Annotated in this window: 48 protein-coding genes (1 of these 48 running past the window's edge); 22 read left to right on the top strand and 26 right to left on the bottom strand. The window is 66.1% G+C overall.

Annotated features, from left to right (window positions below):
- The 4 genes from pnuC to GJV37_RS26205 all read left to right on the top strand — a co-directional run.
- Nucleotides 1-135, top strand: the 3' end of a protein-coding gene (pnuC, locus tag GJV37_RS26220) for a nicotinamide riboside transporter PnuC (RefSeq protein WP_024763741.1). 459 nt of this gene lie to the left of the window's left edge; only the last 135 of its 594 coding nucleotides appear in the window; its start codon lies beyond the left edge, outside the window; it ends in the stop codon at nt 133-135.
- A gap of 8 nt (nt 136-143) precedes the next feature.
- Nucleotides 144-890, top strand: a complete 747-nt coding sequence (locus GJV37_RS26215; RefSeq protein ID WP_065085623.1) for a UTRA domain-containing protein — start codon at nt 144-146, stop codon at nt 888-890.
- A 105-nt stretch (nt 891-995) separates the two neighbouring features.
- Entirely contained in the window at nt 996-1,157 is a 162-nt protein-coding gene (locus GJV37_RS26210; RefSeq protein WP_089285704.1) for a hypothetical protein, read from the top strand.
- Nucleotides 1,158-1,192: 35 nt separating this feature from the next.
- Nucleotides 1,193-1,789: a helix-turn-helix domain-containing protein gene (locus tag GJV37_RS26205; RefSeq protein ID WP_089285735.1), complete on the top strand. Its 597-nt coding sequence runs from the start codon at nt 1,193-1,195 to the stop codon at nt 1,787-1,789.
- A 67-nt stretch (nt 1,790-1,856) separates the two neighbouring features.
- Here GJV37_RS26205 and GJV37_RS26200 read toward each other — a convergent pair whose 3' ends face one another.
- Nucleotides 1,857-2,372 carry a hypothetical protein gene (locus GJV37_RS26200; RefSeq protein WP_193453115.1) on the bottom strand — a complete coding sequence of 172 codons (516 nt, stop codon included), beginning with the start codon at nt 2,370-2,372 and terminating at the stop codon, nt 1,857-1,859.
- Nucleotides 2,373-2,810: 438 nt separating this feature from the next.
- Here GJV37_RS26200 and GJV37_RS26195 point away from each other — a divergent pair, with 438 nt between their 5' ends.
- Together GJV37_RS26195 and speE are read left to right on the top strand one after the other, a co-directional pair.
- Nucleotides 2,811-3,269 (top strand): DUF3574 domain-containing protein, encoded by a 459-nt coding sequence (locus GJV37_RS26195; RefSeq protein ID WP_065327438.1) that lies wholly within the window; start codon nt 2,811-2,813, stop codon nt 3,267-3,269.
- Complete coding sequence (gene speE, locus GJV37_RS26190) at nt 3,269-4,135, top strand: polyamine aminopropyltransferase (protein ID WP_193453114.1); 867 nt, start codon at nt 3,269-3,271, stop codon at nt 4,133-4,135. Before GJV37_RS26195 ends, speE begins: the two co-directional genes overlap by 1 nt.
- On the opposite strand, the gene GJV37_RS26185 is transcribed toward speE, so the two are convergent.
- The 7 genes from GJV37_RS26185 to GJV37_RS26155 form a co-directional block, all read right to left on the bottom strand.
- On the bottom strand, nt 4,120-4,578 hold the full coding sequence (locus GJV37_RS26185; RefSeq protein ID WP_193453113.1) for a DUF3574 domain-containing protein: 459 nt from the start codon (nt 4,576-4,578) through the stop codon (nt 4,120-4,122). The two genes, speE and GJV37_RS26185, sit on opposite strands and share 16 nt — an antisense overlap.
- Complete coding sequence (locus GJV37_RS26180) at nt 4,578-5,954, bottom strand: APC family permease (protein WP_170859405.1); 1,377 nt, start codon at nt 5,952-5,954, stop codon at nt 4,578-4,580. The genes GJV37_RS26185 and GJV37_RS26180 overlap by 1 nt, the downstream gene beginning before the upstream one ends.
- Nucleotides 5,955-6,014: 60 nt before the next feature.
- Nucleotides 6,015-8,396, bottom strand: a complete 2,382-nt coding sequence (locus GJV37_RS26175; protein ID WP_193453112.1) for a TonB-dependent receptor plug domain-containing protein — start codon at nt 8,394-8,396, stop codon at nt 6,015-6,017.
- Between the two features lie 370 nt (nt 8,397-8,766).
- The gene (locus GJV37_RS26170; protein ID WP_193453111.1) at nt 8,767-9,450 is read right to left on the bottom strand and encodes a molybdopterin-dependent oxidoreductase; all 684 of its coding nucleotides are present in this window, start codon (nt 9,448-9,450) and stop codon (nt 8,767-8,769) included.
- An 11-nt stretch (nt 9,451-9,461) separates the two neighbouring features.
- On the bottom strand, nt 9,462-10,517 hold the full coding sequence (locus tag GJV37_RS26165; protein ID WP_065327432.1) for a substrate-binding domain-containing protein: 1,056 nt from the start codon (nt 10,515-10,517) through the stop codon (nt 9,462-9,464).
- Between the two features lie 28 nt (nt 10,518-10,545).
- Nucleotides 10,546-11,568 (bottom strand): ABC transporter permease, encoded by a 1,023-nt coding sequence (locus GJV37_RS26160; RefSeq protein ID WP_024765862.1) that lies wholly within the window; start codon nt 11,566-11,568, stop codon nt 10,546-10,548.
- On the bottom strand, nt 11,561-13,099 hold the full coding sequence (locus tag GJV37_RS26155; RefSeq protein ID WP_193453110.1) for a sugar ABC transporter ATP-binding protein: 1,539 nt from the start codon (nt 13,097-13,099) through the stop codon (nt 11,561-11,563). The genes GJV37_RS26160 and GJV37_RS26155 overlap by 8 nt, the downstream gene beginning before the upstream one ends.
- Before the next feature lie 254 nt (nt 13,100-13,353).
- Here GJV37_RS26155 and yghU point away from each other — a divergent pair, with 254 nt between their 5' ends.
- Complete coding sequence (gene yghU / locus GJV37_RS26150; RefSeq protein WP_024765863.1) at nt 13,354-14,190, top strand: glutathione-dependent disulfide-bond oxidoreductase; 837 nt, start codon at nt 13,354-13,356, stop codon at nt 14,188-14,190.
- A 236-nt stretch (nt 14,191-14,426) separates the two neighbouring features.
- Here yghU and ycaC read toward each other — a convergent pair whose 3' ends face one another.
- Nucleotides 14,427-15,056: an isochorismate family cysteine hydrolase YcaC gene (ycaC, locus tag GJV37_RS26145; protein ID WP_024765864.1), complete on the bottom strand. Its 630-nt coding sequence runs from the start codon at nt 15,054-15,056 to the stop codon at nt 14,427-14,429.
- A 188-nt stretch (nt 15,057-15,244) separates the two neighbouring features.
- Nucleotides 15,245-15,655, bottom strand: a complete 411-nt coding sequence (locus tag GJV37_RS26140) for a helix-turn-helix domain-containing protein (RefSeq protein ID WP_084357199.1) — start codon at nt 15,653-15,655, stop codon at nt 15,245-15,247.
- Nucleotides 15,656-16,120: 465 nt separating this feature from the next.
- Between GJV37_RS26140 and GJV37_RS26135 the strand changes: the two genes are divergently transcribed.
- The 5 genes from GJV37_RS26135 (at nt 16,121) to GJV37_RS26115 (ending at nt 25,974) form a co-directional block, all read left to right on the top strand.
- A complete protein-coding gene (locus tag GJV37_RS26135; protein WP_193453109.1) occupies nt 16,121-18,907 on the top strand; it encodes an ATP-binding protein in 2,787 nt (928 codons plus the stop codon).
- 285 nt (nt 18,908-19,192) lie between these two features.
- Nucleotides 19,193-20,866, top strand: coding sequence for an arylsulfatase (locus tag GJV37_RS26130; RefSeq protein ID WP_193453108.1), 1,674 nt, complete (start codon nt 19,193-19,195; stop codon nt 20,864-20,866).
- Nucleotides 20,867-21,119: 253 nt separating this feature from the next.
- The gene (locus GJV37_RS26125) at nt 21,120-22,172 is read left to right on the top strand and encodes an AraC family transcriptional regulator (RefSeq protein WP_037014229.1); all 1,053 of its coding nucleotides are present in this window, start codon (nt 21,120-21,122) and stop codon (nt 22,170-22,172) included.
- A gap of 153 nt (nt 22,173-22,325) precedes the next feature.
- The gene (locus GJV37_RS26120) at nt 22,326-24,653 is read left to right on the top strand and encodes a TonB-dependent receptor domain-containing protein (RefSeq protein WP_193453107.1); all 2,328 of its coding nucleotides are present in this window, start codon (nt 22,326-22,328) and stop codon (nt 24,651-24,653) included.
- 7 nt (nt 24,654-24,660) lie between these two features.
- On the top strand, nt 24,661-25,974 hold the full coding sequence (locus tag GJV37_RS26115) for an LLM class flavin-dependent oxidoreductase (RefSeq protein WP_037007423.1): 1,314 nt from the start codon (nt 24,661-24,663) through the stop codon (nt 25,972-25,974).
- A 24-nt stretch (nt 25,975-25,998) separates the two neighbouring features.
- Here GJV37_RS26115 and GJV37_RS26110 read toward each other — a convergent pair whose 3' ends face one another.
- From GJV37_RS26110 to GJV37_RS26090, 5 genes are all read right to left on the bottom strand, one after another.
- Nucleotides 25,999-26,451: a universal stress protein gene (locus tag GJV37_RS26110; RefSeq protein ID WP_065327891.1), complete on the bottom strand. Its 453-nt coding sequence runs from the start codon at nt 26,449-26,451 to the stop codon at nt 25,999-26,001.
- A 91-nt stretch (nt 26,452-26,542) separates the two neighbouring features.
- Nucleotides 26,543-27,583, bottom strand: a complete 1,041-nt coding sequence (locus GJV37_RS26105) for an AraC family transcriptional regulator (RefSeq protein ID WP_024765869.1) — start codon at nt 27,581-27,583, stop codon at nt 26,543-26,545.
- A gap of 189 nt (nt 27,584-27,772) precedes the next feature.
- Complete coding sequence (locus GJV37_RS26100; RefSeq protein WP_193453182.1) at nt 27,773-28,981, bottom strand: DSD1 family PLP-dependent enzyme; 1,209 nt, start codon at nt 28,979-28,981, stop codon at nt 27,773-27,775.
- 85 nt (nt 28,982-29,066) lie between these two features.
- Nucleotides 29,067-30,461: a D-arabinono-1,4-lactone oxidase gene (locus tag GJV37_RS26095; protein ID WP_425326847.1), complete on the bottom strand. Its 1,395-nt coding sequence runs from the start codon at nt 30,459-30,461 to the stop codon at nt 29,067-29,069.
- A gap of 16 nt (nt 30,462-30,477) precedes the next feature.
- Entirely contained in the window at nt 30,478-30,843 is a 366-nt protein-coding gene (locus tag GJV37_RS26090) for a c-type cytochrome (protein ID WP_024765872.1), read from the bottom strand.
- A 216-nt stretch (nt 30,844-31,059) separates the two neighbouring features.
- On the opposite strand from GJV37_RS26090, the gene GJV37_RS26085 reads away from it, so the two are divergent.
- The 5 genes from GJV37_RS26085 to GJV37_RS26065 are packed head-to-tail and all read left to right on the top strand — an operon-like array spanning nt 31,060 to nt 36,360.
- Complete coding sequence (locus tag GJV37_RS26085; RefSeq protein WP_193453106.1) at nt 31,060-31,227, top strand: hypothetical protein; 168 nt, start codon at nt 31,060-31,062, stop codon at nt 31,225-31,227.
- Nucleotides 31,228-31,710 (top strand): formate dehydrogenase subunit gamma, encoded by a 483-nt coding sequence (locus GJV37_RS26080; protein ID WP_065327895.1) that lies wholly within the window; start codon nt 31,228-31,230, stop codon nt 31,708-31,710.
- Entirely contained in the window at nt 31,704-33,263 is a 1,560-nt protein-coding gene (locus tag GJV37_RS26075) for a formate dehydrogenase beta subunit (RefSeq protein ID WP_193453105.1), read from the top strand. Before GJV37_RS26080 ends, GJV37_RS26075 begins: the two co-directional genes overlap by 7 nt.
- Nucleotides 33,260-36,148: a formate dehydrogenase subunit alpha gene (gene fdhF, locus GJV37_RS26070; protein WP_084357207.1), complete on the top strand. Its 2,889-nt coding sequence runs from the start codon at nt 33,260-33,262 to the stop codon at nt 36,146-36,148. The genes GJV37_RS26075 and fdhF overlap by 4 nt, the downstream gene beginning before the upstream one ends.
- Nucleotides 36,145-36,360, top strand: a complete 216-nt coding sequence (locus GJV37_RS26065; RefSeq protein ID WP_084357208.1) for a formate dehydrogenase subunit delta — start codon at nt 36,145-36,147, stop codon at nt 36,358-36,360. Before fdhF ends, GJV37_RS26065 begins: the two co-directional genes overlap by 4 nt.
- Before the next feature lie 45 nt (nt 36,361-36,405).
- Here the strand turns inward: GJV37_RS26065 and mrdA are convergent, their stop codons facing one another.
- The 5 genes from mrdA to GJV37_RS26040 form a co-directional block, all read right to left on the bottom strand.
- Nucleotides 36,406-38,298: a penicillin-binding protein 2 gene (gene mrdA / locus GJV37_RS26060; protein ID WP_193453104.1), complete on the bottom strand. Its 1,893-nt coding sequence runs from the start codon at nt 38,296-38,298 to the stop codon at nt 36,406-36,408.
- Between the two features lie 410 nt (nt 38,299-38,708).
- Complete coding sequence (locus GJV37_RS26055) at nt 38,709-39,608, bottom strand: DMT family transporter (protein ID WP_193453103.1); 900 nt, start codon at nt 39,606-39,608, stop codon at nt 38,709-38,711.
- 52 nt (nt 39,609-39,660) lie between these two features.
- A complete protein-coding gene (locus GJV37_RS26050) occupies nt 39,661-40,929 on the bottom strand; it encodes an NAD(P)/FAD-dependent oxidoreductase (protein WP_193453102.1) in 1,269 nt (422 codons plus the stop codon).
- Nucleotides 40,926-42,017 carry a polyamine ABC transporter substrate-binding protein gene (locus GJV37_RS26045; protein ID WP_024765879.1) on the bottom strand — a complete coding sequence of 364 codons (1,092 nt, stop codon included), beginning with the start codon at nt 42,015-42,017 and terminating at the stop codon, nt 40,926-40,928. The genes GJV37_RS26050 and GJV37_RS26045 overlap by 4 nt, the downstream gene beginning before the upstream one ends.
- A 66-nt stretch (nt 42,018-42,083) precedes the next feature.
- On the bottom strand, nt 42,084-43,382 hold the full coding sequence (locus GJV37_RS26040; RefSeq protein ID WP_193453101.1) for an NAD(P)/FAD-dependent oxidoreductase: 1,299 nt from the start codon (nt 43,380-43,382) through the stop codon (nt 42,084-42,086).
- 158 nt (nt 43,383-43,540) lie between these two features.
- Here GJV37_RS26040 and GJV37_RS26035 point away from each other — a divergent pair, with 158 nt between their 5' ends.
- On the top strand, nt 43,541-44,449 hold the full coding sequence (locus GJV37_RS26035) for a LysR substrate-binding domain-containing protein (RefSeq protein WP_170859389.1): 909 nt from the start codon (nt 43,541-43,543) through the stop codon (nt 44,447-44,449).
- 7 nt (nt 44,450-44,456) lie between these two features.
- Here GJV37_RS26035 and GJV37_RS26030 read toward each other — a convergent pair whose 3' ends face one another.
- The 3 genes from GJV37_RS26030 to GJV37_RS26020 form a co-directional block, all read right to left on the bottom strand.
- Entirely contained in the window at nt 44,457-45,557 is a 1,101-nt protein-coding gene (locus tag GJV37_RS26030) for a M14 family metallopeptidase (protein WP_024765882.1), read from the bottom strand.
- Nucleotides 45,558-45,664: 107 nt separating this feature from the next.
- The gene (locus tag GJV37_RS26025) at nt 45,665-46,558 is read right to left on the bottom strand and encodes a LysR family transcriptional regulator (protein ID WP_024765883.1); all 894 of its coding nucleotides are present in this window, start codon (nt 46,556-46,558) and stop codon (nt 45,665-45,667) included.
- A gap of 100 nt (nt 46,559-46,658) precedes the next feature.
- A complete protein-coding gene (locus GJV37_RS26020; protein ID WP_024765884.1) occupies nt 46,659-48,044 on the bottom strand; it encodes an APC family permease in 1,386 nt (461 codons plus the stop codon).
- A 629-nt stretch (nt 48,045-48,673) separates the two neighbouring features.
- On the opposite strand from GJV37_RS26020, the gene GJV37_RS26015 reads away from it, so the two are divergent.
- Nucleotides 48,674-49,417 carry a class I SAM-dependent DNA methyltransferase gene (locus GJV37_RS26015; protein WP_193453100.1) on the top strand — a complete coding sequence of 248 codons (744 nt, stop codon included), beginning with the start codon at nt 48,674-48,676 and terminating at the stop codon, nt 49,415-49,417.
- A 92-nt stretch (nt 49,418-49,509) separates the two neighbouring features.
- Here the strand turns inward: GJV37_RS26015 and GJV37_RS26010 are convergent, their stop codons facing one another.
- The 3 genes from GJV37_RS26010 to GJV37_RS26000 form a co-directional block, all read right to left on the bottom strand.
- On the bottom strand, nt 49,510-50,562 hold the full coding sequence (locus tag GJV37_RS26010) for a DUF2235 domain-containing protein (protein ID WP_024765886.1): 1,053 nt from the start codon (nt 50,560-50,562) through the stop codon (nt 49,510-49,512).
- Between the two features lie 541 nt (nt 50,563-51,103).
- Entirely contained in the window at nt 51,104-51,964 is an 861-nt protein-coding gene (locus GJV37_RS26005; RefSeq protein ID WP_193453099.1) for an SDR family NAD(P)-dependent oxidoreductase, read from the bottom strand.
- A gap of 294 nt (nt 51,965-52,258) precedes the next feature.
- The gene (locus tag GJV37_RS26000; protein WP_024765889.1) at nt 52,259-53,122 is read right to left on the bottom strand and encodes an AraC family transcriptional regulator; all 864 of its coding nucleotides are present in this window, start codon (nt 53,120-53,122) and stop codon (nt 52,259-52,261) included.
- Nucleotides 53,123-53,404: 282 nt separating this feature from the next.
- Between GJV37_RS26000 and GJV37_RS25995 the strand changes: the two genes are divergently transcribed.
- From GJV37_RS25995 to GJV37_RS25985, 3 genes are all read left to right on the top strand, one after another.
- Nucleotides 53,405-53,914, top strand: coding sequence for a sigma-70 family RNA polymerase sigma factor (locus tag GJV37_RS25995; protein WP_024765890.1), 510 nt, complete (start codon nt 53,405-53,407; stop codon nt 53,912-53,914).
- Nucleotides 53,911-54,867 (top strand): FecR domain-containing protein, encoded by a 957-nt coding sequence (locus tag GJV37_RS25990; RefSeq protein ID WP_193453098.1) that lies wholly within the window; start codon nt 53,911-53,913, stop codon nt 54,865-54,867. Before GJV37_RS25995 ends, GJV37_RS25990 begins: the two co-directional genes overlap by 4 nt.
- A 113-nt stretch (nt 54,868-54,980) precedes the next feature.
- Nucleotides 54,981-57,452, top strand: a complete 2,472-nt coding sequence (locus GJV37_RS25985) for a TonB-dependent siderophore receptor (protein ID WP_193453097.1) — start codon at nt 54,981-54,983, stop codon at nt 57,450-57,452.
- Nucleotides 57,453-57,671: the final 219 nt, after the last annotated feature.

The raw sequence follows: 57,671 nt of genomic DNA, 5'->3' as shown, positions 1-57,671 counted from the left end.
CTGTACAAGGCGCTGTACCTCACCGCCGGGCTCTACGCCGGCTTCGTGGTGCTGGCGATCTACGGCCTGCTGGCCTGGCAACGCGAGCTGCATGACGAACCGCCCAGCGCTCCGGCACTGGCCGGCAACTCCTGAGGACCGCCATGCTCTACCAGGCCATCCCGCCGCACTACGCGCGTATCCGCGACCAGTTGGCCGCGGACATCGCCCAGGGGCGCTTCCTCGCCGGGCAGAAGCTGCCGCCCGAGCGCGACCTCGCCGAGCGCTTCGAATGCACCCGCGTGACCCTGCGCCAGGCCCTGCAACAGCTGGAAACCGAGGGTCTGATCTACCGCGAGAACCGCCGTGGCTGGTACCTCAGCCCGCCACGCATCGACTACGACCCGACGCGGCTGGTCAGCTTCATGGACTACGTGCGCCTGCAAGGCCGTGAGCCGATGACCGAATGCCTGAGCGCCGAACGCCGCCGCGCCGGCGCCTGGCTGGCCGCGCGGATGAACCTCCCCTCGCCGGACGAGCCCGTCTTCCGCCTGCACCGCCGCCGGCTGATCGACGGCCGCCCGGTGCTGGTGGAGATCAACACCCTGCTCGCCAGCTGGTGTCCCGACCTGCTCGACACGCGCCTGGACCGCTCGCTGACCACCTTGCTGCGCGAGCGCTTCGGCAAGGTGCAGACGCGCTGCACGCTGAACCTGCGCCTGGGCACGGTCAACGACGACCACGCCGAACTGCTGCAACTGGCCTCCGGCGCCAGCAACCTGGTGCTGGAACGCCTGAACTACGCCGAGGACGGCCTGCTGGTGGAATTCGACCAGGAATTCTGGCGGCCGGATGCGGTGTCCGTGGCGGTCCAGGCGGATTTTCCGTCACGACCGCTTATAGCCGAATAAGTAATTAACAAATGCTAATTCAGTATTTCTGGTTCTAACAGGATCAACGCTAGGCTAGCTCCAACTCACCACTAACGGCTTGTCCCAAAGCCTTCTGGAGCCGCCATGGACCGCACCGACAACATCATCGACCTCGCCCGCCACCGCACGCGCCGTCAGGCACGCCGCCAGGCCGAGCTGATGTGGATGCTGTATGCCCAACGGGCCGGCTACGACGCCTTGCAGATCGTCCAGCAGAGCCGCGACAGCGGCCGCCGCGAGGCCTGATCGTGGGCCTGTCGCTTTCCACGGAGCTGCCGGCCGTGGAGTTCGACGCCACGCCCGGCACCACCGAAGACCCCATCGGCGAGCGGGTCGCCAGCAACCTGCTGCGCCTGCGCGCCAAGCGCAACCTCTCCCTCGATGGTCTGGCCCGCCTTTGCGGCGTGAGCCGCACCATGCTCGCGCAGATCGAGTCCGGCCGCAGCGTCCCGTCGATCAAGGTACTGTGCAAGATCGCCCAGGGCCTGAAAGTCTCGGTTGCCGCCTTCCTCGACGACCGCGCCTTCGACGGCGTGGCCGTGCTGCCCGCGCGCGACAGCAAACGCCTGGTCAGCGGCGACGGCGCCTTCGTCAGCCGCGCACTGTTCCCCTTCGACGTCTCGCGCCAGGTGGAATTCTACGAACTGCGCCTCAAGGGCCTGGCCATCGAACACTCCACCGGCCATGCGCCGGGCACCCAGGAAAACCTGGTAGTCGCCCAGGGCGTGCTGGAAATCAGCGTCAACGAAGAACGCTTCCTCCTCGGTACCGGCGACTCCATCCTGTTCTACGCCGACCAGCCGCACAGCTACCGGAATCCGGCGGATAGCGAGGCCGTCGCCTACCTCGTCACCACCTACGCCGAACGGCTGGACTGATTCGCCAGGCAAAAGCAAAAGGCCCGGCGGACAACCCGCCGGGCCTTTCTCATTCAGCTCTCCGCAATCAGCAGGTGCAGCACATCATCGGCATGCCGTTGCAGCTCATCATCATCGGCATGCCGCACTCCATCATCTTGTTCATCAGCATGCAGCAGTTCTTCAGCATGTCCATGCTCATGCCCTGCATCGGCATCATCTTGCACATCATCATGTCGCCCTGCATGGAGCACTCCATCATGCACTTCATGGTCGGCATGCCCACGTTCATGCCCATCATCGGCATGGACATCATCGGGTTCATCATGCCCATCATCGGCATCATGGCCATGGTGGGCTGGGACATGCCCATCATCATCAGGTTGCCGCAGTGCATCATCATCGGCATGCCGCAGTTCATCATCATCGCCATCATCTCGGCGCTGTTGCGGAACATGGCCATTTCCATGCCCATGGCCGGCTTCATCTTGCACATCATGCCGTCATCGAGCATCTCGCACTCCATGGTCGCCATCATCATCGGCATGCCCATCATCGGCATCATGGCGTTGGTGTTCATCGGCATCTGCATGGCGTTCATCATGGTGGAGCTCCCTGAATCGATTGGAATGAAGTGCTGCGAATGGGGCCGATTCTAGAAAGGCGCGGCGACGGGACAAGATGGCGGGGAAACGGAGGTTTCTGGCGTGCTTTCTCGCGGTTCTGGTTCGATAATGGCGGCGCTGTTCGTCATGGCTTCAATTTCGACGTTTTAACGACTTTAAAAGAATCCTCGACGTGCATTTCAGCAACATGGATATCCCCTCCAGTGCTTAGCAAAGAACCGTAGTGAATATTGAATCTAACCCGCTCGCAAAAACTTCGCCTCGGGCGGCCATCCGCGTCCTAGAGCGCTTCCATGGCAATTCATAAGTCTCAAATTCCGGCATATGAGAATGCGTTTTTAATATTTAAGGAAATAACAGACGAGCTTCTATAGTGGCGGTTTGATCCAACTGTCATCCCATCGCAAGGAAGTCCCATGCTCCGCCACCTGCTCGCCGCCAGCCTGGCCCTGGCGCTGTTCGGCTGCGCCACCGCGCCCGCTCCTTCCGTCCATACCACCAACCCTTCCACCTCCACACTGCAGGGCGACCCCACGCGGCCGGCGCAGGCGCAGTGGCTGCGCACCGAGTTGTATTTCGCGCTGGGCCAGGAGGACGGCAAGGAGAAGATCAGCGAGCAGCGCTGGCGGCAGTTCCTCGACCAGGAGGTGACGCCGCGCTTCCCGGACGGCTTCACCGCCTACGATGCCTATGGCCAGTGGCGTGACCATGGCGCGCCGGCGCCGGAGCGCTTGAGCACCAAGGTGATCGTGATCCTGCATGAAGACAGCGCGGCGCGCGGCCAGGACATCGAGGCGATCCGCCTGGCGTGGAAGCGCATCACCGGCGACCTTTCCGTGCTGCGACTGTCGCAACCGGCTCAGGTGTCCTTCTGATGAGCGAATTCCGCGAAACGCTGTACGAGGGTTACGCGCAGGCGCTGAGCGTCGATGAGCCGATCTACCAGGGCAACACTGGCCAACAGGCCGTGCAGGTATTCCGCAATCGACTCTTCGGCCGCGTGCTGACGCTGGATGGCGTGGTGCAGACCACAGAGGCCGACGAGTTCGTCTACCACGAGATGCTCGCCCATGTGCCGATCCTCGCCCATGGCGCAGTGCGCCGCGTGCTGGTGATCGGCGTGGGCGATGGCGGCATCCTGCGGGAGATCGTGCGGCATGCCGGCATCGAGGAAATCGTCGCGGTGGAGATCGACCCGCAGGTGGTCGAACTGTGCCGCGAGCTGCTGCCGAATCATTCGGCCGGTGCGCTGGACGACCCGCGCCTGCGATTGATCTACGCCGACGGCCTGGAATACCTCGCGCAGAGCCGGGAGAGTTTCGACCTGATCCTCTGCGATTCGACTGATCCGGGCGGCCCCGCGGCGAGCCTGTTCACCTCGGCGTTCTACCGCAACTGCCAGCAACGCCTCGGCGCCAGCGGCATCCTTGCCACGCAGAATGGCGTGCCCTTCCTCCAGCCCGAAGAGCTGGGCGGCACGGCGCGGCGGCTGGCGGACAACTTCGCCGACTGGGGTTTCTTCCATGCCGCGGTGCCGACCTACATCGGCGGCAGCATGGCCTTCGGCTGGGCGTCGAACAGCGAGAAGGTCCGCCGCACCGACCTGGAAACCCTGCGCCAGCGCTTTGCGAAAAGCGGCCTGGTGACCCGCTACTACACCCCCGAGGTACACCAGGCGGCATTCGCCCTGCCGCGCTACATGCTCGACCTGATCGAGGCCGGGCTTCAGCGCGACAGCTGAGGGTTGTCCAGGCGCTGCGGCGTCCAGTCCGGGTCGCGGGCGCGCACCGGGCTGCTGACCTGCAGCACCGCGGTGCCGAAGCGCTGCTTGAAGTCGGCGCCGATCTGCGCCAGGGCCTGGCGGGTGTAGGGGTTGTCGGCGTGGATGAGGATCAGCATCCGCGACGGCAGCTTCTCCGGCCCGCCGCTGGGGCCGCGCCACTGGCCGTGCAGGTCGAGCCAGCTGAGGCCATCGGGGAAACGCGGCGTCACCTCGCGGGCGAGGAAATCCTCCCACTGCGACAGTTCCACCGCCTCCACGTACAGCTCGGTGCGCAGCATGCGCCGGCCGCTGGCTTCGCCACCGCTGGCGCTATTGGCTGCCGGCTCGTTCAGCCACAGACCGATCAACGCCGCCAGCAGCACGACGATGGCGCCATTGCGCCACAAACGTTTCCTGCGCATCAGGCGCCCTCCTCCTGCCAGTTGGCAGACGACGCCGTGCGCGAACGCAGCAGCAGTTGCAGCACCGCGCCCAGCGCCAGTACACCCACGCCGAGCAGCGCGCCCCAGCCGACAAAGGCGACGCTGGAATACAGCATGTACAGGCACACCGCGAGGAAGCCCAGCGGCAGCCATGGGTAGAGCGGCACCCGGATCGGCCGGGGCACTTCCGGGTGACGGCGGCGCAGGACGATCAGCGCCACGCTGCTCAGACTGAGGAACAGCCAGTACACCGGTGTCATGTACTCCACCATGGTGTTGAAGCCGTGGCCGCTCCAGCCGCCGACCGCGATCAGCAGCAGCGCCACCAGCCCCTCTGCCAGCAGCGCGGCGCGCGGTACGCCGTGGCGCACGTCCCAGCGGCCGAGCACGCGCAGCGCCGGCACATCGCTGGCGGCGGCGTAGGTGGTGCGGCTGCCGACGATCAGCGTGGAGTTGATGCTGGCGACGGCGGACACCACCACCACTGCCATGATCAGGCCGATACCCGGCGCGCCGAAGGCCAGCCCGAGCAGCTCCAGCGCCGGCGCACCGCTGGCGGCGAGGCCATCGAAACCCAGGCCGCGAATGAACGCCCAGTTCAGCGCCAGATAGATCAGCAGCAGGGCCGCCAGCGCGCCGAGCATGGCAGTGAAGATGCCGCGGCGGTTGTCGCGCAGTTCTGCCGACAGCGTGGCCGCATCGCTCCAGCCACCGAAGGCGAGGAAGACGTAGATCAGCGCGGCGGAGAACCCGGCGACACCGACCTGCTCCGGCTCCACTGGCGCCACGGGTGATGGAACGAAGCCGCGCCACTCCAGCCACAGGCCGGCGCCGACGATCCCCAGGAAGCCGGCAGCGACCAGCACCACCAGGCCGGCCTGGGTGCCGAAGCTCACCCGCCAGCCGATGAGGTTCAACGCCACCAGCGCGGCAACCAATCCACCGGCCAACAGCACGTTGCCCAGTTGCCCGAGGCCGAGCAAGGCGCTGAAGTGATCGGCGAAGAGGAACGCCATCAGCGCGATCCAGCCGGTATGCAGGATGGCGAAGCGCGACCAGGCGAACAGGAAGCCCACCCGCTGGCCGTAGGCGCGTTCAAGGAAGTGGTAGTCGCCACCGGGATGGGCGAAGGCCGAGGCCATCTCCACGTAGCACAGGGCGCCGACCATCGACAGCAGGCCGCCGAGAATCCACACCAGGTAGAAGTGCTCCTGGCCGACGTTGAGCGCCACGGTGGGCGCGGTCTTGAGGATGTCGCTGGTGATCACCATGCCCAGCGTCAGCAGCAGCGCGTGGGCGGCGCCCAGGTGCCGGCGCGGGCCGGCTGGCTTGTCAGCGGCGAAGTTGTCAGCCATGAATCGGCTCCGGAAGTAGTAAGGGCCGCGTTGCGGCCCCTGGATTTTCAACAGCGCAGATCAGAACGAATAGCTCGCGCGGGCGTAGTAGTACGCGCCGTTGGAGCCGATCGGCGAGAGCACGTCGTACGGCAGGTTGCCGCCATAGTTGATCTCCGAGCTGGAGCGCTCCGGGTAGTTGTCGGTGAGGTTGTTGCCGCCCACCGCCAGGCTGAACTGCGGGGTGAACTTGTAGGCCACCTCGGCATCCAGCTGCCACACCGCGCCGTAGGTCTGCTCCGGGTGGTAACCATCGCCGAAGTCGAACACGCGAGTGGTCTCGCCCTGCCGCGTCAGGCGGCCGAGCAGGTTCCACTGCGCATCGCTCCAGGTGGTGGTGAGGATGAAGCGATCCCGGGGCGCGGCGTCGGTCAGGGTGTTGCGTTCCTCCACGCCCACCAGTGCGTCCTCGCCGATACCCAGGTTGGAGAGCTGCTGCGGAGTGGCCTTGGTGCTGCGCACCTTGGTGTGGTTGTAGGTGTATGCGGTGGTCACGCCCAGCTGGCCGCCGACGAAGGGCTGGTGGTAGTTGAGTACCAGCTCGGCGCCATCGGTACGGGTGTCGGCGGCGTTGGTGAAGAAGTTCACGTCATGCACGCCGGCCACGCCGAAGTTGTCCTGGATGAACTGCTCCATGGCATCGCTGCCGATGCGCTGGGACAGGGTGATGCGGTCGTCGACGTCGATGCGGAACACGTCGAAGGACAGGTCGAAGCGCTCGTTGAGCTGCGCGGTCAGGCCCAGGCTGAAGTTCTTCGAGGTCTCCGGGTCGAGCTTCTCGGCGCCCAGCGCGCGGGCGATCGGGTCGTTCACCGAGAGCACGCGGATGTCGGTCAGCGTGCCGCCGTCGCCGAAGTTGCTGGTGGTGTTCTGGAAGCCGACCTGGGCCAGCGACGGCGCGCGGAAGTTGGTGGACGCCGCGCCGCGCAGGGCCAGCACCGGGGTCAACTGGTAGCGCCCGCTGAGCTTGCCGGTGAGCTTGCTGCCGGCGTCGTCGTAGCGCTCCCAGCGCGCAGCGGCATCGACAAAGAACTGGTCGGTGAGGTCGCCCGACAGGTCGATGTAGGTGCCGAAGACGTTGCGGTCGATGTCCGACTCTTCGCTGGGACGCAGGCCCGCTGCGCCATCCGCCCCGACGCCGTAGTACGAGGCCGCGTCGCCGGCGGTGGTGATGTAGTTTTCGTAACGGTACTCGCCACCGAGCGCGAGCACGAACGGCCGCCCGGCAAGGCTTAGCTCGCGGCTGAGGTCGAGGTTGGCGACGCTCTGGCGCAGTTCGTAGTCGCCGGTGTCGAAGCGGGTCGGCGTGTCCTCGCCGAGCGAAGCGTTGAGGGTGCGCCGGGTCGAGGATTCGAAGCGGTTGCGGCCGTGGGTGACGCTGGCGTCGTAGTCCCAGGTATCGGCGATCAGGCCCTTGTAGCCGACTGTCGCGGACAGGTCGGTGTTGTCGCCCAGGGACTGCGGCAGGTAGCCGTTGGGGTAGATCTCCGGGTGCTCGTCCGGGTAGCGGTAGAACTCCGCGCCGGTGGTGTGGCGCTCGTTGTACAGGCCGAAGGAATAGAGCTTGCCGCTGCCCAGGGCGAGGTCGCCGTTGAACCAGGCGTTGACGTCACGCGCCAGGCCATCACCCATCACGTAGTTGCGCTGGCCGGGGGTGTCGGCGAAGCCGTCGTAGCCCGCGCGGTTGGTCGGCTCGCGGTTGATGAACTCGGCGCCGCCACGGATGAAGCCGTCTTCGCCCAGGCGGGTGCCGGCCTTGGCCGCGGTATAGGAGTTCTGCCCGTCGGTGGTGGTCTTGCCGATGGCGTCCTGGTGGGTGTGGTAGGCGCCGTAGCTGGTGGTTACCTCGCCGCCTTCGGGGGCATCGTCGAGGATGATGTTGATCACCCCGGCGATGGCGTCGGAGCCGTACTGCGCCCCGGCGCCGTCGCGCAGTACTTCGATGCGTTTGATGGCGCTGATGGGGATCGAGTTGAAGTCTACCGGCGCGGTGCCTCGGCCGATCTTCGAGGAGTCGTTGACCAGCGCCGAGGTGTGCTGGCGCTTGCCGTTGATCAGCACCAGCACCTGGTCCGGGCTCATGCCGCGCAACTGGGCGGCGCGCACGTGGTCGGCGCCACCGGAGTTGGACTGGCGCGGGAAGTTGAAGGACGGCAGCAGCGTCGCCAGGGCCTGGCCCAGTTCGCCGCCGACGGCGCCGGTCGATTGCAGGTCCTGCGCCGTGAGCACGTCCACCGGTACGGGGGAATCCAGCAGGGTGCGGTTGTTTCCGCGGGCGCCGGTGACCAGCACGGTCGCAAGCTTGGTGGTGGCCTCGGGGGTCGACGAACTTTCGTCGGCATGCGCGGAGGCCTGGGCGATGACCGAGGCCACCGCAACGGCAATAAGGGAACGGGATAACACGCGAAATACTCCTGTCTCGCTTAAAGAGCGCCACTCGCCGTTGGCGGCGAGTCCGGAACTCCGCTGGTGTGTTTTTCTGATTGGCTCGAGCGGTTGGTGTCGGAAGTCCGGAAACCGCGAGCGACTGTTCCCCTCAGGTGGAAAAACAGTGCTCGGGAAAGCGCTCCAGGTGTCACGGCCGGTCTCTCTTCGTGATGAGCGAAAAGGCGCGGCTCTCGGTATCGCGGGTCATCCCTGACCCGATGGGGAAGGCGTCATCCTAGCTAGTGGCAGAATGCTTTTAAACGAATAAAAAATGCTTTGGTTATAACCAGTTACCGTGTTCGCCAAGCAACATCGGCCGGTGTTGCCAGGGCAACAGTGCATGCCTTCAGTCGAAGGCTTTTCGCGTCCATTCGTCCTCGGGAATATCCAGCGCCGCGCCGGAGAATCGCTCCTCGCGGAACGGGTCAGCCTCGTTGTGGAAGCCGTTGCGCTCCCAGAATCCGGGCCGGTCGGTATCGCTGAATTCCAGCTCGCGCAACCACTTCGCGCTCTTCCAGAAATAGCGCCCGGCGATCACCAGCCGCAGCGGCCAGCCATGCACCGGGGTCAAGGGATCGCCGGCGTAGTGCGTGGCGAGCAGGCTGTCCGGACGCAGCAGTTCTGCCAGCGGCAGGTTGGTCTCGTAGTCGTGGTCGGCATGGGCCATGACGAATTGCCCGGCCGGCCGCACGCCGTAATGATCGAGCAGGTCGGCGAGATGCACGCCTCGCCATGAGGTGTCGAACTTCGACCAGCGCGTGACGCAATGGATATCGCAGACCAGCTCGCGCTGCGGCAGCGCCAGCAGGTCGTCGAGGCTCAGCTCCAGCGATTGCGGCCCAGGATTTTTCCCTGACAACGCACCGGTGAGCCGCAGGCGCCAGGTTTCACGCTCGTACTCCGGCACCTCGCCTTCATGGAGAATCGGGAAGCGCTCGGTCAGCACCTGCCCCGGCGGCAGGCGTTCGCCGTAACGCGGGTCGCCCGCCGGCGAGCGTGCCTTCTGCAGGCGCCTGGCCTTGTCGTGCATCCCCGATGCCCTCAGTTTGCCAACGGAATCCACGGCGCCTGCGCGACCTTCTGCGCCTCGCCGAAGGCCGGTACCTTGCGTGCCAGGTCGCGGACATTCTTCACGTCCAGGTCGAGCAGTTGCTGGCGGGTGATCAGGGTCGGCGGCACCAGCACCTGCTCGCCCGGATTTTCCCCGGCGATGCGCAGGGCCAGGCTGCGCACACTGATGGCCCCGGCCACTTCCGGGTTGACCGCGGCAGTGGCGCTCCAGGCACTCCCCTCTTCCTTCATGATCTGGATGTCGGCGGTGGAAATATCGGCGCTGTAGATCTTCACCTGCTTGCCCAGGCCGGCTTCGTCCACGGCGATCTTCACACCCTTGGCGAACTCGTCGAAGGGCGCGAAGAACACGCTAATGCCAGGGTTGGCGCGCAGCACTGCGCTGGCCTGGTCGGCCACCGAGTTGGCAATCGGCGCATTCAGCGTACCGAAGCGCGCCTTCTCGACGATGCCGGGGTTCTCGGCCTTCACCTGGCGCCAGATTTCGTCGCGGCGCTCCATGGGGGTGAAGCCGTCGATGTACACGTAGCCGGCCTCGAAGGCCTTGCCGTTGTCCTGCAGCACCTGCTTGAGCGCCAGGCGTGCCAGCTCGCGGTGGTCCTGCTCGACGCGGGTGATGCGCGGGTCGTTCACGTCGACGTCGAAGGTGACCACCTTGATGCCCTTGGCCAGCGCCTTGTCGATGGAATCCTTGAGCGTCTCGGCGAGGCCGAGCTGGACGATGATGCCGTCCACGCCCAGGTCGATGGCCTGCTCCAGCATCTCGCGCTGGGTGGCCGCCTGCTGGCGGGCATCGAACACGCGCAACTTCACGTCCAGCGCGTTGGCCTGCTTCTCCACGCCGCGCAGGTAGGCTTCCGGGAAGTCACCGGAGAACAGGTAACCGACCAGCGCGATCTGCACACCGCCCTTGTCGAAAGGTGCCGGCGCGCCGGGCAGGCCAGCCGCTTCGGCGGTCGCCGCGCCGGACAACAACAGCCCGGCGGCGAACAGCGCGCGCAGGGATTTGGCGGGGGTGAACTTCATCCGTTGAATCTCCGAAAAAGGTAAGTGATCAGCGCCCGCGCCGGGCCAGACCGAAGGTGAACATCAAGGCCGAAACGAGGACCGCACCCTTGACGAAGTCCTGGGCGTAGTAAGGCGCGTTGAGCATGGTCAGGCCGTTGAGCAGGGTCGCCACCAGTACCGCGCCCACCAGTGTCCCGAAGGCATTGGGCTTCTGCGCGCCGAGCACCGCGAAACCGATCAGCGCGGCGCCCAGGGCATCGAGCACCAGCCCGTTGCCGGAGCTGACATCGCCGCGTCCGAGTCGCGCTGCCAAGAGCAACCCACCCAGGGACGCGAGCAGCGCCGAGAGCACATAGGCGAGCAGCTTGTAGCGCTCCACCGGCGCACCGGCGAGGCGCGCCGCCTGCTCGTTGCCGCCGATCGCGTAGAACAGCCGGCCCGGCCGCGTGCGTTCGAGGAACAGCCAGACCAGCAGCGCACAGCCGAGCATCACCACCACGGGCACCGGCACGCGGTCCCACAACTGCGCGCGGCCGAGTGCAAGGAACCAGCTGGCAAAGGCGCCCGGCGCTTCGTCGCCGTTGGGCAGGGTCATGCCGACGGCGATGGAGCGGCCGCCGGTGGGGATCAGTTGCACACCGACCACCAGGAACATGCTGCCCAGGGTGGCGAGGATGTCCGGCACGCGCATGCGCACGATCAGCCAGCCGTTGAGCAACCCGACCAGGGTGCCGAGGCCGAGGCTGATGAGGATTGCCGCCAGCGGCCCCCAGTCCAGCACCACCATCACGTAGCTGGCAGTCATCAGGCTCAGTGCGGCGACGGCACCGATGGACAGGTCCAACCCGCCCACGGCCATGCTCAGGGTCACGCCCAGGGCGAGCAGCGCGACGATGGACACCGACTGCAACACCAGGAACAGATTGCCGACCCGCAGGAACGCCGGCTCCAGCAGCGCGAATACCAGCACCAGCGCAGCCAGCAACAGGAGCAGCGCGTAGTGGATGAGGAAGTCGAGCAAGCGTGCGACGGAGGACGTCGCCGGGCTGCCCACTGCAGTTCTAGACACGCGCGGCTCCTTGGCGTGAAGGGTGGAATTGGGCTGGCGCCAGGTGGGCGACGATCTCGCTGCGTTGCAGGTCCTGCCGGGGCAGTTCGGCGACCACCGCGCCATCGCGCACGACAAGGATGCGGTCGGCAATTTCCAGGGCTTCGTCCGGGTCGCTGCAGATCACCAGCGTGGCGCGGCCGGCGGCACTGGCGCGGATACGTTGGCCAATGTCGCGGCGAGCGCGCACGTCGACGCCCTGGAAGGGTTCGTCGAGGATCAGCACCCGGCCCTGCCCCAGCAGCCAACGGGCAAGAATGACCTTCTGCTGGTTGCCGCCGGAAAGCAGCTCCAGGGGATGTTCCGGGCCCGGCCCCTTGATGCCGAGCGCTTCTATCTGCCCGGCAACCTCGGCGCGCTCGGCGTTGCGGTCGATGAAAGCGCAGCGCGAGAAGCGGCGCAGGAACGGCAATGTCATGCTGGCGCGCACCGAGAAGCCCGGCACCCGCGAGTTGCGCGCGCGGTCTTCGGCAGCGAAGAACACCCCGGCGGCGATGGCTTCCCGTGGCGAACGCGGTTGCCAGTCACGGCCATCGATCCGGATCGATCCAGCGTGCTGCCGACGCAGGCCGAACAGCACTTCGGCGATCTCGCTCTTGCCCGCGCCGAGCAGGCCGGTCAGGGCGACCACCTCGCCTTCGTGCAGGTCCAGGTCGAATACCGCGCTGTGCGCATCAAGCTGCCAGTCGCGCAGGGACAGCACCTTCGCGCCGCGCTGCAAAGGCTGCAACTGGACCTCGCCCAGCGCGGCGCCGAGCATGGATTCGACTGCCGCGGCGAGGTCCAGCGGCGACTCGAATTCGCCTACCAGGCGCCCATCACGCAGCACCAGCGCGCGGTCCGCCACGCGTTGCAAGTCCGACAGCCGATGAGAGATGTAGAGGATCGCCACGCCGCGTTCGCGCAAGTGGTCGATGAGATGGAACAGACGCTCGGCCTCGAAGGTCGACAAGGATGCGGTGGGCTCATCGAGGATCAGCAAGCGTGGATTTAGCGCCAGCGCACGGGACAGGATCACCAACTGCCGCTCGGCAGTGCCCAGGGTTTCGATGGGCGCCTGCAGCGGCAGGCGCAGCTCCAGCGCGGCAGCAATTTCAGCGGCGCGCTTCAACGCTTCGTCTGGGCGGAAAAGGAACGATCCGGTGGCGCCGCAGAGTTCGTCCAGCAGGAGATTCTCCGCGACGCTCAGGCCGGGCACCACGCCCTGCTCCACCTGCTGGTGCACCGCGACTATGCCGTGGCGGCGGGCGTCCTGGGGCGAGGCGAAACGAACCGGCTCGCCATCGATCAGCAAGTGTCCGGCATCGTGGCTGTGGGAACCGGCAAGAATCTTCACCAGCGTCGACTTGCCCGCGCCGTTGGCACCGAGCAGGGCAAGCACCTCGCCGGGACGGATTTCCAGGTCCAGGTCGATCAGCACGCGGTTCTCGACAAAGGACTTGCCGACGCCTTCGAGGCGGAAGAATGCAGCGCAAGCGGGCTGGGCAGACATGGGACTCTCGATAGGACGCGAAAGAGCGAGAGCGTCATTTCAGAGCTTCGCCGTTGGACTGAGCGGCGATTCTTTTATAATCTCAAATCATGCATCAACTTATTTTTAATATCGTTTATGCATATGCTAACAACCGCCCGAGCGAGGCGCCGCGCATTGTTCGCCCAGCAACAGCAGCCCGAGAAAAACGGCTGACGCGACGCAGATCGGGCGGGTAGCATCCACGCATTCAACCCACAAGGTGAGCACTCGAGATGGCGAACGATACCTACACTCCCCCCCGCGTCTGGACCTGGGACAAGAGCAACGGCGGCGCCTTCGCCAGCATCAACCGGCCCGTCGCCGGCCCGACCCACGACAAGCAGTTGCCGCGCGGCAAGCACCCGCTGCAGCTGTATTCGCTGGCCACGCCCAACGGCGTGAAGGTCACCATCCTGCTCGAGGAGCTGCTGGAGCTGGGCGTGACCGAAGCCGAGTACGACGCCTGGCCGATCAGGATCAGCGACGGCGACCAGTTCGGCAGCGGCTTCGTCGAGATCAACCCGAACTCGAAGATCCCCGCCCTGCTGGACACCAGCGTCGATCCGGAACTGCGCATCTTCGAATCCGGTTCGATCCTGGTCTACCTCGCGGAAAAGTTCGGCCACTTCCTGCCCAGGGACCTGGCCAAGCGCACCGAGACGCTGAACTGGCTGTTCTGGCAGATGGGCAGCGCGCCCTTCCTCGGCGGCGGCTTCGGCCACTTCTACGCCTACGCGCCGGAGAAGTACGAGTACCCGATCAACCGCTACGCCATGGAGGTCAAGCGCCAGCTCGACGTGCTCGACCGGCAACTGGCCGAAAACCGCTACATCGCCGGCGACGAATACAGCATTGCCGACATGGCGATCTGGCCCTGGTACGGCGCGCTGCTGAACAACCAGGTGTACGAAGCCGCCGAATTCCTCGACGTGGAAAGCTACACCCACGTGCGCCGCTGGACCGACGAAATCGCCGCACGCCCGGCGGTGCAACGCGGGCGCCGAGTGAACCGTACCTGGGGCGATGATGCGTTGCCGGAGCGGCACAGTGCGGAGGATTTCAAGCGGTAACGGGCGGCCGCTGCCAACGGCAACGAAGCCTGCTTCTGCGGTATTCCGCTGCTCATCTGCAGTCGGATGGAGATCGTTGGCAGAATCTGCTCGTGTGCAGCCCGATGCTCTTGTAGGAGCAAGCTTGCTCGCCCCCCCAGCGCCGGCCTTATCGGCGCATCGCGGAGAAGCTCCGCTCCTAAGAAAAGCAAAAGCGGAGCCTCGCTGGAGGCTCCGCTTTTTTATTGCGGGGAAGGTTATTTGCCAGCAGTCAGCGTGCTGTAGGCAGTGATCAGGTTCCGATAATCCGGAATATGGTTGGAGCACAGCGCCGCCAGCCCTTCGATATCGTTGCGCCAGTCGCGGTGCAGCTCACAGGCCACGCCGAACCAGGTCATCAGCTGCGCACCGGCCGCCTCCATCCGGCGCCAGGCGGCGTCGCGGGTCATCTCGTTGAAGGTGCCGGAGGCATCCGCCACCACGAACACGTCGAAGCCTTCCGCCAGGGCCGACAGCGCCGGGAACGCCACGCAGACCTCGGTCACCACGCCGGCGATGATCAGTTGCTTCTTGCCGGTGGCCTTCACTGCTTTCACGAAGTCCTCGTTGTCCCAGGCGTTGATCTGGCCAGGGCGGGCAATGTACGGCGCATCGGGGAACTGCGCTTTCAGCTCGGGAACCAGCGGGCCGTTAGGGCCGGTTTCGAAGCTGGTGGTGAGGATGGTCGGCAGGTTGAAGAACTTCGCCAGGTCGCCCAGCGCCAGCACGTTGTTCTTGAACTTGTCCGGATCGATGTCGCGGACCAGCGAGAGCAGACCGGCCTGGTGGTCGACCAGCAGGACGGCGGCGTTGTCTTTGTCCAGGCGGTTGTAGGTAGCGTTGGTCATGGTGAAATCCTCGATTTGCTTTCAGTGGGTGCCGGCGCTGCCGGAAAGGGTTTGGACTCGTTTTGCAGTGCGTCACTGCATGGAACAAAGATTAATTTCGACACCCTTGATCCACTAGACGGCAAAAATTGCCTCTAGCGTTCCATTTACAGAACGACAAACACATGGAGCACCGCTGGGCGCTCGGGCTAGCCCGCGTGCCGCCAGGTCGAACGGTGTTCCTCATGGAAGAACTGGCGCTGCCAGCTCAAGGGCGTAACGCCTTCGATGCGGTAGAAAATCCGGCAGAAATGCGCCTGGTCGCAGAAGCCACACTGCAGGCCGATCTCCGCCAGCGGGAAGGACGATTCGCGCATCAGTTGCTTGGCCTTCTCCACCCGCAGGATGCGCATCCACGCCTGGGGCGAGTGACCCGTGGCGACCTTGAACTTGCGGGTGAAATCGCTGCGCGACAGGGCGCAGGCGGCGGCCAGGTCGCTCACCGCGATGCCGCTGTCCAGATGCTTGAGCAGCAAGTCTTGGGCGCGCTCGCGCTGCCAGGGCGCAAGATCACGCTTTGGCGCGTCCACTGGCATCTGGCCGATCAGTCTCTGAAGCATGCTGGTCCCTCCCCTGCGGTCTGCTGGCCATTTTTTGTGGGCGAAGGGGTGGCGGCGAGTTAAAGCTGGTTAAACGGCATTAACCCGAGGGAGAGAAAAGGCGGCGGACCGAAGACCGGGAAGCGGATTTTCCATTGCCCGCGTCGTCACTTGCGATCATCGCGACAGCTCCCGACTGACACCCGCCAAGCCTTGCCCGGTCAGGCCTGCGAGGCAGAGCAGCCAGCAGCGCAGGACACCCGAAAGGCAATGTCGAGGTGAACGCGGCGTTAATCGTTATTAGGAAAAATGTCCGGATCAGGCTCGCCGACACAGGATGGCCCAACGCCGAGCCGTCGTTTACCCTGAGTGTCATTCACAAAAAGAATGGCCAATCGACCGCAGAGTCGATGGACCTGCGCCACCAGGGCGAGCACCTGGGCCGGCGCGAAACCTGCCCCAGCGTGCGAAAGCGACGACCAGACGATGACTCCCGAGCCCGTGGCGACGGTCGAAACCGTGCTTCATTTCGGCCCCTACCAGATATTCCCCACCTCACGCATGATCCTCGAGGCCGGCCGTCCGCTGCGCCTGGGCCAGCGTGCACTGGACATCCTTTTGGCGCTGCTGGAGCGCGCCGGCCAGGTGGTGAGCAAGGGCGAACTGCTGGCCCGCGCCTGGCCCGGCCAGGACATCGACGAAGGCAACCTGCGGGTGCACATGGCCGCCCTGCGCAAAGCCCTGGGCGATGGCCAGAATGGCCGGCGCTTCATCGTCACGGTGGCATTGCGTGGCTACAGCTTCGTCGAGCCGCTGACCGCTTCGACGCAATCCACGCCGGCCCACGACCCGGGGGCCGCGGCGAACCACAATCTGCCGCCGCGGCGCAATCGCCTGCTGGGGCGCGAAACGGAGCTGGAGCGCCTGGTTGCCGAACTGCCGCAACGCCGCTGCATCAGCCTGGTGGGCAGCGGCGGCATCGGCAAGACCAGCCTCGCCCTGCAGGCCGCCGAGCGTTTCATCGGCCAGTACCGCCACGGCATCCGCATGCTCGACCTGACCCCGTTGCAGGACGCACGGCCGTTGAACAGCACCCTCGCCAGTGCCCTGGGCATTCCGGGACTGGCAGGCGAATCGTTGGAACAGATCTGCACCCAGGTCGCCGACCGGCAGATGCTGCTGCTCATCGACAACTGCGAGCATCTGATCGAAGCCGCCGCGCATCTGGTGGAGTGCCTGCTGCGCCATGCGCCGCAGATGCATATCCTCGCCACCAGCCGCGAAAGCCTGCGCGCCACCGGCGAGCACATCCAGCCGCTGCGGCCGCTCGGTTGCCCACCAGCGCAGGTCGCCAGCATCGAGGACGCCCTCGCCTACCCGGCAGTGGCGCTGCTCATCGAGCGGGCGAAGGAGACCCACGAAGAGTTCGAATTCCGCCCCGAGGACCTGCCGCGGGTCGGCGAAATCTGCCGGCGCCTGGAGGGCATTCCGCTGGCGCTGGAACTCGCCGCCGGGCACCTGGGCCAGGCCGACGGCAGCATCGATGCGTTATTGCAGGGTGGCTACCTCGACCTGCCGCTGCAATCCGATCGCCACCAACACCTGCGCGCGATGCTCGACTGGAGTTACGCGCTGCTGCGTCCCGCGGAGCAATCCTGCCTGCGGCGCCTCAGCGTCTTTCGCGGCAGCTTCACGCTGGACTCCGTCGCCGCGGCCCTCGGCCAACCGGCGGACCTGGGCACGGCCTTCCTGCTGGTGAATCACCTGACGGCCAAGTCGCTGCTGAGCACCGAGGTTCGCGGCGACGAAGTCACCTACCGACTGCTCGAACCAACCCGTCTTTACGCGCTGGAAAAACTCGAGGCCACCGGCGAACTCCACGAAGCCCGGGAGCGTCATCTGGAACTCTGCGAGCGCGCGATGCAGGCCGCGCAGGATGAGTGGGAACGGTCGGCGTCCCAGGGCTGGCTGCAACGCCACGCGCCATGGCTCGCCGATGTTCGCGCCGCGCTCGACTGGGGCCTGCACGCCGAGGTCCGGCACACCCTGGCGATCCATCTCGCGGCCTGTTCGTCACCGCTGTGGCAGGAGCTGTCGCTGCTGCACGAGTACGGCCCCCACGTGAGCGCCGCACTGGGCCTGCTCGGCGCACAATCCGCTTCATCGCTGGAGCTGGCCATGCGCCTGGAGCTGGCGTTGGGCAACACCACCTATCACGACGTGCGCAACAGCCAGGCGAACGAGGCCTTCCAGAACGCGCGGTTCCTCGCCCAGCAGATCGGTGACCGCCCTGGCGAGCTCACCGCGCTGTCGGGTGGCCTGGCGGTGCTGCTGTGGGCCGGCCAGTACCAGTTGGCGGCCGAGCATAGCCAGCACTTCGACCGCCTGAGCAGCGGCCAGGGCGAGATACTCGCCACCAGCGCACTGCGCCTGAAGGTACTGGCGCTGCATTACTCGGGGAATCAGGTACTGGCCCAGTCCGTCGGCGACGACGTACTTGAGCGCCTGGAACAACAGCGGCAGGCGAACCGCTTCGCTCCGTGCCTGGGCGTGCAATACGACCAGCAGGTCGCTTCCCTGGCCACCCAGGCTCGCACGCTCTGGCTGCGCGGCCTGCCGGAACAGGCGGAGCGTATGGCAGCGCAGGCCATCGAACTGGCCTGCGAAATCGACCACAGCGCCTCCATCGCCTACAGCCTCGCCGCGGCCGGTTGCGTCATCGCTTTCTATAACGGCGAACTCGACAAGGCTCGTCAACGCGTGCGGCAGATGGTCGAGGTCGCCGAGCGCCACCGCGTTCCGCTGTTCACCGACTGGGCGCGGCACTATGCCTGGGCCATGCGCTTCGAGGACTCACCCGGCGCCCCCGCGGTCGGCCTGGTGCGCGACATCGTGCAAACCCTCGGCGGCCGTCCCCTGCCCGCAGACCCGGCCCAGTTGATGCGTGCAAGAACTGGCGCCGCAGGCTGGTGTGCGCCGGAAATCCTGCGCAATGAAGCCGTTGCCCTGCTCGAGCGCGACGACCGCGAATCCCTGCTCGGCGCGGAAACCCTGCTGAGCCGCGCCCTGGCGCTGGCCCAGGAACAAGGTGCGCTGGCCTGGGAACTGCGCTCGGCCACCTGCCTGGCGGGGCTGTGGCACACGCAGGGCCGATCGGAAGCCGCGCGGCAACTGCTGCAGCCGGTCTACCGTCGCTTCACCGAAGGCTTCGACTCGCCCGATCAGCAACGGGCGCGGCGCTGCCTCGAGCTGTGTGACTCCGCCGGCAACTGACTGATCCCCCTTCCCAAGCCCGGCGACCCGGAAAGCCCGCCTGTGCGGGCGGTCGTGTTCGATGCCGATAAGGCATGAAAAGTATTCGCCGAAGGCAATGGCGCGTTCGCACAAGGGCGTCCTTAATGGGCGCTCTTATCGCTTGAAGGCATCGATATCTTCCTGGATATGCCGGAAAAGGAGCTTCCCCAGGCTGCACTCAAGCCAGGGAAACAGGCTGCGAAGCGCCCATCGCGCGTAGCTGCCAGCCCTCACGATGCACCGCACCACCTGCCTGAGACGACCATGAGCAAACGCCCGAACTTCCTGCTGATCGTTGCCGACGACCTGGGTTTCTCCGACCTTGGCGCCTTCGGCGGCGAGATCGACACACCGAACCTCGATGCCCTGGCCACGGCTGGCCTGCGTCTCACCGATTTCCATGCAGCGTCTGCCTGCTCGCCGACCCGCGCCATGCTGTTGACCGGCACCGACCATCATCTCGCCGGCATCGGAGCGATGGCCGAATTCAGCGACGAGACCATCCGCCGCAACCCCGGCTACGAAGGCCACCTCAACCGGCGCGTGGTGACCCTCGCCGAGCTGTTGCGCGACGCCGGCTACCACACGCTGATCTCCGGCAAATGGCATCTGGGCCGTACGGCGGAGACCTCGGCGGCGGCACGCGGTTTCGAGCGTTCGTTCATCCTGGAAGGGGCCGCACACAACCACTACGGCTGGTCGCCCGACGTGGTGCCACACAAGATGCCGCGCCTGCTGCATGCGGTGGAAGGCACTTACCGCGATGGCCTCGACCCGGTAAGCGAACTGCCGGAGGATTTCTATTCCTCCGATGCCTTCACCGACCGCCTGCTCGACTACCTGGACGAGCGCCGGACGGACGATGGACGGCCCTTCTTCGCCTACCTGCCCTTTTCCGCCCCGCACTTCCCATTACAGGCGCCGGACGAGCTGATCAGCAAGTACAAGGGGCGCTACGACGGCGGTCCCGATGTGCTGCGCGAACAGCGTCTGGCGCGGCTGAAGGAGCTGGGGTTGATCGCCGAAGACGTTGAAGCCCACCCGGTAGTAGCCGACACACCGAACTGGCACGAACTGGATGACGCAGGCAGGCAACAGTCGGCCCGCGCCATGGAGGTCTATGCCGCCATGGTCGATCGCCTGGACTGGAACGTCGGCCGGGTCATCGAGCACCTGCGCACCAGCGGCGAACTGGACAACACAGTGATCGTGTTCCTCTCCGACAACGGCGCCGAAGGTGCAGCGCTCGAAGCCCTGCCCATCGTCGGCAAGCGCGCCCAGCGCTTCATCGCCAAGCATTACGACAATCGCCTGGAGAACGTGGGCCGCGCCAACTCCTATGTCTGGTATGGTCCACGCTGGGCCCAGGCGGCCACCGCCCCCTCGCGCCAATTCAAACTCTTCACCAGTCAGGGCGGCATCCGCGTTCCAGCCTTCATCACCTGGCCCGGGCTGCATCTGCAGGGAACCATCAGCCATGCCTTCGCCACGGTGATGGACATCGTGCCGACCCTCCTGGAACTGGCCGACACGCGCCATCCGGGCCCCCACTACCAGGGCCGCGAGGTGTTGCCGATCCGTGGCCGTTCGCTGCTGGCGTACCTTCAGGGACAAGAAACCGAGCCGCACGCGCAGGACGAAACCACCGGCTGGGAGCTGTTCCGCGCTCGTGCCATCCGCCAGGGCCGCTGGAAGGCGCTGTATATTCCCAAGCCTGACGGTCCGGGGCGCTGGCAGCTCTACGACCTCGCGCGCGATCCGGGGGAGATCCACGACCTTGCCCGGCAGGAGCCGGAACGCCTGCGCGCTCTGGTGGAGCAATGGCAGCGCTATGTCGACGAAACCGGTGTGCTCGACTTCAGCTTCGCCGGCCGCCTGTTCCGCGAGCTGGCGCGTGGTCTGCTGCGCGTCTTCACGCGACAGCCAAGAACATTGTGAGCACCGGCGATACCGGCGGTTTTCCGGGACCACGGCGCACGCCCCTGCGCCGCAACCCGCCAGGCATATTTTCCATGCTGAAAACGCATCGTCGTGGTCACAACCCGCAACGGGCTCCACTTAGGCATTTCAGTTATTTAAATAATAAAAATAATTCCTTCATGAGCTAAAAAATGCTTGCCATCATGGCGCTCCCTCCGTCGCAAACGACTGTCGCAGAGCGGCGCGGGCCTTTACCCAGGGAGTAGCGCACATGCATGCCGACACCATAGCCACCTGGGCCCAGGTCATCGCCCGTGCCTTGCAGGCCCACGGACACGATCCCAGACCCCTGCTGCGCACCGCCGGCATCGACCCGGCACAGTTGCAGGACGCCAACCTTCGCATTCCGCTCGAGCGCATGAGCGCCCTGTGGCGCGCCGTGGAGCGCACCACCGGCGATCCGGCGTTCGGCCTTGAAGTCGCCGCGCACAGCCTGCCCACGGACTTCCATGGCCTGCTGTTCGCCCTGCAAAGCAGCGCCACCGTCGGCGAAGCGCTGGAGCGCGTGGTGCGCTTTTCCCCCGTGGTCAGCACGTCCGGCCAGGTCAGCCTGGAGCGCGGCGACGGAGTCTGCCGCCTGATCTACCGGCGCATCCCCCGCGCACAGGTCGAGCAGATGGCCACCGAGGCACTGCTCGCTTCCGGACTGCGGCATGCCACGCCGATCTGGGGCCTGGGCGTGGTGCGTTGCGTACACCTGGCGCGGCCCCGCCCCATCGACGCCGACGCCTGGGAAGCGCGTTTCGGCCAGCGCCTGGTCTTCGATGCTGCACACAACGCCGTAGACTACGACCCGGCGCTACTGGAAATCCCGCTGCGCAGCGGGAACCGCGAGCTGGCGCAGATCCTCGATGGCAGCCTCAACAGCTACCTCAAGCGCCTGTCCGGCCACGACCTGCCCGAGCAGGTCCGCCAATCCATCGTGCGCCAACTGCCCAGCGGCGAAGTCCAGCAGGGGCTGGTCGCCGAGGAACTGGGCATGAGCACGCGCAACCTGCATCGCCACCTGCTGCGTCATGCCACCAGTTTTACCGAGCTCCTGGAGGAAACACGCCGTGAACTGGCGTTCGCGCACCTGCGCCAGCCTCACTGCTCGGTCAACGAAGTCTGCTACCGGCTGGGCTTCAACGAGCCCAGCAGCTTCAACCGTGCATTCCGCCGCTGGACCGGCCAGAGCCCGGGGCAATGGCGCCAGGGCGAACTGGGCCTGGCCGAGTCACCGGCCGCCGTCCGGCCAACCGGCGGCTTCGCCCTGGCGTTGTGAGACCGGTATCTGTCTGCGGCGGACCATGGATTGTCCGCCAAAGCCCATCGTCTTCGAGTGAGCTTGCCTAGCATCGGCGACCAGAGGGGTGACCAGCCCCCGCTCCGCCGACTTCCAGCCGTGCGTGCCACGGCCTTGCTGCAAGGACAAGCCATGCATAGACTCCCTTCGCGCGCCAGCCGCACCGGCCTGGCGCTGCACCCACTGACCCTGGCGCTGCTGCTGGCCGCTGGCAATGCCGCCGCCGATGGGCAGAGCGCCGTCGGCAACGACGGCCAAGCCGTTACCGATGCCCTGCAGACGGTCACCGTGACCGCCCGCCGCCGCGAGGAAAACGCTCAGGACGTGCCGACGCCGATCACCACGCTCAGCGGCGACACCCTCGACAAGCAGCGCATCTACAAGATCCAGGACCTGCAGCAGGCATTGCCCAGCGTGAACGTCGCCTACATCCACGCGCGCCAGTCGAGCCTGGCCGTGCGCGGTATCGGCAACAACCCGGCCAGCGACGGCCTGGAAGGTTCCGCCGGGATCTACCTGGACAACGTCTACCTCGGCCGCCCCGGCATGGCGGTGTTCGACCTGATGGACATCGAACAACTCGACCTGCTGCGTGGTCCGCAGGGCACCCTGTTCGGCAAGAACACCACCGCCGGTGTACTGAACATCACCACGCGCAAACCGACCTTCACCCCCGAAAGCAGTATCGAAACCTCCGGCGGCGAGAACGGCTACTTCCAGGGCAAGGGCAGTTTCTCCGGCCCGCTGACAGAGACCCTGGCCGGGCGGCTGTCGCTCTACCGCACCCGCGACGATGGCTACCTGAAAAACCTTGCCGACGGCCGCACCCTCCTGGGCGGCGAGCGCGAAGGCGTACGCGGCCAGTTGCTGTTCCAGCCCAACGATGATTTCAGCCTGCGCTGGATCAACGAATACAACAGCGAGAACTCCAGCCAGGGCAGCGGCGTGATCTACGGCGGCTCCAGTCAGTTCTGGCGCCGCGCAGCCCTGGTGGGCGCCCATCCGGTGGAGGGCAAATCCAACATCGACGGCCGGCAGAACGTCAGCGTCCACCAGAACGCCAGCTCGGTGGAAGCCAACTGGAACCTCGACGGCGGCTACAAGCTGACCTCCATCAGCGCCTATCGCTATTGGCACTTCAACCCGGCCAACGATTCGGACGAGTTGGACGTGCCGGTAATCCGCGACCTGGGTTACGAAATCCACGACCGCCAGTTCTCTCAGGAAATCCGCCTGGCCTCGCCCACCGGCGGTACCTTCGACTATGTGGTGGGCGCGTACGCCTTCCGCCAGAGCCTGAACAACCGCTATTTCGTCGACCTCGGCCCGTTGGCCGACCTCAACCTGATCGGCGCCAACCTCAATGCGCTGAACAACGTCAGCAGCACCAGCAAGGGCTGGATCGACACCGACAGTTTCGCCCTGTTCTCCCAGGGCACCTGGCACCTGAGCGACAAGCTGGACTTCACCCTCGGCCTGCGCGGCACCTATGAAGAGAAGCAGGCGCAGGTCGAGCGCTCCGCCCCCATGGGCGGCGCTCCGGTCGGCGGCCTGCCGGCGGCGATCCGCGCCAGCCAGGCCGGCGCCTACGACTCCGGCGACCTCAGCCTGCACAACGCCGCGCCCTCGGCACTGCTCAGCCTGAGCTACAAGTTCGACGACAATCTGCTGGGCTACGCCTCGTTGTCCCACGGCGAAAAGTCCGGCGGGGTGAACCTCACCATCGGCAGTGCCCCCAGCGCTGGTGCCGACTCCCTGCTGGTCGGTCCCGAGCGCGCCAACGATGCGGAACTGGGGATCAAGAGCACGCTCTTCGACCGTCGCCTGCAGCTCAACGCCAACCTGTTCTGGACCGGCATCACCGGCTACCAGGCCACCACCTACTACCAGCCCGCCGGCTCGCTGACCGGCTACCAGGTACTGGCCAACGCCGGCGACCTGCGTTCGCGCGGCCTGGAGTTCGAAGCCACCGCGCTGCCGCTGCGAGGCCTGACCGTGAACTTCAACGGCTCGTTCAACGATGTCACCTATCTGTCGTTCAAGGACGCCCCCTGCCCGGCCGAAGTCAGCAGCCAGCCCGGCGCGCCGGCCACCTGCGATCTCTCCGGCGAGCGGGTGATGGGCGCGTCGCGCTGGATCGCCAACCTCAACGGCGAATACAAGTGGCAACTGGACAACCGCTTCGAGCCCTATGTCACCGCGAGCTACGCCTACCGCTCCGAGGCCGAGGGCACGCTGGACAACTCCAGCCTGTCGAAGATCCCCGGCTATGGCCTGGCCAACTTCTCGGTGGGCCTGCGCCACGAAGTCGGCGACGGGCTGCTGGACGCCTCCCTGTGGGTGAAGAACGCCTTCGACAAGGAGTACTACCAGGCAGTAATCGCTTCCTCCAACGGCCTGTACGTGGGCTATCCCGGCCAGCCGCGCGTGACCGGCGTGACCCTGCGCTACGACTTCTGAGGTACATATGAGCCAGACACAGATCAGCCTCGGCGCCTTCCTGATGGGCAGCGGTCACCACCTGGCCGCCTGGCGCCACCCGCTGGCACCCGCCGGCGCCCTGGACTTCGCACACTTCCGCCGCCTGGCGCAGACCGCCGAACGCGGCCTGTTCGACGCGATCTTCTTCGCCGACAACCTCGCCCTGCTCGGCAGCAATGAACTGGCCGCGCACACCACCCTCGGCGAGGTATTCGATCCACTGATGCTCCTCGCTTCGCTGGCCTCGGTGACCGAGCGCATTGGCCTGATTTCCACCGTCTCCACCAGCTACAACGATCCCTACCTGCTGGCGCGCCGCTTCGCCTCGCTCGATCACCTGTCCGGCGGCCGTGCCGGCTGGAACCTGGTGACCTCGGCGACGGACCAGGAAGCACAGAACTTCGGCCTGGAGCAGCATTTCGACCACGCCGACCGCTACGCCCGCGCCGAGGAGTTCATCGATGTGGCCCGCGGCCTGTGGGACAGCTTCGCCGACGACGCCTTCCGCCGCGACAAGCTCAGCGGCCGCTACTTCGACCCGGAGCAACTGCGCACCCTCGCCCATCATGGCGACTACTACCGCGTGCGCGGCCCGCTGAACCAGCCGCGCTCGCCGCAGGGCCACCCGGTGCTGGTACAGGCGGGCTCGTCGGAACCGGGCAAGGCCCTGGCCGCGCGCACCGCCGAGGTGGTGTTCACCGCCCAGCAGACGCTGGAGGATGCACGCGCCTTCTACAGCGATCTGAAGGGGCGTCTGGCCGGTTACGGACGCGAAGCCCACGAACTGAAGATCATGCCGGGAATCTCCCCGGTGATCGGACGGACGCAGAGCGAAGCCGAAGACCTCCACGCCGAGCTGCAGGGGCTGATAGAACCGCAGTTGGGGCTCGCCCTGCTCTCAGGCATGGCCGGCGGGCTGGACCTGTCCCGTTTCCCGCTGGATGGCCCGCTGCCGGAGCTGCCACCCAGCAATGCGATGAAGAGCCGGCAGGCGCTGTTCGTCGAATTGGCGCGCCGGGAAAAGCTGACGTTGCGCCAGCTCTACCTGCGGGCAGCCGGGGCACGTGGGCACTGCACGCTGGTCGGCGACCCCAAGCAGATCGCCGACCATCTGGAAGCCTGGTTCAGCGCCGGCGCCGCCGACGGCTTCAACATCATGCCGCCGCTGTTGCCCAATGGCCTGGACAGCTTCGTGGAACTGGTGGTGCCGGAGTTGCAGAAGCGCGGGCTGTACCGTCGCGAATACCGCGGTAGCACGTTGCGCGAACACCTCGGGCTGCAGCGGCCGGAGCGTCGATAGGCCAGCCACCGCGCCAGCGGTTCACTACAGGTCGCGCACCAGCAGCACCGGTCGCTGGCTCGATTGCAGCACGCCTTCGGCCACGCTGCCCAGCATCAGCCGGCGCACGCCGCGGCGGCTGTGGGTGCCCATGACGATGGCGTCGGCCTTGACGGCGTCGGCCTCGCGCTCGATGCGATCGGCCACTTCCTCACCGGCAGTTTCCATGCTGACCCGCTGGTAAGTGGCCGGCACGGCGTATTCGGCCACCACGTCCCGCGCCTTGCTCAGGATATCGTCGGCGGCCTTGAGTGCGGCGGCTTGCAGGGCCTCGGCGTCGTAATACTTGGCGTAGTAAGGCAGATGGCCGAGCGGGCGATCGACGATGGTGATGACATGCAGTTCACCACCGCTCATGCGGACCAGCCTTGCGCCTTCGGCCAGGGCCTTGAGGGAAACGGGGCTGCCGTCGACGGCAGCCAGTACGTGCTCGTACATGCTGTGCTCCTCGTTGAATGGGCACTACGACCTTAACCGCACAGGCCGGCAGCACCCTTGTGCCGCGTCAATGTAATCGCCCAGCGGTGCTTCAGTGCGCCGGCATCGCCTCGTCGCGGCAGGCGGACGGGCTCTGCCCGGTCCAGCGCTTGAAGGCCCGGCGGAAGCCGCGCACATCACTGTAGCCGAGCGCCTCGGCGATGCGCTCGATGGGCATCTCCGGGTTGTTCAGCAGGCTCATGGCGCGTGCGTGGCGCACCTGTTCCTGCAGGGCGTCGAAGCTCATCCCGTGCTCGCTCAGGCGGCGACGCAAGGTACGGCTGCTCATGTTCAGCTCGCCTGCAACCTTGTCGATGGGGCTGCCGTTGGCCAGGTCGCGAGCGATGGCACGCTCCACCGTTTCCAGCAGGCCGGTCTTCTGCTGCACCTGGGCGTACTCCCCCTCCAGCAGGCTGAGCGCCTGGCGCAGCGCGACCGGGTGGTGGCTGGGCAGTTGCACATCCAGCCAGTGGCTGGCGATGACCACCCGGTTGTGCAGGCAACCGAATTGCAGGTTCGGCCCGAGCAGCCGGCGGTACTCGGCCTCATAGACCGGTGCGGCATGGGTGAACTCGAAACGCAGGGGCTGAAACTGGGGCCCGATCAGCGTGCGGTTGTAGACCAGCAGGCTGGCGAAGAACTCTTCCACGGCGAACACCTGGATGTCGGCGTAGGGCAACCGGCATTCGACTTCGATGAAGCTTTCCTCGGGCCCCTCGATCAGGTTGCACAGCGCAATGCCGCCAGTGGTGTGCTGGAAGCGCCGGCCCACCTCGAAGGCGTCGCGCAGGGTCTTGCAGAGGGACAGTACGTGGCCAAGCAGGCCGAGTGTGCCCAGCACGTTGTGATGGCCGACCCAGAGCCCCAGGCCACGCTCGGGCAGCGCCGCGAGGGCTCGCTGGATCATCGCCACCGTCTGCCGGTAGGTGACGCGCTGCGCCGGGTCCTGCAGCTCCTCGGCGGTAAAGCCGAGCCCGCGGCACAGGCGTTCGCTGCTCACTCCCTGGTCACTGGCGACTTCGGCGAGGGTCTGCAGCAGGAAAGGTGAAACCAGGGCCAGGTCGAATTGCGCGTCGATGCTTGTGCTGGGCATGTAGGCTGCTCTCGAGCGGGGGCGCCGGCGATTCTTGTCATGTGGGCGGCGCAGGATGGCCGCATCATAACGCTTTCGCAGGCTCGCCAAGAGCGGGCGTAACAGAATATTACAGACGACCTCGCGCAATGCCCCGCTGGCGCGGGCGGACGGCTCCATGCCGCCCGCCCAACGCCAACGCTGCGCCGCTCAGCTGTAGACCGGCCAGTGCTCGACGATGCGCCCCCCGCGTATCGCCAGCAGGTCGTCGAACTGCAGCAGGATCGACTCGGACTGGGTCGGGCGCAGGAACATCTGGTCGTCCACTTTCAGGTTCACGGCGCTGGAGCCGTTGACCATCTCCTGGTTCGAGCTGCGCCCGTAAAGGCCGTTGAACTGCAACCCCCTGGGCGACTCGGGTTCGGCCATCCAGTTGCCGCCGTAGACGAAGAAGGTCTCGCGCTGGTTGGCATCCCACCAGGAGAACAGTGCCGACTTGTCGTCCAGTGCCGGAATCCGCACCGGGCCGGTGCTCTTGAGGACTGGCGTGGCGATGAAGGCAGCCGGCTGGTGGTCCACCAGCGACGGCAGGTCGTAGTGGGTCGGCTTGACCAGCGCCGAACCCACCGACACTTCGGTGCTGGTGCGTTCGTTCTCGTGCATCCTGTAGCTCGGGCTGCCGGCGGTATTGAGCGTCAGCTCCGGCTTCCACAGAGGCGCATGGCGGGTGCGGGCGTAGTCGACGAAGCCGTCGTAGAGCGTCATGACCTTGGCGAAAAGCTCCTCGGAGGAGCCCAGCACCTCGGGCACGCCCATGCCGACGAAGGGGTCGTAGCCCATGAACCCGGCAAACTCCAGGTGCTGCGGGTTGGCGCCGATGATCGTGAGCATCCTGTCCAGCGTCGCGTGGTCCGCTACACCGCCACGGTGCAGGCCGACGTCCAGTTCGATGTTGATCCGCAGGCGGGTGTTGCGCCCTTGCGCCAGCGCCAGGTACTGCTGCAGCCGCTCGGGGGTGTCGAGCAGCCATTGCAGCTGCTTCGTCGGGTCGAACGGGCCGCGAAGTTCCTCGTAGAACTGCTGTGCCGAGCCGACCGGCAGTGGCTTGCCCAGCAGCAGGTCGGCATCGGGAAAGCGCTCGGCATCGTGATTGAGGAACGGCTGGTGGAACGACATCATCCGCCGAGTGCCGGCGCGCTGGGCGATGTAGTCGAGCAACTGCGGCGACGGCAGGGACTTCTCCACCACGCGCAGGTGCTTGCCGGTGCGCGCCACCGACTGCATCACCACGTCGACGTTGTGGTCCAGGCGGTCGAGGTCGATCAGCATCACCGGGCGCATCGGCCCGTGCTCGCGCAGTTCGCGGTTCAGCCGGGCGAAGTAGTCGTCGTATGGCACGCCGTGGTCGGACGGTCGCAGCCAGGCACCGGCGCCGACGAGCAGAACACCTGCCCCGGCCGCACCGACGATGAAATGGCGTCGTTTCATGGGTTGTTCTTCCTTGTCAGGCCACGCCCAGGATCGATGACAGGTGGGCATTGAGGAACTTGCCCTGCGGGTCCAGCTCGCGGCGCACTTCGGTGAACTCTTTCCAGCGCGGGTACAGCGGTTGCAGCGTGCGCGCGTTGAGCGTGTGCAGCTTGCCCCAGTGCGGCCGGCCGGCGTACTTCCAGAAGATCGGTTCGATGGCGGCGAAGAAGTTGTGGTGGTCCATGCTGTAGTGCTGGTGCACGGAGATGGAGCAGCTGTCGCGGCCTTCGAACATGCTCAGCGGAATGTCGTCGGCCTTCACGTAGCGGTATTCGATGGGGAACCAGGTGCGCAGGTCCTTGTCGTTGATCTTCTTCAGAATCTCGCGCAGGCAGGCCGGCCCGTGTTCCGCCGGGACCGAATATTCCATCTCGTTGAAGCGCACGTTGCGCACGTTGGCGTAGATGTCGTAGGAGTCGCCGACGCGGTCGTCGAAGCTGGCGACATGGCGCAGGCTGTTGAGCAGGAAGCGCCGCGCGGCGGGGAAGTCGCTGCCGTACTTGTCGAGGTTCTCGATGATGCTGACGAACTGGTTGCCGCCCTCCTCGGCCGGGTCCAGCGGCGGCGTGGCCGGGTCGGTGGTCTCGTTCAGGGCGATGGACAGCGCATAGTCGGAATGGGTCATGACCTGCATTTCCCAGTGCTGGTTCTCGCGGGTGTTCTTTTCCACGTCCTCCAGCAATTCCTCGGTGCTGGCCACCCACTGCCGCTCGCGCAGGCGATAGGCCTGGCGGTTCTGCAGGCGCACGCGGGTGGCGATGCCAAAGGCGCCGAGGGATACCCGCGCGGCGTTGAACACCTCGGGGTGGCGCTGGGCATCGCAGTCCAGCACCTCGCCGCTGGCGGTCACCAGTTGCAAGCCGGTGACGCGCGAGGAATAGGAGCCGAAGCTGACTCCGGTGCCGTGGGTTGAGGTGGAGATCGCCCCGGCCAGGGTCTGGTAATCGATGTCCGCCATGTTCGGCAGTGCCTGGCCGACCTCCTTCAGTGCCGGCCCCATGAGCGACATCGGCGTGCCGGCCGCGAATTCCGCCTGCAATGTGTCGGCATCGTGGCCGAGCAGGCCATTGAAGTAGGCCAGCGAGACCAGCGTGCCGTCGGTCGGCACCAGGGCGCTGAAGGAGTGCGCCGACCCCACCGGGCGCACCTTGCCCTCGGCCTGGCGGATGACCTGCACCAGCTCGTCGAGGCTCTGCGGAGCCAGGCGCGCCGCCGGCAGGCAGCTCTGCCCGCCGGACCAGTTGCGCCAGGGAATCAGCCGCGGCGCGCGGGCCAGTTCGGCGGCCAGCGGGCTGCTCGACAGCGCCGCGAACGCGCCGGCAATGCCAGCGCTGTGCAGGAGTTGGCGGCGGGTGAGATGAATAGACATGCAAGCAACCCCGCGCTTACCGGACCGATTGGCCGGACATGAAGGAAATCAGCGCCAGGAACTCGTCTTCCGAGCACTGCATGCACATGCCCATCGGCGGCATGCCCTTGAAACCATTGATGCTGTGGTCCAGCAGGCTGTCGGCGCCCTGGGCGACCCGGGGCTGCCAGGCTTTCGCATCGCCGGCCTGCGGTGCTCCCGACGCCGGGTTGGCGTGGCAGAGCTTGCAGCTGCTGTCATAGATTTTCGCCAGCGCGGGATCGGCAGGTGCCAGGGCGGCGGCGTTGCGGGTAGGCGGCGCGGCGTCATCGCCACAGCCGCCGAGCAGGCCGACCAGGGCCAGCAGGGCAAACGGCAGCCAGGCCGTTGCGGGTTTATGCATGGTGCTCCCCTTCTTCCCGCGCGCGGGAACGGCGCGGATTCTTGTTGTCATGGGCAGCAGCAGGTTAAGTCGAGCGCCGCTCGCGACCGAGGGCTTTGCCGGCCAACAAGGGGGCTCTGAGCGGACAGCGTGGCCGTTTCGGCAGTCTGTCGGTTTAAGGGTCTGTCGGTTTCAGGATGCGCAGGGTCGCTGCGGTGCAATCCTTGAACACAAGGGATGGCAAGCTTCCATACTATCGAGGACCAGGCGCGCCCAGATGCCTGGCCGGATAATAAGAATGGCGCCCCGAACAGCCACGCAGCCCGTGACGTGGCCGGTACGCCGCAGCCGAAGGATTCCGGATCGCCGCCCATGGCGGGCATCCGCGATATCGAGGTGCGCTGAATGCCTGATGATTCGCTTCACCTGCCCCTGATCCATGATGTTCTGGAACGCCTGAAAGCCACGCCCGGCGCCCTGCTGCCAGTGCTTCATGCCATCCAGGATTGCGTCGGCTACATCCCCGACGCTGCCCTCCCTGAAATCGCCCACGCCCTGAACCTCAGCGTCGCCGAGGTACGCGGGGTGATCAGCTTCTACCACGACTTCCGCACTGCGCCCCCGGCCCGCCATACGCTGCGCCTGTGCCGCGCCGAGTCGTGCCAGAGCCGCGGCGCCGAAGCCCTCGCCGCACAACTGCGCGAACAGCTCGGGCTGGACGACCACGGCACCAGCGCCGACGGCCGCATCGCCCTGCGCCCGGTCTATTGCCTGGGCGCCTGCGCCTGCTCGCCGGCCCTGGAGCTGGACGGCCGGGTGCACGCGCGCCTCACCGCCGAACGCCTGCGCGAGCTGGTGAACGGTTGCCGGGAGGACGCCGCATGTTGAAGCTGTTCATCCCTTGTGATTCGCTGGCCCGCGCGGTGGGCGCCGATGAGGTGACCGACGCCCTGGTCGCCGAAGCCGAGCGACGCCGGATTCCGCTGGAGATCCAGCGCACCAGCTCGCGCGGCCTGTACTGGCTGGAACCGCTGGTGGAAATGGACGGCAGCGAAGGCCGGCTGGGCTTCGGTCCACTGGCGGCAGCCGATGTCCCGTCCCTCTTCGATGCGCTGGCCGACGCCCCTGCACGCCACCCGCTGGCCCTGGGTCTGGTGGAAGAGATTGCCTACCTCAAGACCCAGCAGCGCCTGCTGTTCGCCCGCGCCGGCATCACGCGGCCGCTGTCGCTGGACGACTACCGTGCCCATGGCGGCTTCGACGGCCTGGCCCGTGCCATCGGCATGGACGGCACCGACGTCGTCGCCGCCGTGCTCGATTCCGGCCTGCGCGGCCGTGGCGGCGCGGCCTTCCCCGCCGGCATCAAGTGGCGCACTGTGCGTGACGCCGTTGGCCCGCAGAAATACGTGGTGTGCAACGCCGACGAAGGCGACTCCGGCACCTTCGCCGACCGCATGCTGATGGAAGGCGACCCCTTCCTGCTGATCGAAGGCATGGCCATCGCCGGTCTCGCCGTCGGCGCGAGCATGGGCTACCTCTACGTGCGCTCCGAGTACCCGGACGCCATCGTGACACTCAACCTCGCCCTGAGGATCGCCCGCGAAGCCGGCTACCTGGGCGACGATGTCTGCGGTAGCGGCCGCGCCTTCGAGCTGGAAGTGCGGGTCGGCGCCGGCGCCTACATCTGCGGTGAGGAAACCGCCCTGCTGGATTCCCTGGAAGGCAAGCGCGGCGTGGTCCGCGCCAAGCCGCCGCTACCGGCGCTGCAAGGCCTGTTCGGCCTGCCGACGCTGGTGCACAACGTGCTCACCCTGGCCTCGGTGCCGATCATCCTGGCCAGGGGCGCACAGTACTACCGCGACTTCGGCATGGGCCGTTCGCTGGGCACCATGCCCTTCCAGCTGGCCGGCAACATACGCCACGGCGGGCTGGTGGAACGTGCCTTCGGCCTGACCCTGCGCGAGCTGGTGGAAGGCTACGGCGGCGGCACCGCCAGCGGCCGACCACTGAAGGCTGCGCAGGTCGGTGGCCCGCTCGGTGCCTGGGTACCGCCCTCGGAGTTCGACACCCCGCTGGACTACGAAGCCTTCGCCGCCGTCGGCGCCATGCTCGGCCATGGCGGCGTGGTGGTCGTCGACGACACGCTCGACATGGCACGCATGGCACGCTTCGCCCTGCAGTTCTGCGCCGAGGAATCCTGCGGCAAGTGCACGCCCTGCCGCATCGGCTCGACCCGTGGCGTGGAAGTGGTCGACCGGCTGATCGCCGCCACCGACCTCAGCGCCCGCGAGGAACAGGCGCGGCTGCTCACCGACCTCTGCGACACGATGCAATACGGCTCGCTCTGCGCCCTCGGCGGCATGACCGCCTTCCCCGTGGCCAGCGCCCTCAAGCACTTCCCCGCCGACTTCGGTCTGGCGACTTCGGAGGCCGACTCGTGATCAATTTCTTCGACCCTGCCACGTCCAGCACGAGTGACATCGACCTCGGCACACCCGCCCGCGAGAGCGACGTGCAGGTCAGCCTGAGCATCGACGGCCGCGAAATCAGCGTCCCTGCCGGTACTTCGGTGATGCGCGCCGCTGCGCTGCTGGGCACCAGCATTCCCAAGCTCTGCGCCACCGACAGCCTGGAAGCCTTCGGCTCCTGCCGCATGTGCCTGGTGGAGATCGACGGCATGCGCGGCTACCCGGCCTCCTGCACCACGCCGGTCAGCGAGGGCATGGTGGTGCGCACGCAGACGCCGAAGCTGGCGGGCCTGCGCCGCAACGTCATGGAGCTGTACATCTCCGACCACCCGCTGGATTGCCTGACCTGCTCCGCCAACGGCAACTGCGAGTTGCAGACCGTGGCCGGCCAGGTCGGCCTGCGCGAGGTGCGCTACGGCTACGACGGCGCCAACCACCTGAGCGATGCGAAAGACGTTTCCAATCCCTACTTCGACTACGACCCGAGCAAGTGCATTGTCTGCAACCGCTGCGTGCGCGCCTGCGAGGAAATCCAGGGCACCTTCGCCCTGACCCTCTCTGGGCGCGGCTTCGACTCGCGCGTGGCGGCGGCCGGTGGCGAGAACTTCCTCGATTCCGAATGCGTCTCCTGCGGCGCCTGCGTGCAGGCCTGCCCGACCGCTACGCTGATGGAAAAGAGCGTGGTCGAGATCGGCCAGCCCGAGCGCGCTGTCATCACCACCTGCGCCTACTGCGGCGTGGGCTGCTCCTTCCGCGCCGAGATGAAGGGCAACCAGCTGGTGCGCATGGTCCCGGACAAGAACGGCCAGGCCAACCACGGCCACTCCTGCGTCAAGGGCCGCTTCGCCTGGGGCTACGCCACGCATCCGGACCGCATCACCAAGCCGATGATCCGCAAGCACATCAGCGACCCCTGGCAGGAAGTCAGCTGGGACGAAGCCGTCACCTATGCTGCCAGCGAATTTCGCCGCATCCAGACGAAATACGGGCGCGACTCCATCGGCGGCATCACCTCCAGCCGCTGCACCAACGAAGAAACCTACCTGGTACAGAAGCTGGTGCGCGCGGCGTTCGGCAACAACAACGTCGATACGTGTGCGCGAGTCTGCCACTCGCCCACCGGCTACGGCCTGAAGCAGACCCTGGGCGAATCCGCCGGCACCCAGAGCTTCGACTCGGTAATGCAGTCCGACGTGGTGCTGGTGATGGGCGCCAACCCTACCGACGCACACCCGGTGTTCGGCTCGCAGCTCAAGCGCCGGTTGCGCCAGGGTGCGCAACTGATCGTCATCGACCCCCGGCGCATCGACCTGGTCGACTCGCCCCATGCCCGCGCCGAGCTGCACCTGCAACTGCGCCCCGGCACCAACGTCGCCATGCTCAACGCGCTGGCCCACGTCATCGTCAGCGAGGGCCTGGTCAAGCAGGACTTCGTCGATGCGCGCTGCGAGGCCAGCGACTTCATCCGCTGGCGCGATTTCGTCAGCCTGCCGGAGAACGCCCCGGAAGTGCTCGGCCCGGTCTGCGGCGTGCCTGCCGAGGAAATCCGCGCCGCCGCCCGCCTCTACGCGACCGGCGGCAACGCGGCGATCTACTATGGCCTGGGCGTCACCGAACACAGCCAGGGCAGCACCGCGGTGATGGGCATAGCCAACCTCGCCATGGCCACCGGCAACGTCGGCCGCGAAGGTGTCGGGGTGAACCCGCTGCGCGGCCAGAACAACGTGCAGGGTTCCTGCGACATGGGCTCCTTCCCCCACGAGCTGCCCGGCTACCGGCACATCTCCAACCAGACCGTGCGCAGCCAGTTCGAACAGGCCTGGGGCGTCACCCTGCAGCCCGACCCCGGCCTGCGCATCCCCAACATGTTCGAAGCAGCGCTGGGCGGCACCTTCAAGGCGCTGTACTGCCAGGGCGAGGACATCGCCCAGAGCGACCCCAACACCCAGCACGTCACCGCGGCTCTTTCCGCCATGGAGTGCGTGGTGGTGCAGGACATCTTCCTCAACGAAACCGCCAAGTTCGCCCATGTATTCCTGCCGGGCAGCTCCTTCCTCGAGAAGGACGGCACCTTCACCAACGCCGAGCGGCGCATATCCCGCGTGCGTAAGGTGATGGAGCCGCTGGGCGGCAAGGCAGACTGGGAGGCCACGATCGCGCTAGCCAACGCCCTGGGTTACCCCATGGACTACCAGCATCCGTCGCAGATCATGGACGAGATCGCCCGCCTGACGCCGACCTTCACCCGCGTCAGCTATGCCGAACTGGACCGCCACGGCAGCCTGCAATGGCCGTGCAACGACGCCGCGCCCGATGGCACACCGACCATGCACATCGAGCAGTTCGTGCGCGGCAAGGGGCGCTTCATGCTCACCGGCTACGTGCCCACGGAAGAGAAGGTCAACGCCCGCTACCCGCTGCTACTCACCACCGGGCGCATCCTCAGCCAGTACAACGTCGGCGCGCAGACCCGGCGCACCGACAACGTCGCCTGGCACGAGGAGGACCGCCTGGAAATCCACCCCAGCGACGCCGAGAGCCGCGGCATCAGCGACGGCGACTGGGTTGGCGTGGGCAGCCGCGCCGGGCAGACGGTGCTGCGCGCCAAGGTCAGCGAGCGGGTGGCGCCGGGCGTGGTCTACACAACCTTCCACTTCCCCGAATCCGGCGCCAACGTGATCACCACCGACAATTCCGACTGGGCCACCAACTGTCCGGAATACAAGGTCACCGCGGTGGAAGTGGTGCGCGTGTTCCAGCCTTCGGAATGGCAGAAGCGCTACCAGGCGTTCAGTGACGAACAGCGGCGCTTGCTCAAGGAACGGCGCCACACGGAGAAAGCGGAGGCCCGTCGATGAGCGTGGATAACCTGATCAAGATGGCCAACCAGATCGGCCAGTACTTTTCCACCGAGTCGAACCACGACCTGGCGGTGCAGGGCGTGCAGCAGCACCTGCAGAACTTCTGGACGCCGGCGATGCGCCGCGAGCTCAAGGACTGGCAGGAGCAGCATCCGGGCGATGAACTGCATGCGCTGGTGCGGGCGGCATTGGCCGAGAAGGTGATTTAGTCGAATACCGGAGCCCAGACGCGCAGGCTGGGCTCCGGCAGGACATCAGGCGTGCTTGCCCGAAGCCGTCTCGGCCGGCGCCGCATACTGCGGCTTGAGCTTGCCGTCCTGGTCGAGCAGCCAGGCGTCCATGATTTCGCGGACTACCGGGCCGGCGACCCGGCCACCGGCTTCGCCGTTCTCGATGGTGACCGACACCACGATGGAAGGCGCGCTGGCCGGGGCGAAGCCGACGAACAAGGCGTTGTCGCGGTGGCGCTCCTGGGTTTTCAGGCGGTTGTAGCGCTCGCCCTGGCGGATCGCGACGATCTGCGCGGTGCCGCTCTTGCCGGCGATGCGGTACTGCGCGCCCTGCCCCGCGGCCCGAGCGCCGCCGCCCGGGTCGTGCATGACCAGCTGCATGCCATAGTTCACCGCGTCCCAGTCGCGGGGGTCGCTCAGGTGGATGTCGGGCATGGGATGGGCATCGACAACGTCCTCGCCGCCCACCGACTCCGCCAGGCGCGGGCGGTGCCAGGCGCCCTTGCTGGCGATCAGCGCGGTCGCTTCGGCGAGTTGCAGCGGCGTCACCTGCATGTAGCCCTGGCCAATACCGAGGATCACCGTCTCGCCGGGGAACCAGGCCTGGCGCCGGGTGGCGCGTTTCCACTCACGGGACGGCATCAGGCCGGGGGATTCCTCGGCCATGTCGATGGACACCTTGCTGCCCAGCCCGAAACGCGTCAGGTAGTCGTGCATGCGGTCGATGCCGAGCTTGTGGGCGACGTCGTAGAAGTAGGTGTCGTTGGAGCGCTTGATGGCGGCGTCGAGGTCCACCCAGCCATCGCCGCTGTGGTTCCAGTTGCGGTACTTGTGATCGTAGTTGGGCAGTTGGAAGTAGCCCGGATCGAAGACCCGCGTGGCCGGGGTGATGGTGCCGGTATCCAGGCCAGCGATGGCTACCACCGGCTTGATGGTCGAGCCCGGCGAATACAGCCCGCGCAGCGCCCGGTTGAACAGCGGCCGGTCGATGGAATCGCGCAGCTCGGCGTACTGCGCCGAGCTGATGCCATTGACGAACAGGTTCGGGTCGAAGCTGGGGTTGCTGACCATCGCCAGCACCTGGCCGGTGTTCGGGTCCAGCGCTACCACGGAGCCGCGGCGATCACCCAGGGCCTTTTCGGCGGCGATCTGCAGGTCCACATCGAGGCCCAGCACGATGTTCTCGCCGGCCACCGGCGGCACCTTCTTCAGCACGCGCATGACCCTGCCCTGGGCGTTGGTTTCCACCTCCTCGTAGCCCACGTGGCCGTGCAGTTGCGGTTCGTAGAAGTGCTCGATGCCGGTCTTGCCGACGTACTCGGTGCCGCGGTACTCGGTGCTGTCCAGGCGGGCAGCCTCGCGCTCGTTGATCCGCCCGACGAAGCCGACCGAATGGGCGAAGTGCTCGCCGTAGGGGTAGTGGCGGACGAATTCGGCATCCACATCGATGCCCGGCAGCTTGTAGCGATTGACCTCGATGAGGGCGATCTGCTCCTCGCTCAGCTCATGCAGCAGGGTGACTGGCTCGAAGGGGTGGCGGCTCTTCTTCAGGGCCTTGTCGCACTGCAGGCGTTGCTCGGGGCTCAGGTGAAGAATATCGGTGACCTGATCGAGTACCGCCATCGAGTTGCCGGCGCGCTCGCGGGTCAGGGTGAGGTTGAAGCTCGGCAGGTTCTCGGCCAGCACCTTGCCAGTGCGGTCGAAGATCAGCCCGCGTTCCGGGGGAATCGGCAGCACGTGAATACGGTTGTTCTCGGAGACGGTGGCGTTGGTCGCGTAGTCGGTGACCTGGAGGAAGTACATCCTCGCCACCAGGGTCACGCTCATCAGGGCCACCAGCAGGCCGCAGGCGATCAGCCGGCGGTTGACCAGCGCCGACTCCTGCTGGTGGTCCTTGAGTTTGATCGGATCGTGCATCGGGATTCCAGAAGGCCCCATCGACCCTGCGGCAAGCGATTCGCCCCTGCCCATGCAGGGGGGCTTGCCGATCGATGCGGCCTGTTTGCAGCAAAACGGAAGAAACCGGTATCGCCAGGCGCGGGACAATCACGCGGCACATGGCAGCTCGGCGCGCGATGGTACCAGACTGACGAGCCGGATTCTGACCGGTAGTCGAAGCACCTCCCAGGGGAAGTCGACGCCGATGGACGCTGCCGCAGCTCGCGATACTCCTCTGCAGGGTGAAGGCTATTGCGGGCCGAGCCCGCGATGGGCCAGCCAACGCACTCGGCCTGAGCAGAATCGCGCACAAGGTTCGCGGCGACGAAAACCGAAGGGCCGGACTCCATCCGCAGGAGCGCGCGGCGCCAAGTGCGAAGCGAGGAAAGTCAGACCACCGAGCCTTCCGGCGGCTGCTCCAGCACCGCCACGACCACCGCGCTGCCGACGATCAGCACGATGCCGATCAACGACAGCAGGCTGAGCACTTCGCCCCAGATCAGGTAGCCGAGCAGGCTCGCCCAGATGATGCTGGTGTAGGTGTAAGGCGCCAGGGTGGCCGCGTGGGCGCGGCGCACGGCGATGGTGAACAGCAGTTGGCCCAGCGTCGCCAGCAGGCCGAGGGCAAGCATCAGGCCGAGGTCCGGCAAACTCGGAGTGCTCCAGGAAAACGGCAGCGTGGTGCCGGTCACCAGCGTGCCGACCACGGTGAAATACAGCACCGTGGTGGTCGAGTCGTCGGTCTCGCGGATGCGTCGGATCTGGATCATCGACAGCGCGCCGAAGAAGGCACTGGCCACCAGCAGCGCCGGACCGACCAGGCTGGCTTCGGCATTGTCGGGCTTGACCACCATCAGCACGCCGAGGAAGCCGAGCACCGCCGCCAGCGCGTTGCGCGGCAGCAGGCGTTCGCCCAGCAGCAGCGGCGCCAGCACGATCACCAGCAGCGCCTCGGAATAGGCGATGGAGATGGCTTCGCTCAGCGGCACATAGGGCAACCCGGCGAAGAACAGCGCGGATGACCCGAGCAGCGTCACCGCACGAATGGTCTGCCCGCGCATGTCCAGCTGCCGCCAGCGCTGCACCAGCGGCCGCCCGCGCAGGCAGAGCAGGAAGGCCGGCAGCACGCCGAAGGCCATGCGGAAGAAGGTCACTTCGTTGGCCGGGTATTTCAGCGCCACGACCTTGGCCAGTGCATCCACCACGGCGAAGCAGAACATCGACAACAGCATCAGGCCCACGCTGCGCATGACATGGCTGCGAGGGGCAACAAGGGTCAGCTGGGGCATGTCGTGTTCTCCTTCCTGTTCGGGGTGAATGTCCGTGATGAATGCCGGCGCTTCAGCGCGAGCTGAAGCGGCTGGCGAGGAACGGCGTCACCGGCACGCTGGTGACGACATCGCTGGCCTGCTCGGCGAGCAGTTGACCGGTGATGGCAGCGAGGGTCAGGCCGATGTGGCCGTGGCCGAAGTTGTAGAACACCTGCGGCAGCCGCCGGGACGGGCCGAGCACCGGCATGCTGTCCGGCACCGAGGAGCGGAAGCCCATCCACTGCGACACCGGCTCGTGCTGCAGGCGCAGGAAGCGCCGCGCGCCACGGGTCAGGCAGCGGTAGCGCGCCGGGCTCGGCAGCGCTTCCAGTCCGGCGAACTCCACCGTGCCGGCCACCCGCAGGCCCTGTGCCATGGGCGTCATGTAGAAGCCGCCGGCACCCCAGCACACCGGGCGATTGAGCACCTCGCCGGCATGGCCGAAGAGCACGTGGTAACCGCGTTCGGTGTCCTGCGGCACGGCATCGCCCAATTGCTCCACCAAGGTGCGCGACCAGGCGCCGGTGCACAGCGCCACGCGGTCGGCGGCCAGCCGCTCGCCGGTCGCCAGTTGCGCCTGCACTGCGTCCCGGCCCTGCCCGGCCGGTTCGAGTCCCAGCAGTTCGCCACGGCGGAACTCGCCGCCCATGGCCTGGAAACGTTCGAACAGGCGCAGGCTCAGCGCGTAGGGATCGAGCGTGCGGCTCACGCCCGGCAGCTCCACCGCGCAGCTGGCGCGGGCGTTGAGTGCGGGTTCCAGCTCGCGCAATTCACCGCCTTCGACGAAGCGGATCGGCACCTCGAAGCGCCGGTGGTAATCCACCATGGCCTGGGCGTCACCGCGTTCATGCTCCTCGAAGATGTACAGCGAGCCATCGTGGCGGATCAGGTCATTGGCGCCGGCCGCGTCGAACAACCCCTGCCACGCCTCCATGCACGGGCGCAGCAGGGTACTGAGATCGTGGCCGATGGCCTCCACGCGATCACGCCGCGATGCCGCCAGGAACCGCAACAGCCACGGCGCGATGCGCGGCAGGTAGGCCGGGCGGATCGCCAGCGGGCTGTCCGGGCGCAGCAACATGCCCGGCGCCTTGCGCCAGATGCCGGGCGTGGCCACCGGCTCCACCGAGTAGGTGGCGAAGGTGCAGGCGTTGCCGAATGACGTGGCCAGGCCCGGCGGATTGCGGTCCAGCAGGGTCACGCGGAAGTCGCGGCGTTGCAGTTTCAGCGCGGTGGCCAGGCCGACCACGCCGGCGCCGATCACCAGGGCGTGGCGGCGCAGGTCGTTGGGCTGGGTCATTTGCCGCTCATCACTCGGGTCCACAGGCGGGTGCTCATGCGCATCCCGGAGGGCGACAGGGTCTTGATCGGGAACAGGGTGTCGAGCACTTCCTGCGGCGGATAGACGGCCGGGTTCGCACGCAGTTCCGGCTTCACGTACTGGCTCGCGGCGGCGTTGCCGTTGGGGTACTGCACGGCGTTGGTGATGTTGGCGATCACCTCGGGCTGCAGCAGGTAGTTCATGTAGGCGTAGGCGTTGTCCAGGTGCGGTGCGCCCTTGGGAATCACCACGGTGTCCACCGCGATGGTGCTGCCTTCACGCGGCAGGCTGTAGCCGATCTTCACGCCGTTGCCGGCCTGCTGGGCAGTAGTCATGGCCTGCAGCACGTCGCCGCTGAAGCCGATGGCGACGCAGATGTTGCCGTTGGCCAGGTCACTGACGTACTTGGACTGGTGGAAGTAGCGGATCGACGGGCGGATCGCCTGCAGCGCCGCCTCGGCCGCCTTGAAGTCGTCCGGGTTCTGGCTGGCCGGGTCGCGGCCGAGCACCTTGAGGGTAATGGGCACCATCTGGGTGGCGTTGTCGATCACCGCGATGCCGCACTGGGCGAGCTTCTCCGCGTTCTTCGGATCGAACAGCAGCTGCCAGCTGCGGGTGACGTCGGTGTTGCCGAAGAGGGCCTTGATCCTGTCCTCGTTGTAGCCGATGCCCACGGTCACCCAGAGGTAGGGAATGGCGTAGCGGTTACCCGGGTCGCTGACCTCGAGAATCTTCATCAGCTTGGGGTCGAGGTTGTTCCAGTTGGGCAGCTTGCTCTTGTCCAGTTCCTGGATGGCGCCGGCCTTGATCAGCCGCGGCAGGAAGTGGTTGGACGGGCTGGCCAGGTCGTAGCCGCTGGCGCCGGTCATCAGCTTGGCTTCGGTGGTCTCGTTGCTGTCCACCAGGTCGTAGGTGGTCTGGATGCCGGTCTGCTTCGTGAAGTTCGCCAGGGTGTCGTCGGCGATGTAGCTGCTCCAGTTGGCGATGGTGACGGTCGGCGCCGCCTGGGTGGTGCCAGCCAACAGCGACAGGGCCAGGCCTGCCAGGGTCATGGGACGGTTGATCATGCTGCCCTCGGTTGTTGTTCTTGGAGATGGTCTTTCTGGATGGTCGTGCGTGGGTAAAGCGATGAATCAGGCCTCGGCTCGCGCGCGGCGCACCTCCCAGGCCATGCGCAGCGAAGCGCCGATATCGAAGAACGGGCTCGGCGGCAGGTAGCCGGGAGTCGCCTGCGCCAGCACATCGGCCAGCACCGGCGAGCTTCCCCCTGTCGCCATCTCCACCAGCAGGCGCCCCCACAGGGTGCCGCGCGCCACGCCCGAGCCGTTGCAGCCGGCCACGGCATGCAGGCCCTGGTCGACGCGAGCGAAATACGGTTCGCCGGAGCGGGTGCCGCTCAGGTGGCCGGTCCAGCTGTAGGCGAGGTCGGCGTCGACGATGCCGGGGAAACGCTTCTGCAAACCGATGAGATGGCGGCGACGGCGCTCGGCCAGCGCGCGGTTGTCGAGGTCGCGATGGCGGTACTCGACGGTGTTGCGGATCAGCAGTCGGCGCCCCGGCAGCAGGCGCACGGTGCCGCCGCCGGGCAACGGCGCGAGCACGCCCCACTGACGCTCGCCGAACAGCGACTGCCAGCGTGGCTCATCCAGCGGGCGGGTGATGCTGGCGCTGAGTTCCAGCGGGAAGGCGCCGCTGTCGTGCAGGCCGGCGCGGGCGATGAATGCGCCCAGGCAGACCAGCACCTGCGAAGCCTGGACTTCGCCCTGGGCGGTGCGTGCCACCCAGCCCTGGCCGCTGCGGCGCAGGTCGGTCACGCCGCTCTGCTCGAAGATCTCCACCGACGCCGGCAGGCTGTCGGCCAGGCCCTTCGCATAGCGCGCAGGTTGCAGCAGTGCGTTGCCGCCGGCGCAATGAATGGCCCGCGCATAGAACGCGCTGCCGAGCCGTTGCTCCAGGGCGGCGCCCTCGTAGTAGCGAGCGTTGGCGCCCACCGAGGCCAGCGTGGCGAGGATGCCGTCGATATCGCCCAGATGCTCGGCGCGGTGAGCGGCGAAGTGATAGCCGTCGTTGTAAAGCTCGCAGTCGATGTTCAGTTCGGCGATGCGCTGGCGGACCTCCTGCGCTGCCGCGATGCCGATGCGCGAGGCCACCTGGTAAGCGGCATGGCCGGGTTGCCCCAGGCGTTCGCCGGCCGCCGGCAACTCGTGGGCGACGACGAAACCGGAGTTGCGCGCGGAGGCGCCCTGGGCGATGCGCTGGCGCTCCAGCAGCACCACGCGCTGTTGCGGAAAACGCGCCGCCAGTGTGTGAGCGGCGGACAACCCGGTGATGCCGCCGCCGATGATCAGCCAGTCCGCCCGCTGGGTTGCACTCAGCGTCGGCCGCGCGGGCAACTCGCCCGCCAGGGCGATCCAGCCGCAGTGATTGTTCATTGCCCGGCACTCCTTCACAATCCATGCGCCGGGCGTATCCAAGCGATTTCCCCAATGGCGCGTCATGGCCAGAATCTACGGGCAGCAGCGCTGGTCGCACCAACGCTCATTTTTCATCCTTGTATTCGAAAAACGCATAGATTGTGGAGGGACGGTTCATGGACAAACTGCTGCGCGTTCCCTCCCTGCAGGCACTGCAGGCGCTGGTGCAGGTTGCCGAATCCGGCAGCTTCACAGCAGCCGCGCAACAGCTGCACCTGACCCAGAGCGCCATCAGCCGGCAGGTCCAGCAACTGGAGGAGTACTACCGTGTGCCGCTGTTCGACCGCACCAGCCGCAAGGTGGCGCTGACCGACGCCGGCCGCGAGGTATACACGGTGGCCGAAGGCATGCTGCAGCAGTTGCTGCGCCTGGAGGAACGCCTAGTGCCGGCCTCGGCGGACCGGCCTTTCCGCATCCGCATCTTCGTCTCGCTGGCGGTGCGCTGGCTGCTGCCGCGCCTGAGCTCCTTCTACTCGCGGCACCCGGAGCTGTGCCTGTCCATCGAGACGGTGGGCGGCGAAGTGGTGGACGACGGCGGTGACTGCGACGCCTACGTGCTCTACCTGCCCAGCGGCAGCGACCCCCAGGGCCGTGCGCTGACGCCGCTGTACGACGAATACCTGATCCCGGTCTGTGCCCCGCGCCTGGACGACGGCCAGGAGCCGCCGCGCTCACTGGAGGAACTGGCCCGCCACCCGCTGATCCACGCCTCCAGCGGCGGCCTGGAATGGCCGCAGTGGCTGCGCGCGCAGGCCGCGCCACCACCGGCGCAGTTCAAGCACATGCTGTTCAACCTCGACGACCTGGCGCTGGACGCCGCCACCCGCGGCCTGGGCGTGGCCATGACCGACCGCATGCTGGCCCACGACGCCCTGCAGCGTGGCGACCTCATCGTGCCTTTCGGCGAAGCACTGAAGACCGGCGGCCGCTACGCCCTGTGGCTGCGCGACAGCGGCGCCGCCCACCCGGCCTGCCAGGCGGTGCTCGACTGGTTCGAGGAGCAGCGCAACCCGTTGGAAGCTTGACCCGAGTTCAGGCCAGCTCTCGTGGAATCTCGCTGCACAGGCCCTCCACCGCTTTCCAGGCGGTATCCCGCGCGCGAGTCAGTACGGCCTGTTTCCACTGGTCGGTGTCGACGTAGAAGGCATCGCGCAGCTGCTGCTTGATCCGTTGCGCCGTTGCCACCGGCGCACCGGGGTTGCGGTGCAGCCACTGGTCCGCGCGCAGCGCTTCGAGCACTTGCGAGCCGGGCACGGTGCCGAACTCCAGGCTCATGGAGATCAGCAGCGCCTGCGGGCACTCCTCGAGTGCCGCGTGGACCAGCTTGCCGCTGAGCTTCACCGACACGCTGTTGCCCTCCTCCGTGGAGCGCACCTCGTCGCCCCACCAGGCGCGGGCGCGGAGCAACGCTGCGGGGCGCGGATCACCCGAGTAGATGTACTCGCCGTAGCCGGTCGGGCCGAGGCCGGTGTGCACGTCGATCCAGGCTATTTCGCGGCATTGCCGGCCATGCTGGCGCAGCACCTGGCGCACGGTGCGGTTGCTCCAGGTCGGCTGAGTGCCCGAGAAGAACAGCCCATCGGGATGACTCGCCTGGCCGGAGGAAATCGCCCGCTGCAATTCCCAGCGGCCATGGCGCAGTGCATAGCCGAGCAGCCGCAGGCGCCCCAACGGGCTCGGCCAGCGACGGGGCGCGAGTACCGCGTCCAGGCGCGCATAACCGGGGTTCTCCGGGGCCGCCTGGGTGAAGTCGCGGAAGTTGCGGTTGAGATCGACGTTCTCCTGGGTCCAGCGGCGCCACCAGGAAAAGCCGTAGGGGTTGGCGGCGTGCACGTAGAGTACCGCGCAGCCGTTGCGCAGCGCATGCTCACGCCATTGGGCGTCGGCCAGCAGAGCGCTCTGCACGCCGGAGCCGCAGAAGCCTTCGACGCCATGGCAACCACTGCTGATAATCAATAGCCGCTTCGCGTCGGACGCACCTTCGCGGGCGACGTCCACCGCCAGCGTCTCGCCATCGCGCCCGGTGAGCGGATGGACATGGGACTCCACCAGCAGGCCGGCGGCCGCGCAGGCATCGAGGAACCTGCTGCGCGCCTGGGCGTAGCTCTGGGAGAAATATGACGATGCTTTCATGGAGACTCCGGCCGTTTCGGGTGGCATCTGGCGGCCGGCAGGATGCATCAGCGCGAAAGCGCGGAGTAATGATCTCTACACATGAGCATTGAAGCTGGTTATGCCGGTCAGATTTGCGCGGTGTTGAACGCCGTCACCATTTCCTCGGCCAGCAACCGGGCTTCGCGGGTCATCAACTCCTGCGGGCGAGTGACCATGGAAATGCTCGCCACCGGCGTGGCTTCGGCGATCTGCAGTGGCACCAGCACTTGCGCCACCATCGGCAACTGCAGCATGCGCTGCGACCAGAAGCTCACCGCGTCGGTGCTGGCCGCCAGTTCGAGGTAGAGCAGCGAGGAAGAACATTCGGTGATGCGCTGGGGCGGCGCCACCTCGCGTTCACGGAAAAACTGCCCGGCCAGGGCGACTTCCAGCGGGTCGGACAACAGCCACTCCAGGTCCAGCAGTTCGTGCAGCGAGCGAGCCCCCGCCAGGGGATGCCCTTTGCGCACCGCCAATGCCGAAGGCTGCGGTGCCAGTTCGTACCAGACCTGCCCGTCGGCGGCGTCCTGCACCGGTTGGGTGGTCAGCACCAGGTCCAGCCGGCCTTCCTTCAGCCCTTCGAAGAGCTGCACCGAGCGCAGCTCGAAGATTTGCAGCTGCACATTCGGGTGCAGCTCGCGGTAGCGCTTGAAGCAGTTGGCAAAGGCGCGATTGGGCGTCACCGGCGACACGCCGATAGCCACGCGGCCGGCCATCTCGCCCTTGAGCGTATCGATCTCGTCGCGCGCGCGGCGCACTTCCTCGGTGACCAGCCGGGCCATGCTGACCAGCCGCTCGCCGTAGGCCGTGACCGTCACACCACGATTCGAGCGCACCAGCAGCGGCACGCCCAGCTCGCCTTCGAGCTCCTTCACTGCCTTGGACAGTGACGGCTGGGTGACCTCCAGCAGACGCGAGGCCTCCTGCAGGCTGCCGCTTTCGGCGATGGTGCGCAGGGCGCGCAGTTGATGCAGTTTCATGGCGCGATCCCGCCCGCTTCTCGAATTCGCGCCACCTTAACCAGTATCGGCTTCGCTTGAAAGAAGCCGGGGCCAGGCCCGGCTTCGATCCGACCGACGATCACTCCGCCATGTTCAGGTCCGGCAGCTGCTGCTGGAACATCCGCGTGGCGCTGGCCAGGCAGATGAACCCCAGGCACATCCAGCCGAAGCCGATCAGGAAGGACATCCCCGACAGGCTCGACCAGAGCCAGATGGTGCTGAGGAAGCCCAGGGCCGGCAGCGCCCCGTAGCGCAGGTAGTTGCCCTTGCCGGTGAGGCGCTCATCGATCAGGTAGTGCTTGATCACCGCCAGGTTGACCGCCGAGAACGCGAAGAGCGCGCCGAAGCTGATCATGTTGGCGACGGTATCCAGGGTGACGAACAGGGCGATCAGGGACAGCAGGCTGATCAGGATGATCGCATTCGCCGGCACGCGTTTCTTCGTCACCAGCTTGCCGAATACACGGGGAATCGCCCCGTCCCGGCCCATGGCGAAGAGCACGCGGGAGACGCTCGCCTGGGACACCATCGCCGAGGCGAAGCAGCCCGCCACGTAGGTCGCGGTGAAGAAGGTCACCAGCCACTCGCCGCCGATCCGGCGCAGCACGTCGAGCGCCGCGGAATCGGCATCGGTGAGCGCCTGCCACTCGGGGAACACCAGTTGGCCGAAGTAGGCCATGACGATGAACAGCACGCCGCCGATCAGGGTTACCAGCATGATCGCTGCGGGAATCTGCCGGCGCGGCTCCGGGGTTTCCTCGGCCATGGTCGAGACGGCATCGAAGCCGAGGAAGGACAGGCACAGTACCGCCGCACCGGACATCACCAGCGGCAGGCTGAAGTGCTCGTCATAGAACGGCTGGACCAGCGCCACCGGCTCCGCCTGGGCACCCAGGTGGCTCAGCGAGAGCGCAATGAACACCACCACGAAAACCATCTGCGCGACGATCAGCACCCAGTTGACCCGGGTGATCGACTCGATGCCGACGAGGTTGAGCAGGGTCACCAGTGCGATGGACCCGAGTATCCACACCGACAGCGGCACGGAGGGGAAGTAGTCGGTCATGTAGATGCCGATCAGCAGGTAGCTCAGCAACGGCAGGAAGATGTAGTCCAGCAGCAGCGTCCAGCCCGCCATGAAGCCGAAGGCCGCGCCGAAGGTCTTGCGCGTATAGCTGTAGACGGACCCCGAATACGGGTGCGCCTGCACCATGCGCCCGTAGCTGTAGGCGGTCAGCAGCATGGCCGCGAGGGTGAAGAGATAGGCCGTTGGCAGATGCCCCTTGCTCATCCGGGTCACCAGGCCGTAGGTGGTGAAGACGGCCAGCGGCACCATGTAGGCGAGGCCGAACAGCACCAGCGCCGGGATCCCCAGCGACTTGCGGAAACTGCGCGACGACGGCGATGGGGTATGGGCTGGATGGGCAGGCAAGGACGTAGCGGAAGCGCTTGTTGTTTTTTTCATGGCTGACTCATGGACTGCGAGCCTCTGGGCTCGTTGGACTGGAACGGCGCGATGCCGGTCGAGGCTTCCTGCGCAGTGGTCGGATGCCCGATGACCCCAGCCGAAGCCAAGCCTCGGGCAGCCGCTGCCGGAGGAACTCAGCGGGGGTCGATCGGGGCGGCCCGACAAGCGTGCGGGGCCAGGGAAGCCGGGAGGCGGTGCATGGCAGCAGCCCCCTCCCGCAGTGCGAGCCGAGGGGCGCCGCCCAGTGCGTCATCGATGAATGTCCGTGCTGCAAAACACTGCCGCCACTCGTTGAACGCTTGCACCTGGGCACTCCTGCTGGCCGCCTCGAAGGACGTTGTTGTTGGAATGGGGCGGCATGGTGCTTCAGCTTTTCGCCGAGGAAAATTAGTAAAAATATTTTCGCGGCCAATGAAAAAAATGGCCGTGCATTGCGGATCCGGCGACCGGCTCCGCTGTCGGACGGGGTGGCTGGCCGTCAGCCCGGGCAACCCGGTCCAGGCGCCGGACGCTCGCCATGACACCTGCCTCGTCGACCACGCCAGTCCGATTTCCGCGGGGATCGGCCACGGCTGATGTACCATGCCGCGCCCAAACCTGCGGCGAACCCCTTTCCCTGGCTGCCTATGTCCTCCAACGCGCTGTACACCGATCTGTCCTCCTACTACGACCTGATGTGCGCCGACATCGACTACCAGGCGCAGAGCCACTGCGTGCGCCGCCTGCACCAGCTGTTCGGCAACCAGGGGCACAGGCACCTGGACCTCGCCTGCGGAACCGGGCCGCACGTGCGCCACTTCCTCGACTTCGGCTACCAGAGCGCCGGCCTGGACATCAACCAGCCGATGCTGGACATCGCCCGGCAGCGCTGCCCCGAGGCGCACTTCAGCCGGCAGGACATGGCCAGCTTCCACGTCGACGAGCCGCTGGATCTGATCACCTGCTTCCTCTACTCGATCCACTACAACCCCGACGTGGAACAGCTTCAGGCATGCCTTTCGAGCGTGCACGATGCACTCGCAGACGGCGGCGTGTTCTGCTTCAACAGCGTGGACAAGGGGCAGATCGACAACCGCTCCTTCGTGCGTCATTCGGTCGAGCACGAGGGTAGCCAGTTCACCTTCGGTTCCGGCTGGTACTACAGCGGCGCGGGCGAGCGCCAGGCCTTGCGCCTGAGCATCGAGAAGACCAGCGCCGGCGACACCCAGGCCTGGCAGGACGAACACGCGATGGTCGCGGTGACCTTCGCCGAGTTGCAGCGGCTGCTGGAGCCGCTCTTCGAGGTCCAGGTCTTCGAGCACGACTACGAACGGATCACGCCCTGGGCCGGCAGCTTGGGCAACGCGCTGTTCGTCTGCGTGAAGCGCTAACAAGAGCCATGGTATTCGCCGCGGCGTGAGCGACTGTGCCGGCCGCTCGGCGAAGAACACGCAACCACGCCACCGGCCAGCGTGGCTGATCGTCAGCGGATCTTGCCCACCGGCGTGAAGTTGCCGGTGAGATGGCCGCCCACCGGGTTCTTCGGCTTGTACTGGGCATCGTGCTTGAGGCGGTCCTCCACGCTGGGATCGATCGCCTCCTGGCCGAAGGGCGTGTTACCGATATCCCGGTAATACGGCGGGGTGAGCTGGCTGTAGGCGCCGCCCAGGAATTCCTTGTAGGAGTTGGTGATGGGCTGGGTGGTCGTGGGCAGGCTCGGGGTCTTGCCGGTATCCACCGCCAGGCCGCATTCGATCGCCTTGTTGACCATCCACACCAGGGCGATATCCGACAGGTTGTTGTCTGCGTAGCCACCGCCGACATTGGCGTGCGCACCGGAGAACCAGACCTGCTCCACGCGCTGGTTGGGCTTGCTCTTCGGGTCCCACAGCGTGCACTGATAATTCTTGCGCCACTCGTCGATGGCCAGCGCCTGGAAGGCGTTGTGGACGATCGAGCTGAGCTCGGTGTCATGGAACTCGTAATAGGCCTTGTTGAACCAGTCGAAGGATTCCAGCGGCACGCCCAGGGCGCCCACGGTATCCCAGATGCCGAGCATGTGGATGGAGATCACCCGCGAGAAATTGTCCCTGAACAGCTTGGCACTGTCGGAATCCGCACCCTCGTCGCGGGTCCGGTACAGGCCGTAGGCTTCGTTGGTCAGGTCGATGTGCTCGGGCTTGAGCAGGCCGGCATTGCGGATCAGCCCCACCAGGCTGCGCGCCGTATAGGCCCCACGGCTGAAGCCGAACAGGTAGATCTGGTCACCGGCCTCGTAGGTCGTGACCAGTTGCCGGTAGCCATCGAGGATCTTCTCGGAAAGCCCCACGCCGAATGCCCCGCCGGCGAGACGGTCGTACCACGCGGTGCCGACACCCTTGTCGTACCACTTGTCCTGCGTCGTGCCGTCCTTGTCGGTGGGCAGGATGGATGCATGCAGCTTCCACACATTGGTGCTTTTACTGCCCTTGATCTCGGACTTCGCATCCGGCGTGTTCCAGGTTCCGTCGAAGGAAATGATGATTTTCTTGGGCATGCCTTTTCTCCAACGCCAGTCGCTCTGGCTGCTCGAAACTTCCCGCTCCGTTGCTGCTTTCGCAGGCGAGATTCAAACCGGAAACACGAGTGGAGAAGGCCCTCGCAAGAATGCACGACGGATGACTTTTCATTCTGAGCAAAGGTCCGAAGCCCCTTCGACGGTATCGCCCTCGATGGGCAACTGTAGTAGCCCGTCGACAGAGCTGCATCGCCGTACGGCGGACTGCGATTGCGGGCGATCCTGGTGGGCTGAGCTGACTTGCGCGCAGCGACGAGCAGCAGCGACCAACCCGTCCTGATGCCGGTTGATCATAGGGTTGGGCCCGGCATCCTGAAGCTCCTGCTCGATCGCACTGTCTGCAAGGTGCGGACTGATCGAAACTGCAAGCCCGACAGACAGGATCAGCATTGAGCCGGCAGCGGCCGCCGCGGGTGAAACACAGTCTCCCCAGGTGCAGGCCATACTCAGGGCGCGCCTGACACCGCTGGAGAAAAAAGCCCAGGGTAATCTGGGCCTTTTATCCTTCCGCTGACAGGTTTCAGTTGCCCAGGCGCTGCACAGCTCCCGGGTCGATATCGGCATTGCCGTTGCGGGCACGCTCTTCGGCCAGGCGCGCGCCTTCGGCGGCAGTGAGCGCGAAAAGGCGCTCAGGGTCGGTGCTTCGCAGGTGCAGGGCGAGCTTCTCGGTACCCTCCGCCACCTCTATGCTGCGCAGACCGGCCGCCAGCCCCTCGACAATGCGCCGCGCGGCTTCGTCAGCAGGCATGCCGTTATCGATATTGACGTCGGAGCGACCGCGACGGGCACCGTCGCCACCCAGTGCGTTGACGGCCACGCCGGTGCGCACCGAACCAGGCAGGATCACGCTGACCCTGATGCCATGGGCCTGTTCGACTTCGGCGCGCAAGGCCTCGAAGTAGCCGATTACGGCATGCTTGGCAGCGCAGTAGCCGGTACGCAATGGGGCACCGACCTTGCCGGCCACGGAGCTGACAACGGCCAATTGGCCACTCCCCTGTGCGACCAGACGCGGCAGCAACTGCTGGGTCAGGGCCACCGGAGCCAGGTAGTCGACTTCCATCAGCTCGCGGTAAACCTCGAAGCGGGTATCCAGGGCCAGGCTGCGCTGGCTGATCCCGGCGTTGTTGATCAGGCAGTCGATACGACCCTTCCAGGCCCAGGCCTTCTCCACCACCTGTGGCAGCGCGGCATAGTCGGTGCTTTCGAAGGGCAGGACCAGGGCACGCTGCGGCGCCTGCTCGGCAACGGCCTGCAGCGCGGCTTCGCGCCGCCCGGAGAGGATGACGCACGCGCCCTGCTGCAGCAGCAGGCGCGCCAGCGCCTCGCCAATGCCGGAGGATGCCCCGGTGATCCAGACCACTTGGTGATTGAAAGTCATGTGCCACTCCTTCTATTGGGTAGCCGCAGTCTAGTGTGCGCCGTGCCGCTCACCCCATGTCCGAGCCGGCCAAAGCGCTGGCCCCAGGGCCATGAATAAGTTCGCCGGTTGTCGCTGCACTCCAGGGTGCCGGCTGCAGATAATCGTCGGGCGCAAGGCGCAGCGCCCATCGTCGATCACCTTGAATGTTTGATCGTCCACTGGCGGTAGCGAATGCTTGTCGTCAGCGCGACCGGGCAGCACAAAGTGCCGCCGTCACGAATGCCTCGGACGACGGCAAAGTGCGAGCGAGTGCTATTGCAGCGGGATGTAGATATCCGTCTGCCATTCTTCCAGCGGCGTCTCAGGAAAGACGCTCAGGTAGTGGAAGAACAACGGGTGGTCACGGAGTTCTTCGTTACTGCCAGGCAGCCAGTCGCGATAGACCGGATAGATGCTCTCGCCGATGTGATCCGGCGAGCCGACGTGGCGAACGACCACACAACGGCCACCGGGAATGACCAGCTCGCGTACGCCGTAATCGTTCGACGCGACGGCTTCGCCGATCTCGCCGCAGATGTCGAAGCGAAACTGTTCTGTTGGTGTTGTGTCGGGGTTGCCGTAGGGAATGCCGAAAGTGCGGCTCGCGTCTACTGGCGACTGCCCGCTACCCATGCGCCACTGAATGAACTGGCGCACGCTCTCGTCGAGCTGTGCGGGAGGCCCGCAGTGTTCGAGGGCGGCGACCCGGACCTCGGCGAAATCGACGATACGTACCTGCATAGTGATGCTCCTGGAAAAATGGGGAATGGCGAAAACCGCATGCCAGGTCTGCCAATTCGGCTGCTGCCGGAAGGCACTGGGCGCCATGCCGAAGTCCCGCCGAAAGGCCCGGCTGAATGCCTCTGGGCTGTCAAAGCCGGCGTCGAGCGAGGCATCCATTACCGAGTATTCCGCACCAGACACCAGGCGATGCGCCGCGCGTCGCAGGCGCATCAGCTGCACATAACGCGCGACAGGCACACCTACGTAGGCTGTGAATTGCCGATGGAAGTGAAACGCCGAGAAATGCGCCACCTCGCTCAGCGTTTTCACCGAAAGGTCACCCTCGAGGTGCCCATCGATGTAAGCAAGCACGGAATCGAAGCGTTTGGCGTAGGCAGTGGGAATATCGGGCACCGGATGGAAGCTCCTGGTTATGCGGTCGGCGATAGAATCACCCAATCCGCAGTGGGCGCACCTAGCCGGATTTGCTCAGGTTACCCCCACGGCCGTCTCCGTCACCCGACTTTCCACCCTCATGGCAACGGGCAGCCATGAGGGCTTGCAGGCGAGGAAAACGGCTGTGCGGGGCACTTCCGGCCAGAAGCAGACGCTCCCCAGCCGGCAGTTTTCAAGCATTGCCACATCCCGTATGATTGATAACGATTGTCGTTTGCAAATTGTTCTTGGGGGATTGCAATGCAGGGAGATTCGTCGCTGCAATCGGTAGGGATGCTGTACCGCGACCATCACGGCTGGCTTCGCGGCTGGCTGCGCCAGCGCCTCAACGACTCCGCTGATGCGGCCGACCTGGCGCAGGACACCTTCGTGCGCGTGCTGATGGCCAAGAGCGCTGGGGTGATTCGCGAACCCCGTCACTACCTGCAGACCATCGCACGGGGACTGGTGATAGACCTGTACCGCCGGCGCTCACTGGAGCGGGCCTATCTGGAAGCGCTGGCCCTGCTTCCCGAAGCGGTCCAGCCCTCCCTCGAAGAGCAGGCCCTGCTCCTCGAAGCGCTGACGGAAATCGACCGTATGCTCGATGGCCTGGGGCAAAAGACCCGGCAGGCCTTCATCCTGTCACAGCTGGAAGGACTGACCTACAGCCAGATTGCCGAGCGACTGGGCATCTCCATCCGCACCGTCAACAAGTACATGGCCAAGGCCATGGAACACTGTTGCCTGGCGATGGTGCGCCTCTCGTGAGCGACGCCCTCATTCCGAATGAGCGCCAGGCCATCAGCGAAGCCGCGCGCTGGTATGCGCGACTCGCCAATGAGTCGACTGCAGCCAGCGATCAGCAAGCCTGGCAGCGCTGGCTGGCGGCCGACCCGATCAATCAGCGCGCCTGGCAGCGCATCGAGTCGGTGAACCGGCAGATGGCCCGGGTGCCGGGTCGCCTGGCTGCTGCAACACTGGCTTCGACCGGACCATCGAGGCGCCAGGTGCTGCGCAGTGTCGTGGTGCTCGCTTCGCTGGGCGGGCTGGCCACACTGGGTTGGCGCAGCGATACGCGCCAACGCTTCACTGCCGGCTACAAAACCGCAGTGGGTGAGCGCCGCACTTTCACCCTGGCGGATGGCAGCCAGATGCTCCTCAACACCGACAGCGCGGTGGATGTGCGCTTCGACGCGAACCAGCGCCTGATCATCTTGCGTGTCGGCGAGGTGCTGGTGAGCACCGCCAGCGACGCCCTCGACAGGCCATTTTTCGTCCAGAGCCCCGATGCCAGCGTACGCGCCCTGGGGACTCGCTTCACCGTGCGCAGCTGGAGCGGCGGCACCGATGTGGCGGTCCTGGAAAAAGCCGTCGAAGTGACTGTTCCGGGACAGCGCAACGCCCTGCGCCTGGAAGCAGGCCAGCACACCCGCGTCGCCTCCGGAGTCATCGGCCCCGTGCAGGCCAACAGCGCCTCGGTGGGCGCCTGGGAACAGGGCAGCCTGATCGCGCTCGACCGCCCGCTGGGAGAGTTACTGGAAGAGCTCGGGCGCTACCGCCATGGCTTGCTGAGGTGCGACCCACGCATCAGCAGCCTGCGCATTTCCGGAGCCTTCCCCCTGGATGACACCGACCTCGCGCTGCGATCCCTGGAGCGCAGCTTTCCCGTCAGGGCGGTGTATCGCACAGGGTATTGGGTAACCGTGATTCCACGCAGCTGACGCCTTCGGGATGCCGGCGAAAAATAATTCTGAACACCGTGCACTTTCTTCGTCCCTGGTTCGGCTTTCCCGGCATCAGTGACCCACTTGGTCACTACTACCGGGGAGAGACCATGTTGTATCCGTTCGTTCGCCATCGGCTCGCCATCCAGGTGCAGGCCGCCCTCTTCAGCCTCGCCGTTGGGGGCGTATCCGCCATCCAGGCCGCAGAGCCGGTACCGACCGGTGCGGTGCAAAGCGTCCGGCAGTACGACATTGCCGCCGGCTCACTGACCGAAGTGCTCAGCCGCTTCGCCAGCGAGGCCGGGGCAGCGCTTTCGTTCGATGCCAGCAAGACTGCCAACCGGCACTCGGACGGCCTGCATGGCAGCTATTCCAGGGAGGCCGGGTTCGCCGCCCTCCTCGCCGGCACCGGCCTGCGGGCAATCGATCAGGGTGGCAGCTACGTGCTGGAGGAAATCCCGACAGCCCTGGAGATAAGCGACACGGTCGTTACCGGTCAGGGCCTGGGAGCGACGACGGAGGGCTCCGGCTCCTACACCTCGAACGAAGCCACGATCGGCAAGTCCACCCAGCGACTGAGGGACATCCCGCAATCGGTTACCGTCATTACGCGCAAGGCGATGGACGACCAGCGCCTCGACACCCTGGACCAGGTGCTGGAGAAATCCACCGGCATCACCACCTATCAGAGTCCGTCCGGCGGTAAGTACATTTACTCGCGCGGCTTCGAGGTGGAGACCATCCAGTACGACGGCGTTCCGCTCGATCGCCGCTACTACGCCATCGGCAGCAGCTTCACCTCCGATACGTTGCTGTACGACCGCGTCGAAGTGCTGCGCGGTGCCAACGGCCTGCTGCAGGGCAGCGGCAACCCCGGCGCGGCCATCAACCTCGTGCGCAAACGTCCGAAGGCCGAGCCGTCGCTGTCCCTCACCGCCAGCGCCGGCTCCTGGGACACCTACCGGCAGAGCATCGATGCCAGTTCTCCGCTCACTGCCGACGGCAAGCTGCGTGGTCGCCTGGTGGCCGCCCACGAGGATCGGGACTACTTCTATGACACGGCGGAAAGCCGCAAGAACGTGCTCTACGGGATTCTCGAATACGACCTGACCGACGATACCAGGGTAGCCGCCGGCGCCAGCGTGGAAGACCTGCACTCGACACCGTCCTTCGGCGGCCTGCCGCGCAACAAGGATGGCAGCGCGGTGCACGCGGGCCGCTCCACCTTCACCGGCGCCGACTGGAACAAATGGAACAACAAGCAGACGACCTACTTCGCCGACGTCACCCATGACTTCAACGATGACTGGCGCCTGAATGCCTCGGGCAGCTACATCCGCGAGACCAACGACATCCTCTACAGCTTCGGCCGGGGGGCGGTCGACTCAGCCACCGGTGACGGCATGCAGTCACGCGCCTACCTGTACGACTTCGAAAACATCAACAAGGGCGCTGACATCAACCTCGCCGGCAAGTGGCGCGCCTTCGACCTGGAGCACCAGGTGGTGGTCGGCGCCAACGCCAGCGACCTGAAGACCGACGACCTGCAAGGCGGACTGCTCAACCTCGGGCCGATCAACATCTACGACCCGGTATCCCCGCGCGAACCAACCGAAGAAGAGATGCTCAGCACCACCTATGCCGGCACCTCCAAGGGTCATATCCGCCAGAACGGCCTCTACGGCGTGGTGCGCTACAAGCTGGTCGAGCCGCTGACCCTGGTTCTGGGCGGGCGCACCAGCAACTACCAGTACGACTACGAGCTCACCCGCTTCACCACCTCCTCGCCCACCCCGGCGCATTCGAAGGAAACCGGCGAGTTCACCCCCTACGGCGGCCTCATCTACGAGCTGAACAACCAGTGGTCGGCCTATGTCAGCTACACCGACATCTTCAAGCCGCAGACCGAGCTGACGCAGGATAGCGCCTCGCTCAAGCCGATTGAGGGTTCGAATTACGAGATCGGCCTGAAAGGCGAGCTGATGGAGGGCCGCGTGAACACCAGCTTCGCGATCTTCCGTGTGGACCAGGAGAACCGTGCGCAGTACGACTACGCCTCAGAGTGCGGGCAGAACGGCGAGGACAACTGCTACGTGGCCGGCGGCAAGGTTCGCGCCGAGGGCTTTGACGCAGAGATCAGCGGCGAAGTGCTCAGGGGCCTGCAGCTGTTCGCCGGGTACACCTATACCTCGACCAAGTTCCTCAACGATCCGGGCGACGGCACCTCATCTTCCGGCTCCACCTTCAACAGCTACACGCCGCGCCATCTCCTGCGCTTCTGGGGTGACTACAACCTGCCGGGAGCACTGAGCCAGTGGACCGTCGGCGCGGGCGCCAGCATCCAGAGCGAAAACTACAACACCAACTTCGGTGGCACCGGTGGCGTAGGCGATATCAAGCAGTCCGGCTACGCCATCTGGAACGCGCGCCTGGGCTACCAGATCGACAAGAACTTCAGCGTCGCCCTGAACGGCAACAACCTGTTCGACAAGAAGTACTACTCCTCCATCGGCTGGCTGAACGCGAGTAACCAGTACGGCGACCCACGCAACTACGCCGTCACCCTGAAAGCCGACTTCTGAGGTGCTCGCTTTGGACCGGTTGGACTACCCCCGGTACGATAGACATCCCCGGCCTACGCTTGGACTACCCCCGGTACGATAGACATCCCCGGCCTACGCTTTGGACTACCCCCGGTACGATAGACATCCCCGGCCTACGCTTTGAGCATAGGAGGAAGTCTATGAGCACCCAGAGATTCACCCCGGAATTCAAGGCCGAAGCCGTCAGGCAGGTCATTG

The organism is Pseudomonas nitroreducens, assembly GCF_010994165.1.
In the GTDB taxonomy this organism is placed as follows: Bacteria; Pseudomonadota; Gammaproteobacteria; order Pseudomonadales; family Pseudomonadaceae; genus Pseudomonas; species Pseudomonas nitroreducens.
Note: the sequence above shows the minus strand (reverse complement) of the source record. Positions and strands in the feature narration are given on the sequence as shown.

Coding starts and splice junctions, on each gene's coding strand:
- GJV37_RS26215 (WP_065085623.1), top strand. CDS start 144: ATGCTCTACCAGGCCATCCCGCCGCACTACGCGCGTATCCGCGACCAG.
- GJV37_RS26210 (WP_089285704.1), top strand. CDS start 996: ATGGACCGCACCGACAACATCATCGACCTCGCCCGCCACCGCACGCGC.
- GJV37_RS26200 (WP_193453115.1), bottom strand. CDS start 2,372: ATGATGAACGCCATGCAGATGCCGATGAACACCAACGCCATGATGCCG.
- GJV37_RS26195 (WP_065327438.1), top strand. CDS start 2,811: ATGCTCCGCCACCTGCTCGCCGCCAGCCTGGCCCTGGCGCTGTTCGGC.
- speE (WP_193453114.1), top strand. CDS start 3,269: ATGAGCGAATTCCGCGAAACGCTGTACGAGGGTTACGCGCAGGCGCTG.
- GJV37_RS26185 (WP_193453113.1), bottom strand. CDS start 4,578: ATGCGCAGGAAACGTTTGTGGCGCAATGGCGCCATCGTCGTGCTGCTG.
- GJV37_RS26180 (WP_170859405.1), bottom strand. CDS start 5,954: ATGGCTGACAACTTCGCCGCTGACAAGCCAGCCGGCCCGCGCCGGCAC.
- GJV37_RS26170 (WP_193453111.1), bottom strand. CDS start 9,450: ATGCACGACAAGGCCAGGCGCCTGCAGAAGGCACGCTCGCCGGCGGGC.
- GJV37_RS26165 (WP_065327432.1), bottom strand. CDS start 10,517: ATGAAGTTCACCCCCGCCAAATCCCTGCGCGCGCTGTTCGCCGCCGGG.
- GJV37_RS26155 (WP_193453110.1), bottom strand. CDS start 13,099: ATGTCTGCCCAGCCCGCTTGCGCTGCATTCTTCCGCCTCGAAGGCGTC.
- yghU (WP_024765863.1), top strand. CDS start 13,354: ATGGCGAACGATACCTACACTCCCCCCCGCGTCTGGACCTGGGACAAG.
- ycaC (WP_024765864.1), bottom strand. CDS start 15,056: ATGACCAACGCTACCTACAACCGCCTGGACAAAGACAACGCCGCCGTC.
- GJV37_RS26140 (WP_084357199.1), bottom strand. CDS start 15,655: ATGCTTCAGAGACTGATCGGCCAGATGCCAGTGGACGCGCCAAAGCGT.
- GJV37_RS26135 (WP_193453109.1), top strand. CDS start 16,121: ATGACTCCCGAGCCCGTGGCGACGGTCGAAACCGTGCTTCATTTCGGC.
- GJV37_RS26130 (WP_193453108.1), top strand. CDS start 19,193: ATGAGCAAACGCCCGAACTTCCTGCTGATCGTTGCCGACGACCTGGGT.
- GJV37_RS26125 (WP_037014229.1), top strand. CDS start 21,120: ATGCATGCCGACACCATAGCCACCTGGGCCCAGGTCATCGCCCGTGCC.
- GJV37_RS26120 (WP_193453107.1), top strand. CDS start 22,326: ATGCATAGACTCCCTTCGCGCGCCAGCCGCACCGGCCTGGCGCTGCAC.
- GJV37_RS26115 (WP_037007423.1), top strand. CDS start 24,661: ATGAGCCAGACACAGATCAGCCTCGGCGCCTTCCTGATGGGCAGCGGT.
- GJV37_RS26110 (WP_065327891.1), bottom strand. CDS start 26,451: ATGTACGAGCACGTACTGGCTGCCGTCGACGGCAGCCCCGTTTCCCTC.
- GJV37_RS26105 (WP_024765869.1), bottom strand. CDS start 27,583: ATGCCCAGCACAAGCATCGACGCGCAATTCGACCTGGCCCTGGTTTCA.
- GJV37_RS26095 (WP_425326847.1), bottom strand. CDS start 30,461: ATGTCTATTCATCTCACCCGCCGCCAACTCCTGCACAGCGCTGGCATT.
- GJV37_RS26090 (WP_024765872.1), bottom strand. CDS start 30,843: ATGCATAAACCCGCAACGGCCTGGCTGCCGTTTGCCCTGCTGGCCCTG.
- GJV37_RS26085 (WP_193453106.1), top strand. CDS start 31,060: ATGGCAAGCTTCCATACTATCGAGGACCAGGCGCGCCCAGATGCCTGG.
- GJV37_RS26080 (WP_065327895.1), top strand. CDS start 31,228: ATGCCTGATGATTCGCTTCACCTGCCCCTGATCCATGATGTTCTGGAA.
- GJV37_RS26075 (WP_193453105.1), top strand. CDS start 31,704: ATGTTGAAGCTGTTCATCCCTTGTGATTCGCTGGCCCGCGCGGTGGGC.
- GJV37_RS26065 (WP_084357208.1), top strand. CDS start 36,145: ATGAGCGTGGATAACCTGATCAAGATGGCCAACCAGATCGGCCAGTAC.
- mrdA (WP_193453104.1), bottom strand. CDS start 38,298: ATGCACGATCCGATCAAACTCAAGGACCACCAGCAGGAGTCGGCGCTG.
- GJV37_RS26055 (WP_193453103.1), bottom strand. CDS start 39,608: ATGCCCCAGCTGACCCTTGTTGCCCCTCGCAGCCATGTCATGCGCAGC.
- GJV37_RS26050 (WP_193453102.1), bottom strand. CDS start 40,929: ATGACCCAGCCCAACGACCTGCGCCGCCACGCCCTGGTGATCGGCGCC.
- GJV37_RS26045 (WP_024765879.1), bottom strand. CDS start 42,017: ATGATCAACCGTCCCATGACCCTGGCAGGCCTGGCCCTGTCGCTGTTG.
- GJV37_RS26040 (WP_193453101.1), bottom strand. CDS start 43,382: ATGAACAATCACTGCGGCTGGATCGCCCTGGCGGGCGAGTTGCCCGCG.
- GJV37_RS26035 (WP_170859389.1), top strand. CDS start 43,541: ATGGACAAACTGCTGCGCGTTCCCTCCCTGCAGGCACTGCAGGCGCTG.
- GJV37_RS26030 (WP_024765882.1), bottom strand. CDS start 45,557: ATGAAAGCATCGTCATATTTCTCCCAGAGCTACGCCCAGGCGCGCAGC.
- GJV37_RS26025 (WP_024765883.1), bottom strand. CDS start 46,558: ATGAAACTGCATCAACTGCGCGCCCTGCGCACCATCGCCGAAAGCGGC.
- GJV37_RS26020 (WP_024765884.1), bottom strand. CDS start 48,044: ATGAAAAAAACAACAAGCGCTTCCGCTACGTCCTTGCCTGCCCATCCA.
- GJV37_RS26015 (WP_193453100.1), top strand. CDS start 48,674: ATGTCCTCCAACGCGCTGTACACCGATCTGTCCTCCTACTACGACCTG.
- GJV37_RS26010 (WP_024765886.1), bottom strand. CDS start 50,562: ATGCCCAAGAAAATCATCATTTCCTTCGACGGAACCTGGAACACGCCG.
- GJV37_RS26005 (WP_193453099.1), bottom strand. CDS start 51,964: ATGACTTTCAATCACCAAGTGGTCTGGATCACCGGGGCATCCTCCGGC.
- GJV37_RS25995 (WP_024765890.1), top strand. CDS start 53,405: ATGCAGGGAGATTCGTCGCTGCAATCGGTAGGGATGCTGTACCGCGAC.
- GJV37_RS25985 (WP_193453097.1), top strand. CDS start 54,981: ATGTTGTATCCGTTCGTTCGCCATCGGCTCGCCATCCAGGTGCAGGCC.